Annotated in this window: 39 protein-coding genes and 1 tRNA gene (1 of these 40 running past the window's edge); 17 read left to right on the top strand and 23 right to left on the bottom strand. The window is 44.9% G+C overall.

Annotated elements, in window-relative coordinates; genetic code table 11:
* The 12 genes from DW033_RS11650 to DW033_RS24895 form a co-directional block, all read right to left on the bottom strand.
* Positions 1-74, bottom strand: partial view of a DUF3575 domain-containing protein gene (locus tag DW033_RS11650; RefSeq protein WP_044545715.1) — the 5' end (the start) only. 520 nt of this gene lie to the left of the window's left edge; only the first 74 of its 594 coding nucleotides appear in the window; it begins with the start codon at positions 72-74; its stop codon lies off the left edge, out of view.
* Positions 75-693: 619 nt separating this feature from the next.
* On the bottom strand, positions 694-1,674 hold the full coding sequence (locus DW033_RS11645; protein ID WP_048927745.1) for a site-specific integrase: 981 nt from the start codon (positions 1,672-1,674) through the stop codon (positions 694-696).
* 168 nt (positions 1,675-1,842) lie between these two features.
* Positions 1,843-3,228: an MFS transporter gene (locus tag DW033_RS11640; protein ID WP_048927746.1), complete on the bottom strand. Its 1,386-nt coding sequence runs from the start codon at positions 3,226-3,228 to the stop codon at positions 1,843-1,845.
* 112 nt (positions 3,229-3,340) lie between these two features.
* Complete coding sequence (locus tag DW033_RS11635; RefSeq protein ID WP_048927854.1) at positions 3,341-4,450, bottom strand: hypothetical protein; 1,110 nt, start codon at positions 4,448-4,450, stop codon at positions 3,341-3,343.
* Positions 4,447-7,299, bottom strand: a complete 2,853-nt coding sequence (gene gcvP, locus DW033_RS11630) for an aminomethyl-transferring glycine dehydrogenase (RefSeq protein WP_048927747.1) — start codon at positions 7,297-7,299, stop codon at positions 4,447-4,449. Before gcvP ends, DW033_RS11635 begins: the two co-directional genes overlap by 4 nt.
* 12 nt (positions 7,300-7,311) lie before the next feature.
* Positions 7,312-7,950 carry an MBL fold metallo-hydrolase gene (locus DW033_RS11625; protein ID WP_005865301.1) on the bottom strand — a complete coding sequence of 213 codons (639 nt, stop codon included), beginning with the start codon at positions 7,948-7,950 and terminating at the stop codon, positions 7,312-7,314.
* Positions 7,947-8,639 carry a 16S rRNA (guanine(527)-N(7))-methyltransferase RsmG gene (gene rsmG, locus DW033_RS11620; protein ID WP_172618157.1) on the bottom strand — a complete coding sequence of 231 codons (693 nt, stop codon included), beginning with the start codon at positions 8,637-8,639 and terminating at the stop codon, positions 7,947-7,949. The genes DW033_RS11625 and rsmG overlap by 4 nt, the downstream gene beginning before the upstream one ends.
* 13 nt (positions 8,640-8,652) lie before the next feature.
* The gene (locus DW033_RS11615) at positions 8,653-9,504 is read right to left on the bottom strand and encodes a DUF3298 and DUF4163 domain-containing protein (protein ID WP_005855566.1); all 852 of its coding nucleotides are present in this window, start codon (positions 9,502-9,504) and stop codon (positions 8,653-8,655) included.
* A 201-nt stretch (positions 9,505-9,705) separates the two neighbouring features.
* Positions 9,706-10,140: a hypothetical protein gene (locus DW033_RS11610; RefSeq protein WP_048927749.1), complete on the bottom strand. Its 435-nt coding sequence runs from the start codon at positions 10,138-10,140 to the stop codon at positions 9,706-9,708.
* A 919-nt stretch (positions 10,141-11,059) separates the two neighbouring features.
* A complete protein-coding gene (locus DW033_RS11600; protein WP_048927750.1) occupies positions 11,060-12,829 on the bottom strand; it encodes a T9SS type A sorting domain-containing protein in 1,770 nt (589 codons plus the stop codon).
* 11 nt (positions 12,830-12,840) lie between these two features.
* The gene (locus tag DW033_RS11595; RefSeq protein ID WP_005865306.1) at positions 12,841-13,293 is read right to left on the bottom strand and encodes a hypothetical protein; all 453 of its coding nucleotides are present in this window, start codon (positions 13,291-13,293) and stop codon (positions 12,841-12,843) included.
* A gap of 448 nt (positions 13,294-13,741) precedes the next feature.
* Positions 13,742-14,026, bottom strand: a complete 285-nt coding sequence (locus DW033_RS24895) for a hypothetical protein (protein ID WP_227793693.1) — start codon at positions 14,024-14,026, stop codon at positions 13,742-13,744.
* A 395-nt stretch (positions 14,027-14,421) separates the two neighbouring features.
* Here DW033_RS24895 and DW033_RS11585 point away from each other — a divergent pair, with 395 nt between their 5' ends.
* From DW033_RS11585 to rseP, 8 genes are all read left to right on the top strand, one after another.
* A complete protein-coding gene (locus DW033_RS11585; RefSeq protein WP_005855578.1) occupies positions 14,422-16,236 on the top strand; it encodes a glycoside hydrolase family 2 protein in 1,815 nt (604 codons plus the stop codon).
* 95 nt (positions 16,237-16,331) lie between these two features.
* Positions 16,332-16,829, top strand: a complete 498-nt coding sequence (locus tag DW033_RS11580; protein ID WP_048927856.1) for a GNAT family N-acetyltransferase — start codon at positions 16,332-16,334, stop codon at positions 16,827-16,829.
* A gap of 66 nt (positions 16,830-16,895) precedes the next feature.
* Entirely contained in the window at positions 16,896-17,501 is a 606-nt protein-coding gene (locus DW033_RS11575) for a DUF4290 domain-containing protein (RefSeq protein WP_005855584.1), read from the top strand.
* Positions 17,498-18,802, top strand: a complete 1,305-nt coding sequence (murA, locus tag DW033_RS11570; RefSeq protein WP_005855586.1) for a UDP-N-acetylglucosamine 1-carboxyvinyltransferase — start codon at positions 17,498-17,500, stop codon at positions 18,800-18,802. Before DW033_RS11575 ends, murA begins: the two co-directional genes overlap by 4 nt.
* Positions 18,803-18,814: 12 nt before the next feature.
* Positions 18,815-19,348 (top strand): ribosome maturation factor RimM, encoded by a 534-nt coding sequence (gene rimM, locus DW033_RS11565; RefSeq protein WP_005865312.1) that lies wholly within the window; start codon positions 18,815-18,817, stop codon positions 19,346-19,348.
* 10 nt (positions 19,349-19,358) lie between these two features.
* On the top strand, positions 19,359-20,222 hold the full coding sequence (locus DW033_RS11560; protein ID WP_048927751.1) for a M23 family metallopeptidase: 864 nt from the start codon (positions 19,359-19,361) through the stop codon (positions 20,220-20,222).
* A 6-nt stretch (positions 20,223-20,228) separates the two neighbouring features.
* Positions 20,229-21,380, top strand: a complete 1,152-nt coding sequence (locus DW033_RS11555; protein ID WP_022193136.1) for a 1-deoxy-D-xylulose-5-phosphate reductoisomerase — start codon at positions 20,229-20,231, stop codon at positions 21,378-21,380.
* Between the two features lie 30 nt (positions 21,381-21,410).
* Positions 21,411-22,739 carry an RIP metalloprotease RseP gene (gene rseP, locus DW033_RS11550; RefSeq protein WP_005865319.1) on the top strand — a complete coding sequence of 443 codons (1,329 nt, stop codon included), beginning with the start codon at positions 21,411-21,413 and terminating at the stop codon, positions 22,737-22,739.
* Positions 22,740-22,830: 91 nt separating this feature from the next.
* Here the strand turns inward: rseP and DW033_RS11545 are convergent, their stop codons facing one another.
* From DW033_RS11545 to DW033_RS11520, 6 genes are all read right to left on the bottom strand, one after another.
* A complete protein-coding gene (locus DW033_RS11545) occupies positions 22,831-23,574 on the bottom strand; it encodes a lipopolysaccharide assembly protein LapB (RefSeq protein WP_005855602.1) in 744 nt (247 codons plus the stop codon).
* 155 nt (positions 23,575-23,729) lie between these two features.
* Positions 23,730-24,824, bottom strand: a complete 1,095-nt coding sequence (gene ald / locus DW033_RS11540) for an alanine dehydrogenase (RefSeq protein WP_005865321.1) — start codon at positions 24,822-24,824, stop codon at positions 23,730-23,732.
* 96 nt (positions 24,825-24,920) lie between these two features.
* Positions 24,921-28,301 carry a preprotein translocase subunit SecA gene (gene secA / locus DW033_RS11535; protein WP_005855607.1) on the bottom strand — a complete coding sequence of 1,127 codons (3,381 nt, stop codon included), beginning with the start codon at positions 28,299-28,301 and terminating at the stop codon, positions 24,921-24,923.
* 133 nt (positions 28,302-28,434) lie between these two features.
* Positions 28,435-30,021, bottom strand: coding sequence for an alkaline phosphatase family protein (locus tag DW033_RS11530; protein WP_083434125.1), 1,587 nt, complete (start codon positions 30,019-30,021; stop codon positions 28,435-28,437).
* The gene (locus tag DW033_RS11525) at positions 30,018-31,205 is read right to left on the bottom strand and encodes a DUF4105 domain-containing protein (RefSeq protein WP_048927753.1); all 1,188 of its coding nucleotides are present in this window, start codon (positions 31,203-31,205) and stop codon (positions 30,018-30,020) included. The genes DW033_RS11530 and DW033_RS11525 overlap by 4 nt, the downstream gene beginning before the upstream one ends.
* Before the next feature lie 361 nt (positions 31,206-31,566).
* Positions 31,567-31,639: transfer RNA gene (locus DW033_RS11520), tRNA-Gly, on the bottom strand.
* 77 nt (positions 31,640-31,716) lie between these two features.
* On the opposite strand from DW033_RS11520, the gene argB reads away from it, so the two are divergent.
* Positions 31,717-32,484 carry an acetylglutamate kinase gene (argB, locus tag DW033_RS11515; protein ID WP_005855613.1) on the top strand — a complete coding sequence of 256 codons (768 nt, stop codon included), beginning with the start codon at positions 31,717-31,719 and terminating at the stop codon, positions 32,482-32,484.
* A 51-nt stretch (positions 32,485-32,535) separates the two neighbouring features.
* Here argB and DW033_RS11510 read toward each other — a convergent pair whose 3' ends face one another.
* Positions 32,536-33,204, bottom strand: coding sequence for a DUF1080 domain-containing protein (locus tag DW033_RS11510; protein ID WP_048927755.1), 669 nt, complete (start codon positions 33,202-33,204; stop codon positions 32,536-32,538).
* 560 nt (positions 33,205-33,764) lie between these two features.
* Between DW033_RS11510 and DW033_RS11505 the strand changes: the two genes are divergently transcribed.
* The 3 genes from DW033_RS11505 to DW033_RS11495 all read left to right on the top strand — a co-directional run bounded on the left by DW033_RS11505 (position 33,765) and on the right by DW033_RS11495 (position 40,132).
* Positions 33,765-37,010: a SusC/RagA family TonB-linked outer membrane protein gene (locus tag DW033_RS11505; RefSeq protein WP_048927756.1), complete on the top strand. Its 3,246-nt coding sequence runs from the start codon at positions 33,765-33,767 to the stop codon at positions 37,008-37,010.
* A 25-nt stretch (positions 37,011-37,035) separates the two neighbouring features.
* On the top strand, positions 37,036-38,523 hold the full coding sequence (locus DW033_RS11500; RefSeq protein WP_008771696.1) for a SusD/RagB family nutrient-binding outer membrane lipoprotein: 1,488 nt from the start codon (positions 37,036-37,038) through the stop codon (positions 38,521-38,523).
* Between the two features lie 136 nt (positions 38,524-38,659).
* Positions 38,660-40,132 (top strand): ATP-binding cassette domain-containing protein, encoded by a 1,473-nt coding sequence (locus DW033_RS11495; RefSeq protein ID WP_048927757.1) that lies wholly within the window; start codon positions 38,660-38,662, stop codon positions 40,130-40,132.
* Positions 40,133-40,227: 95 nt separating this feature from the next.
* Here the strand turns inward: DW033_RS11495 and DW033_RS11490 are convergent, their stop codons facing one another.
* Together DW033_RS11490 and DW033_RS11485 are read right to left on the bottom strand one after the other, a co-directional pair.
* Complete coding sequence (locus tag DW033_RS11490; RefSeq protein WP_005865336.1) at positions 40,228-41,772, bottom strand: SusD/RagB family nutrient-binding outer membrane lipoprotein; 1,545 nt, start codon at positions 41,770-41,772, stop codon at positions 40,228-40,230.
* A gap of 13 nt (positions 41,773-41,785) precedes the next feature.
* On the bottom strand, positions 41,786-44,728 hold the full coding sequence (locus DW033_RS11485; RefSeq protein ID WP_083434122.1) for a SusC/RagA family TonB-linked outer membrane protein: 2,943 nt from the start codon (positions 44,726-44,728) through the stop codon (positions 41,786-41,788).
* A 400-nt stretch (positions 44,729-45,128) separates the two neighbouring features.
* Here DW033_RS11485 and DW033_RS11480 point away from each other — a divergent pair, with 400 nt between their 5' ends.
* The 4 genes from DW033_RS11480 (at position 45,129) to DW033_RS11465 (ending at position 51,713) form a co-directional block, all read left to right on the top strand.
* Positions 45,129-48,302, top strand: a complete 3,174-nt coding sequence (locus DW033_RS11480) for a SusC/RagA family TonB-linked outer membrane protein (protein ID WP_008778503.1) — start codon at positions 45,129-45,131, stop codon at positions 48,300-48,302.
* A 27-nt stretch (positions 48,303-48,329) separates the two neighbouring features.
* Positions 48,330-49,802 (top strand): SusD/RagB family nutrient-binding outer membrane lipoprotein, encoded by a 1,473-nt coding sequence (locus DW033_RS11475; RefSeq protein ID WP_048928378.1) that lies wholly within the window; start codon positions 48,330-48,332, stop codon positions 49,800-49,802.
* A gap of 43 nt (positions 49,803-49,845) precedes the next feature.
* Positions 49,846-50,346 (top strand): lipid-binding protein, encoded by a 501-nt coding sequence (locus tag DW033_RS11470; protein WP_008771702.1) that lies wholly within the window; start codon positions 49,846-49,848, stop codon positions 50,344-50,346.
* A gap of 188 nt (positions 50,347-50,534) precedes the next feature.
* A complete protein-coding gene (locus DW033_RS11465) occupies positions 50,535-51,713 on the top strand; it encodes a site-specific integrase (RefSeq protein ID WP_005855634.1) in 1,179 nt (392 codons plus the stop codon).
* A gap of 90 nt (positions 51,714-51,803) precedes the next feature.
* Here DW033_RS11465 and DW033_RS11460 read toward each other — a convergent pair whose 3' ends face one another.
* Entirely contained in the window at positions 51,804-53,333 is a 1,530-nt protein-coding gene (locus DW033_RS11460) for a SusD/RagB family nutrient-binding outer membrane lipoprotein (RefSeq protein WP_005865349.1), read from the bottom strand.
* Between the two features lie 15 nt (positions 53,334-53,348).
* Positions 53,349-56,522 (bottom strand): SusC/RagA family TonB-linked outer membrane protein, encoded by a 3,174-nt coding sequence (locus tag DW033_RS11455; RefSeq protein WP_122382766.1) that lies wholly within the window; start codon positions 56,520-56,522, stop codon positions 53,349-53,351.
* 692 nt (positions 56,523-57,214) lie between these two features.
* On the opposite strand from DW033_RS11455, the gene DW033_RS11445 reads away from it, so the two are divergent.
* Positions 57,215-57,671 (top strand): carboxypeptidase-like regulatory domain-containing protein (locus DW033_RS11445; protein ID WP_199712371.1); only part of this gene is annotated, 457 nt, incomplete at its 3' end.

Genomic DNA, 57,671 nt, shown 5'->3' with positions numbered 1-57,671 from the left:
TCGCCCGGCGAAGTCTGCGCTTGCGAGAGGAACGCTGCGCAGAGAAATACCATTAACGTGAAAAGCCTTTTCATTTTCATTGTATTCATTGAATTAAGTAAATAATCATCTTATGAACGGGTCGTAGTTCTTACCGGATACAGAAGTTGGGTCGGTTTTTTCCTAACGGCCAGTCACTCTCTCTATTTTCAGGAAAAGCCTTCGCGTTTCCATTGGTTCTTCCAGTCTCTCATCCATCACTAAGGGCTTGATATATGGTTCTTCCTGTATAGTGATAACGATCCTTATTTACGAAATAAGGTTTACGGCAGATAGATCTATCGCCGAACGGTTTCGTTATTGGAGCGAAAAAACGGTAAACGACCGTGGTTTTCTTATACATCCTCGTGTACGGAGTTCTTTTGACTGGCAAAAGGCGTGAGAAGAGCTTGTTAATAAAACGTAAAGGCACGATGGTAAGGACAGCCTTTGCCCTCCTTTTGGTAAAAGCGCCTAAAAGGCTTATATCAAGGAAAAAAACGTGAATATTCCTTATGCAGAACTTCTCTTTTCGGGAGAAAAAGGTTGTTTGCTAAAAAAGATTAGAAAAAAGCTTGTTTTTCTAATATATAAAACCGTACTTTGTCGTGTTGTTCTATAACAGAGTTGCCTTGTCGCTTCTTGTTGAATCGCAAACAACTCATTATAGGGCTGTTAATCCGGTTTTGACTTATTTCGTAAATAAGTCTCGTATCCCTTCCTCAGCAGATTATTCAAGAATCTCGTTATTTGTTTATTCGCCTTGTTCAGTTCCGACTGGTCGAGCGAGCTGAGATAGCATCGGGTGGTCTTCTCGGACGAATGCCCCATCGCTTGGCTAATCACGGCAACCGGGACGTGGTGCGCCAAGGCCTCCGAGGCCCATGTGTGACGCATGACGTAAGAGGTGAGCTTGATCTTCAGCCCCAGCCGCTCGCCGATTTCCCTCAAGGCCCGGTTCTGCCGGCTCAATAACCGTTTGTATTCTTGATTATTGGTGTGATCCGGAGATGTCAGCCCCAAGTCGAAGATGAAAGGCGTGTCATTCCTGTATTTCCGGATCAGGGCCTTCATGCCGGAGGTGATTTCGATCCGGATCTGCGTGCCTGTCTTGCGGCGGTTGTACACGATCTCGCCGCCTCGGATATTTTCCTTTCTCAAGTTCACGATGTCCACGAAAGGCATGCCGAAGGCCATAAAACTGAAAATCGACAGGTCAGCGGCCCGCTCAAGGTCCGGTCGCTCCCGTAAGTCCTGTGCCGCTATCTCCCGGATGGCTTCGGAGGGGATGGCCCGTTTGGCGGTCTCTTCCCTTTTCAAGCGTAAGCGTGCGAAAGGGTTCTCCCGTACGGTCACCAGCCCTTCGGACAAGGCGGCGTTGTAGATCGCCCTCAGGCTACTCATATAACTATTGACCGAGTTGGTCTTTAACCCCAGTTTCTGCAAGAAACAGTGGAAATCGGCGATCTGTGTCGCCGTCACATTTTTGATACGGCAAACGCTCTTCCCCAAGAAACGCTCGAAATGTCGTCCCGCCACCTCATATAGTTCCGCGGTACTCAGCTTTCCCTGCTCCCTCTTGCTATGAGCACGTATCTTGACGTACTCGATGAATAAAAGAGCCGTGCTTTTGTTCTTTTGTTTGGATTGTCCCATAGCTTCTCTCCTTAATTAATTACATGAAAACATACTGACCCTATGTCGTGTTTTAAAGACATTCATGGTTTTCCAAAGAGAAACTAAAATATGAAAAAAACTTGGTTTGTACTACTCTCGGGTACAAACCAAGTTCTTACGAAGATATGTATGTTTATTAAGACGATATCAGCCTCGTACCTGTTTTGCGTCTAGGCGTTCTACCACCTTGCCATAAATAATCAAGGCAAAAGCCGAGACTAAAGCGATCGCTCCGAAATAATACCAGATATAATGGGCATTTGCGCTAGCCGTCAGCCATTCCTCATGAGAGGCGAAGAGGGTAGGTTCCGGACAGTATTTACTCAAAAGGAATCCGGATAATCCAAACCCAAAGATAGAGGATAAGAAGGAATGCAAATGGCTGAATCCAAGATAAAGACCTTCCTCTCCCTTGGGAGCTTGCAAAGAGAAATACTCGAGGAAGCGAGGCGATATGAATGTCTCGGCCAAGCCTTGGAACACGATGCCTACCACCATCATGAAGGCAACAGGGTGCATGCCGAGTATATTCGTATTTCCGTCTAGCATATTCCCGGATGCCATGCAAAGAGCGGATATCGGCATGATGAACATACCGACCGTCATGGAAGTAAGCGCTGTCCGCTTCCGCATCATCTGCGTTACTAGATTGACTGTCAGAACTACGACTAAAGGGTTTACGTTGGCGTACCAAGAAGGAGAGGCCCCCTCACCGGCCAAACGAAGCACATATTTAGGCATCGTGGCATACAGCTGGTGTTGCACCATCCAGAATCCGGTGATAATGATGATTAAGGTAATCAGCCGGCCATTACTGCAAACTTTGATCAAGGCGTTCCAAATCTGCCCGAACGTCTTGCCCTCGCCCGAGTGCTGGGCGCTTTTGTAGAAGAACCAGATGGCTAGCAAGGCAAGGAACGTCATGCTCGCCGAGAAATAGTTCAAGGTAATCAACCCCTCGTTACCCAACGCCTCGCGAAGCGGCTTCACGATGGTCTTTCCGGAGAAAGCCCCGATATTTACCATCGCGTAGAAGATAGAGAAACCCTTTGCCCGGGTTTCCGGCGTAGTTTCTTTAGCGACCGTACCGGAGATAACGCTCTTGATAAAAGCCCCGCCGCATACGATCAAGGCCATGATAGGGATAATGCCGTACTGAAGATTGCTCTCCAGCAATCCCGTAAAGGTAGTCGTCGTGCTGTATTCAACAAGTCCGGCGGATTGAAGCCAAGTAGGGTAAACTGCCAGTCCTAGATAACCACAAGTTAACAAAGTGAAAGCCAGTAGCATCGAGTTGCGGAAACCGATCTTATCGGCCAATGCTCCGGCGAACGTGGGCAGCAAATACAAACAGGCGGAAAAGATACCGGCGATGCTGGCAGCCTGAATGTCGTTAAAGCCTAAGATGCGGCTAAGATAAAGGGTGATAACGATAAATACGCCATAATAAGCGGCTCGCTCGAACAACTCGACGGTGTTCGCCACCCAGAACGCTTTACTGAACTTGATTTTCTCTTGTTTCTTAGTTGTCATGATATTTTTATTTAGTAAGATAGATTAGATGGATAAGTAAAAGAGGAGGCGCAGGTGAGAAAATGAAGAGCTGCGCCTCCTCGTCTTTGTTTTATCGTATAGTAATTACGAATTAGGGCTTTACGGTATACGGTTGGTGGATCGCCTTATCGAAAGCTTTCCAATGCTCATCCGTCATGTTGCCCGGCGTAAACAACGCCACGCCAGCCGCTCCGTTTTCCATGGAGCCTCTTACGGCCTCCTCGATCTCGGACGGGATCAGTCCGTGGCCTTCCGGGTCCTTGATATTCGCCTTGTTCTGCCAATCCTCGCAGATGAACAGACCGCTATAAACCGGCTTCTTGCCTTGCACGGAGGCTACTTCCTCTTTCACGATCGGAGCCAGCCAAGAAGCGTCCTCCAGATAGAAATCGTTATAATTCATCGGGAAGAAAGCGTCGATATTCCATTTATTCCATTCTTGACGAACCATCCATTTAGCGTGAGAGTCCGGCCCCGGGAATACGGCGGCGCTCACTTTCTTGCCTTTGCCGTGAACCTCGTCGGCGATGCGGTTTACCAATTTCGTGATCAAGTCGCAACGGAACCGCGCCCATTCCTCGCATTTGGAAGGATCCTCTACGGATTTGATGTCGATACCGGTAGCGGCCTTGAAATCGGCCACGCATTTGTCACAGTAACAATAGTCCGCCGTAGGATATTCCTCGTCCATCACCAATCCGTATTTTTCCCAAAGTCCGCGGGCTAAGATGACATCCACGTAACGGATATAATCCAGATGGATATAATCCACCTCCGGGATATCGGCTACCTTGCCATATAGATTCAGCAAGAACTCCGCCGTACCTTCTTGGTTCGGGCACAGGCATTTGTAATAAGGCACATACGCCTGTACGGAATAGGCCGACTCGCCTTTCCGGTTCACGGCGTAGAGGGTGGAGTCCAATCCATGTTGCAACATGGCGGGAATCCATGCGTGATATTCCATGCCAATGGCATGGGCCGCTTTGGCGGCACGCTGAATTTTCTCCGTGTCATGGCCGGCGTTGTAGCACATCCCGTCTACTCCGTGGGCATGCCATTTACTAAAGTCCGCCTGTAAGGTTTGCTCGGTGGTATTCCCACCTTCGCCTTGCCATGCGTAGACCTTGACTGTTTTCTCGGGAGCCTTGACGCAAGCCGTCAGAGTGACGGCCGCCAAGGCGATAAAGAGCTTCTTCATATCTCGCAAGCGCATAAAGTCGGTATTAAGTTACGGTCGCCATAAGCGTTATCTACACGGGCTACGTTAATCCAAAACTTGCTGTCGTGCAACCATTCCAGCGGGAAGGCGGCCTTCGTGCGGGGATACGCGTGTTTCCACTCGTCGGCGGTCACCTCGTATTCCGGATGCGGGGCGTTCTTCAAGACGTTGTCCTCCTTGGATGCCTTGCCTTCCTCCACCTCCTTGATCTCGCTCCAGATACATTCCATTACCTCTACGAAACGATCCAGCTCGGCCTTGCTCTCGCTCTCGGTCGGCTCTACCATCAAGGTGCCGTGTACCGGGAAAGATAGGGTAGGAGCGTGGTAGCCGAAGTCCATCAAACGCTTGGCGATATCGCCCTCGTCGATGCCCGAACGCTCTTTTACCGTGCGGCATTCCAAGATCAACTCATGACCTACACGGCCTGTCGCTCCGGTATAAACGATACCGTACGTATCCTTAAACTTAGCGGCCAAGTAATTGGCGTTCAAGATGGCCGTCTTCGTCACTGTCTCAAGACCTTCCGTACCCAGCAAGCGGATGTAAGCGTACGTGATCGGCAGGATACCGGCGCTACCATAAGGAGCCGCGGATACCGTATTCAAGTCGCTGCCCCAAAGCACCGGATGCTGCGGCAAGAACGGAACCAGATGCTCGGCCACGCAGATCGGGCCTACGCCGGGACCACCACCTCCGTGAGGAGAAGAGAAGGTCTTATGCAGGTTCAAGTGACATACATCGGCGCCGATCGTACCCGGATTTGTCAATCCAACCTGCGCGTTCATGTTGGCGCCATCCATATAAAGCTGTCCACCGCAAGCGTGAACGATCTCGCACATCTCCTTGATGTCCACCTCGAAGATACCATGCGTAGACGGATAGGTAATCATGCTGGCAGCCAGACGCTCCTTGTTCTCCTCGGCTTTCGCGCGGAAATCTTCCAGATCGATATTACCATTCTCGTCGCATTTAACGGTTACGGTCTTATACCCGCATTGGATAGCACTGGCCGGGTTGGTTCCGTGGGCGGAAGCCGGAAGCAAAACGATATCACGATGGCCTTGGCCGATGCTTTCCTGATAAGCACGGATCACACGAAGACCCGTGTACTCGCCAGCGGCGCCGGAGTTCGGTTGCAACGTACAGCCCTTGAAGCCCGTGATCGTGCATAAGTAAGAAGACAGGTTCTCGATCAGCTCCGTATAGCCTTCCACTTGCTCCTCCGGAGCGTATGGGTGGATATTCATGAATTCCGCACGGCTAAGCGGCAACATCGTAGAAGCCGGGTTTAGCTTCATCGTGCAAGACCCCAGTGAGATCATGGATTGAGCCAAGGAAACATCCTTTCGTCCCAAACGGGTGATGTAACGCATCAACTCGGTCTCCGTATGATATTTCTTGAATACGTCTTGCTGCAAGAAATCGGAGGTACGGGCGAATTTAGCGTCGAAATAAGTCTGGGCGGGGATAGACTCGTCCAGCATATAGTCTTTACCTGCGGCGCCGGCGAAGATGTATAGTAATACGCCTATGTCCGTAGGCAATGTCGTCTCGTCTATGCTGACGCCCACTTGTCCGGCCTCGAAGTAACGCAAGTTCACCTTGCACTCCAAGGCGATCTCACGCAGCGCGTTCACCGACACGTGTGAAGGAAGCTGTATCTTCAAGGTATCGAAATAATCCTTGTTTAATTGCGTATATCCCAGTTTCTCCAACTCCTTGGCCAAGAATCCGGCCGTGGAATGAATCCGTCCGGCGATGTTACGCAACCCCTCCGCTCCATGATATACGGCGTAGAAGCCGGCCATGGTAGCCAACAACGCCTGAGCCGTACAGATATTGGACGTAGCCTTCTCACGTTTGATATGTTGCTCGCGGGTCTGCAAGGCCAAGCGATAAGCCGGATGGCCGTAAGCGTCCTTGGAGATACCGATGATACGTCCCGGGATCGTACGTTTATAATCGTCCTTCGTAGCGAAGAAAGCGGCGGAAGGACCCCCGTAGAACATCGGGATACCGAAGCGCTGGCTGCTACCGAATACAACATCCGCTCCCCATTCTCCCGGAGGAGTCAACAATACCAAGCTCATCAAGTCGGCGGCTACGCCTACCTTGGCTCCGGCGGCGCCCGCACGGGCTACGAATTCCTTATAGTCCTCGATCGAACCATCCGCGTTCGGGAACTGTACGATGGCGGCGAACACATCCGGTGTGAACTCGAATTTCTTATAATCGCCCACTACCACCCGGATGCCCTGCGGGACCATGCGGGTGTGGATGACGGCCAGCGTAGAGGCGAACACATTCTCGTCGATGAATACCGTATTCGCTTCCGCTTTCACCTGCGCACGGCTACGTGAACCATGGAACATGGTAACCGCCTCGGCTGCCGCTGTCGCCTCGTCGAGTAGCGAGCAGTTTGTCAAAGGTAATCCTGTCAATTCACTGATAACAGTCTGGAAGTTCAGCAACGCCTCCAAGCGTCCTTGGGATACTTCCGCCTGATACGGAGTATAGGAGGTGTACCAAACTGGGTTCTCGAATACGTTACGTTGGATCGGGGCCGGGCAAACCGTGTCGTACCAACCCATACCGATATAAGAGGTGAATACCTCGTTCTTGGAGGCCAGCTCGGCGATATGCTCGGCGAACTCACGTTCCGTCATGGCCTCCGGGAGGTTCAACGGCTCTTTCAAACGGATGTTGGCCGGAATGGTCTGATCGATCAACTCGTCCAAAGACTTCACGCCAATCGTCTCCAACATAGCGGGAATATCTTCCGCTGAGATGCCCACGTGGCGGTTTACAAACTTATTTGTGTCCATAATTCTAGTATTTTATAAATAAGGATTATTTAATTTCTCATCAATGATTCGTGTCTCGGGGCCATGGCCGGGGTATACCACGGTCTCGTCCGGCAACGACAGTAATTTGTCCTTGATAGCGGCAAGCAGTACATCTTGGTTGCCTCCCCATAGATCAGTACGGCCGATGCTTCCGGCGAACAAGGAGTCTCCTACGATCACGAAACCGTTCTTCTTGTTATAGAAAGCCACGCCTCCGGGCGAATGACCGGGAACGCTCAATACCGCCAGCTCGGATTTCCCGAACTTTATGATTTCCCCGTTTACCAGATATTTCCCTACCGGGATGCTTTTCGCCTTCATCGGCAGGCCGAATGCCTTGGCTTGCTCCTCGGGAGAGGGAAGGCCCTCCACGTCCGCTTTATGGGCTTCCGGGCTCAATCCGTAGGTGTCATGGATGAATTCGTTACCGAATATATGATCCAGATGGAGGTGCGTACAAAGGTAACGTTTCAGCGTCAGCCCGTTCTGGGCGATAAAGTCGCTTACTTCTTTTTGTTCCTCTTTGCGCAGGCAGCCGCAATCGATAAGGACCGCCTCCTTGGTATCATCGTATAGCAAGTAAGTATTCTCGGAGAAATAGTTTACTTCGAAAGATTTTATCGTAATCATAAGGGTACGTACACTACTTTTTTAGTTTCAAAAAACTCTTCTTTAAAATGGTCTTTCAGATCCATGCTTATCGCTCGGTTCCGGAAAGGCAATATCTCGTGCGCCAGCTCTCCACCTTTCAGGCAAATCAATCCGTTGGGCAACGCGTTGATCTGTTCTTTCTTTATATTCTTGCGGACGATCTTTACCAGATCCGCCAGAGGCATCACGGCACGGCTTACCACGAAATCGAAAAGCTGCTTTTCCTCCTCGCCCCGGCAATGGCGGAAGGATACGTTCTCCAGCCCGATCGCCTCGGCCACGGCTTGTCCCACCTTGATTTTTTTCCCGATGCTGTCTACCAGATGGAAATGGGTCTCCGGGAATAAGATCGCCAAGGGGATGCCGGGAAAACCGCCTCCCGTACCCAGATCCATCACCGAGGAACCCGGCTTGAAACGCAACATATGGGTGATACCCAGCGAGTGAAGCACGTGATGCGGATATAGGTTCTCGATATCCTTCCGGGAGATCACGTTGATCTTGGCGTTCCAATCCGTATATAGGTCATATAGGGCGGCGTATTGCTCTTTTTGCCGGTCGGTGAGATCGGGGAAATAAGATGTGAGAATTGAGAATTGAGAATTGAAAATTGAAAATTTCTCTGTATTTTGTTCCATAGGACATCTGTTTATAGGTTTATCTATCATTAATTTTCAATTCTCAATTTTCAATTAACTGACTTATCGGGCTGTCATCCCGCAGCAAATAGCGGATTTCCTTGTAAGGGAGATGGACGTTCGTGACGCCTACCACGTATGCCGCTATCTCATATTCGTTGAAAGAATAGGTGATACCCGTCTCGTCTACGAGGAAGTTCCCGTTCGGGAAGATCTCGTCCACGCTAAAGAAACCGATATTTTCCAGTTCCTTGGCGTCGGATACGTTGTTTTGCTTGGCGATCTGATCTACCAATATTCGCGCCAGATTGTCTTGATAGTTGTCCACGAATATCTCCTCCTCGGTGATCGGCTTACCGGTCTTGAGGTTCACTACATGGTTATTGTAGGAATGCGCGCCATGCGCTCCGCCCGTATAGTTCTCGAAGCTTACCGTATAGCTGATGATATCGTCTTGGTTGAAGGCGATATCATCCGATGACATCTCATAGTAAGAGAACCAAGAGCCCACCGGTGTCTCGTCGGATTTCGCCACCTCAGCCTTGTAATCCTCTTCCAGATCCTTATAAGCGGCCAGATAGTCATCGGTATATTTCCGTACCGCCTCCTCGGGGGATAATTGCTCATAATTCTCGCCGAAATAAGAGGAGACGAACTGTCTCTGTAGATTCTTAAGAACCTCTTTATCCGAATATTTCCGGGGATAAACGAACTTGATCTCTAGATTGCAATTGGGATTATCCGGATTATCTAACAAATGGTAAGTCTTTTCCACGCTGATAGAATCAAACGTGATACTGTTTTCGGAAGCCTTCTTCGTTCCGGTATCGCAACCCGTGGCTAAGATACCTATCAAAAGAAGCGCCAGCATGCTTTCGCGTAAATGCGTTCTCATCGGACTACAGATTTAATTTATTTGTACGCGAATGTACGTTATTAAATTGTATAATCAAATTGCACGATGAAGTTTAATAAGAGGACAATCTTTCCTCGGTGGTTTTCGGGTTGAGTTGTCTATTTGTCCGATACTTTCCGGGTGTTCTCTTGCGTGAGAAGGATAGTTCCCATTTTATATCACCTAGGGGCGTACCTAGCCTTATGAGAATATAAATGTTATTTTCAAGCTTTCATCTGGATGAAAGCAAACTGTATAGGTTATCATATTTAGAAAATAAGAGCTTTCTGCCACTATAGACATCACATCCATAGGCTTTAGATCAAAAACAGTCTTTCCTAAATAATCTGTATATAAAACAGAATCTGGCTTAATGACTGTATTATGCCTTTTATACTTTAATATTCCATTTCCTTCATAAGATGCAAGGCCACCAAACGCTGTCGTTATATTAATGTTATAATACAAATACACTTTTGCGCCTGCATCAGGTTTTCTTGAGCTTGTACTTTCTTGGTCATAATAAACCTCTATTTCGGCTTGAGGATCTTCTGGTTTTTCCCCTTCATCGATAATGTCATTTTCACTACAACCAATAAAAATGACCATGAAAAATATAAATAAAGAAGTTCTCATGTTTCTGAATCAGTTTTAATTAGTTAACAACTAAAATAGGATTGCCCTAAATGTACAATTAGTTTTTATCATACCATTATAGTTTGAAGGAAATTATGGGTAATGATGATAAAATTTAACTATAGCCTATTGGCACAAGTCTACCATCAATAGGATGTGAACGCATTAAAAAGGTTAAACAATAGTGAGCTACCTATATTCTCACGAACGAGATAGCTCTTTTCTTTATTTAACTAAATAACCAAACTTTTCCTCCGAAAAGCCATGTTGTTAAATTCGATTAATTATAGGCCAAATGTATAATTATTGGAAAAATAGAGTTTTTATGGGCAGACACAAAAAAAAGCGTGAAGCTGCCGTTATATTGTTATGTGTCTTTTAGGTATCCCCATACCCTTTCAGCCATAACAAACGACAGCTCACGCCTATATTATATTTGAGATAATACAACAGCGTGAGCATGAAGTTTGTTATTCTGGCTGAGTTAAATGGGGAATTTTAAAAGACACAGAATAACACTCGATGCTCTAATACATAATATGTCGCCATGCTTTTCAGCTAACGCTATAGCCACATGACGATGCAAATATAACTATATATTTTGTAAATCAATGTTTTTATTGGCGAATTATTAACAGATATGCAAGTGCATATTACTCGTTCTTATGCTTTCTCTTTAGCTATCAGCCCATCGAAATACCTCCGCAGCAACCATGCCATGGCCTGCTGTCGCACCATCGTCAGCCGATAGTCCTCGCTGATGGGCAGGTGACCCGGTGGTCTCCAATGGGCGAAGAGGCCCATGGCGTGGCGTTTCTCCTCGGGGGTATCGTGTATCAATCCCCGCTCTTGCAAGGACTGATTGAAATGGGGCGGGTAAAGAGAATTTCTTACCCGGCTCGGATAGTCTTCTTATTTCTCAATGATTAACGATGAATTGCTCTTTTTGCAAGATCGAATTCGAATTATGAATCGTAACAAAGTACATTCCATTCGCCAGAGAAGATATATCTATGGAATTGTATCTATTTAGTAATCCAGACTTACATTTTGTTCCATTAATAGAGTATATTTCATAAGAGTCTTGCGACTTACTTAATAGATTGTTAGTTTCTTGATTCTCTAAATTGATATTTAGTATAGATGAATTGTCATTCATGATGCTATAGGTGTTTTTTAGATATAGGCGGAATGTCTGCGTTAAAGTGGAGCCATCAGCTTTAGCTGTAATGACAATAGGCGATGTGCTACTTGAATTTGCTAACACAGAGGCTGTTGTAGATGATGAAGAATAAAAATTACCGGGATTTCCACTGCTGCAATTCCATTTGTACACTATATTCGTTGGGAATTTGATTGATATATTTACAGGTGAATTTAAGGGAATAGTCCAGTTGATAGTTTCCATACCGGAATAATTAAATGTCTCTCCACGTTCTACTGCAATCGTTCCGCTCGTAGTTCTTGCTCTCATCCCATTTAGGGCTAAAAAATGAGAGAGTAAATCCGAAGAATAGTGTTGTGGATCTTCATTTTTCTTATCATGAGTCCTTGCGTAATCATATGCTTCATGAGCTGTTGTAAAAGCGTCTTGGTTAACATCTCCTACCATATATCCAGAAGAAGCTTTCTTCGTGACAGCCTCCGTCCAATAGTAAACGAATTCATCGTAACGGCCGTCACTCATGGAAGAAGATGGCTGATCTTTAGTGGAAGCCGTTGATATGGAAACCTTTGGATTATTTTTAAAATAAGAGATAAAACCGCCACTGAAACATTGTCCCATTACGATATTGATCGCTTTGGCATTAATGGCATTCACCCAAGGAGCGAAAGTTGATGCATACAAATTCTCATCGTTCCATAATGTTAAACTAGAGTTCCCGGAAGAGTCATAATTTCCGTGATCTATTGTGAAAATAAAAAGATAGTCGTTGGAGGTAAGCCTCGACGCAAGATTGCTAAAAGTAGTCTTGATATTATTGCTTGTCGCCGCAAATTGTATATCGTTTGTTCCATTTCCGTCTAAATCTAACGGCGAAGAATCGCCAGTGCTTCTATCGATGTTGCTGCTCGTTCCATCTGACATTATAACGGTAATATGGGCAGAGTCATAATTATACGTATAAAGCAATGTCTGATAAATAGAAGAGCAATCGTTCCAATATCTCGGGTAATTGACAGAGGGATTTCCTCCTCCACTAATTATTACTGCATATTTGTTGCTATCATATGTTGCCTTTGTTTGAAGGAGCTGAGGCCTTGCCATAGGCTTGACAAAAACAGACTCATCAAATGTAACTACGCTAGACTTTATTTTATCCATATCAGCCAATGATGGTTTAGTAGGGTAGAAATTACTCTCTATTATATCTACTTCACCATTGTTACTTCCGATAAACATATAGTTACAAGAGTGTCCCCAATTGGATAAAGGATACTTATTTATGAAAAACATCCAAGAGCCATAATCCGGGGATTCTATACTTTTATCACCAATCTCAATGACTGTGTTGGCTGGTAATATCTGCTTGGATACAAATATTTCAGTGGAATCTAATGTAGTCGAATCAATGCCACTAATAACTATATTATAAGCTTCGAGTTTAGTTATGGATTTATTTGCGCTGTTTATGGCTCCTATAGATAGTAGAAGCACATAAATGATGATAAAATACATTTTTTTCATAATGTCGTAATTTAATTTAGATTAATTGTTTGTGTTAGATCTCTTGTGAAATCAAATTTAAAAGAGGCATATTCACTATTCTCTTGCATGATCACACAATCATAAGACTGCCCTTCTTGAAGGTTGCTGATTTCATATGTTAATTGTCTTCCACAAAGACAATTAGCATCATCGCCAATTGGCGTGAATTTAATTATGATTACTTTTTCATTATAACTGATACTCGACTCTATTTTTTCCAGAGCGCAATTCAGTTGGACATGGTACATGTCCACTCTTAGAGTGTTTGTGTTAACTGCACTGATTTCTACATAAGCGGTCTCTTCTTGCGCCTTGGTCAAGTTTTTCCCCGTGGCGCATTCCGAGTAGGAACCATTTTTTAGGTACACGCTGTTTTCCTTATCGTTACAACTTATAAGGATCATAGCGATTATTGCCATGAATTGCAAAATAATGATTTTCATAAATAGAATGTTAATTTAATATCTTTATTATTAGAAATAGAAAACCATACGCTTTACTAAAAAGTAGAAGTTGGTTTGGCTAGTTTAGATTCAGTCTTACATTTTATAGAAACATGAAGGCTGTTAGAGCATGACTTGTAATTTTATTTTATCTTTTTTCCAAAGATATGATTTAATTATTATTTATTGGCTTGAAAAAGTATTATATTTATGATTTTGCATTAAATTAACAATGTGTATGTTTTATTTCTTAATCTCCAAAGGAGATGGTTCGTTTTGCTTTCTCTTCTGTTATCGGCCCATCGAAATACCTCCGCAGCAACCACGCCATCGCCTGCTGTCGCACCATCGTCAGCCGATAGTCCTCGCTGATGGGCAGGTGACCCGGTGGTCGCCAATAGGCGAAGAGGCTCATGGCGTGGCGTTTCTCCTCGGGGGGGGTCGTTGATCAATCTCCGCTCTTGCAGGGATTGGTAGACATGGGCGGGGTAGAGACGTTCCAGTGGGTAACCGGCCTTGTATTGCTGGAATACCTTGCGGAGGAAGGCAAGCTCACGCTCTTTCTTGTAGGCCGTGATATAATAGCCATTGGCATAGATGTCACAAAGCAGGGCAATATATAATGAAAAGCGTCAGATCCGTATTTGCGCTTTATTTGACGGATTTTACGGTTGCTTAGTAAATCCGTGTCGAGCGGGAAATAATCCGGCTCCTTTTTAATAGGTCGTGCCATTACTCCTTCTTTTCCGGGTATCCTTGAATCAGAAGAATTTTACAATAAGCAGAAAATGAGGTTTTGTTTGCAAGGGGTTGAAAATCAGAGTCGTAAAAAACATCGTAATGTTTGCGTTAAAACACGTACATGTTTTTCCGAAAAGTCGTACATGTTTTTGGATATTCACGTACGTGTTTTTCCGGAAATGATATTGATGTAAAATAGGAACATTAAAAAATACAATAACCTTACCTAGTGAGATTCTGTCACAAGAGATATTCCGGGTATTTTATGGTTAGATCGATTTGGGTACGGTTCTCCTATTGGTATCCGAGGACGATGTGGATTTTGGATATTTTCTATTATCTTTGTCTGCTGAAAGTGTATTATCAATTCAAAATGTAAATAATATCATGAGAAAATTATTGTTAGCCTTTTGTGCGTTCGCAACGATTTGTAGCGCCGGGGCGCAGTGGAAGCCCGCCGGAGACAAGATCAAGACGGACTGGGCTGAGAAAGTAGATCCCCGGAATGTATTGCCAGAATATCCACGCCCCGGGATGGAACGTGCGGATTGGCAGAATTTGAACGGCGAGTGGGAATACGCTATCCTTCCAAAAGGACAGGCAGAGCCGACGAGTTTCGATGGGAATATCTTGGTGCCGTTCGCCGTGGAATCCTCCTTGTCCGGCGTGCAAAAAGAAGTGGGGGAGAAGAATGAGTTGTGGTATAAACGAACCTTTACGGTGCCCTCCTCATGGAAAGGAAAAGATATCTTGTTGAACTTCGGCGCCGTGGATTGGAAAGCGGACGTGTTCGTGAATGATATCTTGATCGGTTCCCACACGGGAGGCTTTACCCCGTTTTCCTTGAATATCACTCCCTATCTGAATGGCAAAAGTACGCATAAGCTGGTGGTGCGTGTATGGGACCCGAGCGATAAAGGCTACCAACCCCGTGGAAAGCAAGTGGCCAACCCGGAGGGAATCTGGTATACGCCGGTCACCGGAATCTGGCAGACCGTATGGCTGGAGCCGGTCGCTTCCTCGCATATCACCTCTATCAAGGCGATCCCGAATATCGATAATGGCGTGATGAGCGTGACGGTCGGGGCTTGTTCCGACTCCCCGGTGTCGGACATCGTGGAGGTCAGCTTGCTCGATAAGGGGCAGGTGGTTGCTACCGCCAAGGGCGTACAAGGGACAGAATTACGCTTGGCCGTGCAAAATCCTACGTTGTGGGAACCTTCCAATCCTTATTTATATGATATGAAGGTGAGCTTGTCGAAGAATGGCAAGAAGGTGGACGAGGTGAAATCGTACACCGCCTTCCGTAAGATATCCGCCGAGCGTGACGCCAACGGCATCATGCGTATGCGCTTGAACAACAAGAACCTGTTCCAATACGGCCCGCTGGATCAAGGCTGGTGGCCCGACGGGCTTTACACGGCTCCCACGGACGAGGCGTTGCTGTATGATATCGTGAAGACGAAAGCGTGGGGCTTCAACATGATCCGCAAGCACGTGAAGGTAGAGCCGGCCCGCTGGTACTATCATTGCGATAAGGAAGGTATGCTGGTTTGGCAGGATATGCCTAGCGGCGACATGGGTAACCAATGGGCGCCTCATACGTATAACGGTGGAACCGACAAGGAGCGTACCGAGGAGTCTATCCGTAATTATTACAAGGAGTGGAAGGAGATCATGGACCTGTGCGTCTCGAATCCTAGCGTAGTAGTATGGGTGCCCTTCAACGAGGCTTGGGGCCAGTTCGATACCGAGAAGGCTGCCGAGTGGACAAAAACATACGATCCTTCCCGTCTGGTGAATCCGGCCAGTGGCGGTAATTTCCGTGCGTGCGGCGATATCTTGGATTTGCATAATTACCCGGGCCCGGCGATGTACCTGTTCGATCCGGTGCGTGTGAACGTATTGGGCGAGTATGGTGGTATCGGCTTGGCCGTGGAGAACCATTTGTGGTGGAACAAACGCAACTGGGGCTATGTACAGTTTAAGAATAGCGATGAGGTGACCGCCGAGTACGTGAAGTACGCCCGTGAGCTGAAGAAAATGGTTCCGAAGGGCTTCTCCGCCGCTGTCTACACGCAAACCACGGACGTAGAAGGTGAGGTGAACGGCCTTATGACCTACGATCGCAAGGTGATCAAGATCAATGAGGCCGAGGTGCGCAAGGCGAACCAAGAGGTGATCAAGGCCTTGTCTGAGTAGAAGGCTTAGAAAAAATAGTTATTTGACTCGATGATAGATCCGGTCCGGGCAAAGAGAGATTCTTTCCCGGATCGGATTGTTTTAGCGAAATGAATATGATTCGGAATGTGAGTTTGCGAGACGCCAAGGCGATCGTGGATATATACAATGAATATGTCGTGAATAGCGTGGCTACGTTCGAGACGGAACCTTTGCGGGTGGAGGAGATGGATGGTCGCATAGCCGGGATCTCGGCGAGTTATCCTTATCTGGTATACGTAGATCATGATGAGGTCGTGGGATATTGCTATGCCCATGCGTGGAAAGAAAAGGCAGCTTATAAATATACGCTTGAGACCACCGTTTATTTATCCCCGAGATACAAGGGCAAGGGGATCGGCCGGCAGCTTATGGAAAGGCTGATCGAGGAATGTCGGGCAGGCGGCTACCACGCCTTGATTGCCTGCATTACCGAGGGGAATGAGGCTAGCTGCTCGCTGCATGAGAAGCTGGGGTTCAGAAAAGTATCCCACTTCGAGAAAGTAGGGCTGAAATTCGGGCGGTGGCTGGACGTGGTAGATTATGAATTGATAATTAAGCCTAACGAGAGGTAACTTTCGAATCTCAATTTTCAATTCTCAATTAATATACCTATCTTCGCGATAAACAAAATGTAAAGAATGAAATACAATACAGAAGGAAAAAGATTGACTTTGCCCGAATACGGACGCAATATCCAAAATATGGTGGACTATTGCGTGACTATCCAAGACAGGGAAGAGCGTAAGCGTTGCGCCAACACGATTATCAACATTATGGGAAACATGTTCCCGCACTTGCGTGACGTAAATGACTTTAAGCATATCCTCTGGGATCATCTGGCGATCATGGCCGATTTTAAGCTCGATATAGACTATCCGTACGAGATCATCAAGAAGGAGAACCTGTATAGCCGTCCGCCTCGTATCCCGTACAACAATAACCGTATACGCTACCGCCATTACGGAAAGACCTTGGAGCTGATGATCCGCAAGGCCACGGAGCTGCAACCCGGTATGGAGAAAGACCAGCTCGTGCGGCTGCTGGCAAACCAGATGAAGAAATCGTTCCTTACTTGGAACAAGGAAAGCGTGGACGACCGTAAGATCTTCAAGGATCTGGACGAGCTGTCTAGCGGCAAGATCGTATTGAGCGAGGAGGAACACAAATTGGCCGAGAGCCGTGATATCTTGGCCCGTAATAACAGTGGCGGCAACAAAAGGAACTTTACGCGTAAAGGCAGATGAGCTCGTTCGTTATAGAAGGTGGTTATCGCTTGTCCGGCGAGATCGTTCCGCAAGGCGCCAAGAATGAGGCGTTGGAGGTGATCTGCGCGACATTGCTAACACCGGAGAAGGTGACCATACACAATGTGCCTGATATCTTGGACGTGAATAACTTAATCCAGCTCCTTAGGGATATGAGGGTCAAGGTGGAGCATCCGTCCGCCGATACCTATACCTTTCAGGCGGACGACGTGGACATGGAGTATTTGAGTACCGAGGAGTTCCTGCGCAAGAGTGGTAGCCTGCGGGGTTCCGTGATGATCGTAGGCCCGTTGGTAGCCCGCTTCGGCAGGGCGCTGATCCCGAAACCGGGTGGCGACAAGATCGGGCGACGCCGGCTGGATACGCACTTCGTGGGAATCCAGAAGCTGGGCGCTTGCTTTAGCTACGACGCCGGGCGGCAAGTATACGAGATAGAGGCACGCCAGTTGAAAGGCGCTTATATGCTGCTCGACGAGGCTTCCGTGACCGGAACGGCGAATATCTTGATGGCTGCCGTGCTGGCCGAGGGGGTGACGACGATCTATAACGCCGCCTGCGAGCCTTACCTGCAACAACTTTCCACGATGCTGAACCGCATGGGAGCGAGAATCTCAGGTGTCGGTTCTAACCTATTGACGATAGAAGGTGTACGGTCGCTTTCCGGCACGGAGCATACCATCCTCCCCGATATGATCGAGGTGGGTAGCTTTATCGGTATGGCCGCTATGACCGGATCGGAGATCACCATCAAGAATACAGGATATGATAAGCTGGGGATCATCCCGGACGCTTTTCGCCGCTTGGGTATTACCGTGGAGCAGCGAGGCGATGATATTTATATCCCCCGGCATGATTCCTACGAGATCGATACGTTTATCGATGGGTCTATCATGACCATCGCCGACGCTCCTTGGCCGGGGCTTACGCCGGACTTGCTGAGCGTATTTCTCGTCGTGGCTACGCAATCTGTGGGGAGCGTGCTGATCCACCAGAAAATGTTTGAGAGCCGTTTGTTCTTTGTGGACAAGCTAATCGATATGGGAGCCCAGATCATCCTTTGCGACCCGCACCGGGCTACGGTGATCGGGCTGGGCAACCGCTTCAAGTTACGGGGCTCTACGATGGTATCCCCGGATATTCGCGCGGGTATCGCCTTGCTGATCGCCGCTATGAGCGCCGAGGGTACCAGCACGATCCATAATATAGACCAGATCGACCGGGGATATCAAGGGATCGATAAGCGATTGAACCAGATCGGGGCACGTATCACGAGGATTTAAAGATTTTAGGCGATGATTAGAGAAGAAGAGGTTTTCAAGATCGGGCAGTTTGCCAAGCCCCATGGCATCAAGGGGGAGTTGTCGTTGGTGACGAACAGCGATGTGCTGGAAGATGCCGAGGACCCGTACATTGTTTGCGAGATGGATGGTATCTTGGTACCGTTCTTCGTGGAGGATTTCCGCTATAAGACCGATACGGTGGTCTTGGTGAAACTGGAGGACGTGAATTCCGAGGAGGATGCCCGCATGTTTGTGGGCAAGGAGGTGTTCTATCCTTTGGACGCCGTGGACGAGGAGGATCTCGTGGGGGATATGACGTGGGACAGTTTTATCGGTTATACCGTGACGGACGTGCAGAAAGGTTATTTAGGAGAGATAACAGACGTGGATGAGACGACAATCAACGTCCTTCTGCGTGTCGATCATAAAGGCGAGGAGCTGTTGATCCCCGCCGTGGAGGAGTTGATCACTGAGGCCGACCATGAGGCCCGTAGTCTCACGGTGTCTTTGCCGGAGGGACTTATAGAATTGATAATTGATAATTGAAGATTAGGGGTTGAAAAAGAAGAATACGAAATCGTTTTGGCACCGGATCCGGTTTAAATATAAACTTTCCTTTATCAATGAGGGGACGTTGGAGGAGGTGTGGTCTTTCCGGCTTTCGCAGTTATCGGCGTTTGTCACTTTGGCGGTGTTCGCCTTTTTCTTGATCGCCGTTACCGCCTTTATCATCATCAAGACACCGATTCGCAACTACTTGCCGGGCTATCTCGACGTGGAGGTTCGCAAGGAGATTATGCAGAATGCCTTGCGGGCGGATTCGTTGGAGCGTATGATGGAGATCCAGTCCCTTTATCTGGATAACGTGGCCGGAATCCTTTCCGGTACGATGCCCTTGGACTCGATCCGTCAGATAGATTCTTTGGCTAGCAACGATATTAACTATGAGATTCCTCGTAGCAAGGAAGAGACTCGCTTCGTGAAAGATTACGAGGAAGAGGAGAAATATAATTTATCGGTATTGACCGACCCGGGCAAGGTACCGACCGAGGGGGTCTTTTTCTATAAGCCCGTGAATGGCGTGGTCACCTCTCATTATGAGACGGATGTCCATCATTATGGCGTGGATCTGGCCGCGGCCCCGAAGGAGAGTGTCTTGGCTACGTTGGATGGTACGGTGATCTATACCGGTTTCGATCCGAACCACGGAAACGTAATTCAAATACAACATAAGAACGGATTCATCTCGGTTTATAAGCACAACGAATTGTTGCTGAAAGAGGTGGGAGACCATGTGGTAGCCGGTGAGGCGATCGCTCTGGTCGGGAATACGGGAGAGTTGTCTACCGGACCGCACCTGCATTTCGAGTTGTGGTATAAAGGCAATCCGGTGAATCCGGAAGAATATATAGCTTTTTGATAATCCATGAAAAAAAGACAGTTAGCGATATTAGGCTCGACCGGTTCCATCGGAACCCAAGCCTTGGAGGTAGTGAGCGAGCATTCCGATCTTTTCGAGGTGTATGCCTTGACCGCGAATAACCAAGTGGACTTATTGATCAATCAGGCCCGGAAATATATGCCGGAGGTGGTGGTGATCGCCAATGAGCGGAAATATCCCGAGCTGAAAGAGGCCTTGGAAGACCTGCCGATCAAGGTATGGGCGGGTGCCGACGCTATCGCCCAGATGGTGCAGTCGGAGCCGATCGATATGGTGCTGACGGCGATGGTGGGCTATTCCGGCTTGCGACCGACGATCTCGGCGATCAAGGCGGGAAAGGCGATCGCCTTGGCGAATAAGGAGACATTGGTCGTGGCCGGCGAGCTGATCATGAAGCTGGCCGCCGAGCATAAGGTGCCTATCTTGCCGGTGGACTCGGAACATTCGGCCATTTTTCAATGTTTAACAGGTGCGTACGATAATCCGATCGAGAAGATCTTGCTGACGGCTTCCGGTGGTCCGTTCCGGCGGAAGACGCTGGAGGAGCTGGCTACCGTGACGAAGGCGCAGGCCTTGAGGCATCCGAACTGGACGATGGGGGCGAAGATCACGATAGACTCGGCCTCGATGATGAACAAGGGCTTCGAGATGATCGAGGCGAAATGGTTGTTCGATGTCACGCCGGATCAGGTACAGGTGGTGGTGCACCCGCAGTCGGTGATCCACTCGATGGTGCAGTTTGAGGATGGCGCTGTGATCGCCCAGCTGGGAATTCCCGACATGAAATTGCCGATCGCCTACGCTTTCTCGTTCCCGACACGTATGAGGAGCATGGCGCCCCGTCTGGATTTCAACCAATATTCGACCTTGACGTTCGAGGAGCCGGATATGGAACGTTTCCGCAACTTGGCTTTCGCTTTCGAGGCGGCCCGCCAAGGAGGGAATATGCCCTGTATCTTGAATGCCGCCAATGAGGTGGTGGTGGCCGCCTTCCTGCAAGATCGTATCGGCTTCTTGCAAATGAGCGACGTGATCGAGCAGACCATGCGGAAAGCCTCGTTTATCGTCAATCCCTCGTATGAGGATTACGTGGCTACCGACACCGAGGCTAGGCGGTTGGCGGCCGAGTTATTTTGAAATAATTTAAAACAGAACAAACAATAGTAGATGGAAACTTTTTTGATTAAGGCGTTACAGCTTATCTTGAGCTTATCGATACTGGTGATTGTCCACGAGTTCGGGCATTTTATCTTTGCTCGGATTTTCAAGGTGCGGGTAGAGAAGTTCTACCTCTTCTTCGATCCGTGGTTCTCGCTATTCAAGTACAAGCCGAAAAACAGTGACACGGAATACGGCGTAGGCTGGCTTCCGTTGGGAGGATATTGTAAGATCTCCGGTATGATCGACGAGAGTATGGACAAGGAGGCGATGGCCCAGCCGCCCAAGCCTTACGAGTTCCGCTCCAAGCCGGCCGGACAGCGTTTGATGATTATGGTAGCGGGCGTGGTGTTCAACTTCTTGCTGGCTTTGTTTATTTATTCCATGATCTTGTTTACGTGGGGCGATACGTACTTGCCTTTGAAGAACATGAAGATGGGTATGAATTATAGCGAGACGTTCCAGAACGTCGGTTTTCAGGACGGTGATATCTTGCTGAGAGCGGACAATGAGGAGTTGGAGCGTTTCGGTAGCGACAGTTTCCGCAAGGTGGTGGAGGCAAAGACCGTGACGGTGCTCCGTGACGGGCGGGAGACCGTGATCTCCATACCGGAGGATATGATGCAACGTTGCATGCGTGACGGAAAAGGCTTCGCCGATCCTTTGCGTATCCCGATGGTTGTTCGTGAGCTTCCCGACAAGAATGCCCCGGCGGCTCTCGCTGGCATGCTGCCGAAGGATAGCGTGGTGGCTATTAACGGTGTGGCTACCCCGACGTTTTATGATGCCTCCGGGTTATTGTTAGAGAATAAGGGCGAAGAGGTGACAGTAGATTTCTACCGGAACGGCCAGTTGGAGTCGTTGACCATGAGGACGGACTCGGCCGGGAAAATTGGCGTAGCGGTGATGTTGCCTACGGATCTCTATCAGACCGTGACCCGCGAATACGGCTTTTTCGAGTCGTTCCCCGCCGGTATTAAATTAGGTATTAATACCTTGAAGGGATATGTGAACGACATGAAATATGTGTTTACGAAGGAAGGTGCCTCCAGTTTGGGCGGTTTCGGTACGATCGGCGGATTGTTCCCGTCTGTCTGGGATTGGCGGATTTTCTGGGAACGTACGGCTTTTCTATCTATCATCTTGGCGTTCATGAATATCTTGCCGATTCCGGCCTTGGATGGCGGACACGTGATGTTCTTGATCTATGAGGTAGTGGCCCGTCGCAAACCGAGCGATAAATTCCTAGAGTATGCCCAAATGGCAGGTATGTTTATCCTGTTCGCTTTATTGATCTATGCGAATGGAAATGACATCTTCCGCTTCTTCTTCAAGTAACGTACGTCTCTACAACTAGATACAAAAAACCTCCCGGATCACTTTTCTATGTGATCCGGGAGGTTTTTTTGTATGAATAAAGTCCTCTTTCTTATTTCAGGATGTCGTTGATAGAAGCGAGGATCTTCTTGGAGTTCTCGTCTTTCGGGTCGAGTTCGACAGCCTTTGTCAAATATTCTTTCGCTTGCTTGAAGTCTTTGTCGGCTTTCGCTTTCTCGGCGTTGTATTTATCCGGCTCGGAAGTAGCGATCGGGGTAGCGGCCTGTAATATCTTCGCTCCGTTGCCATACAGCATGGCGCCAAGGCTGTAGTAAGCGTTGCTCTGGTAATCCTTGTTCGATACGGCTAGGACCTCTTTGTACATTTTCTCGGCACCGGCCAGATCTCCCTTCTTTTGGGCGGCTTGTCCTTGTTTGATGCAGTAACCGTAAAGCAACTTTTCCAGATTGGTCTTATTCTTGTTTCCATCGGGAATCACTTTTAATCCCTCTTTTACGGTAGTCAGGAATTCTTCTGTCTTGTTTAAGTTACGGTAAGCCATGGCCTCGCCTACATAAGAGTCGTCTACGTTGTAGTTCATCTTAACGGCCATGTCGAAATACTTGGCGGCCTCGGCGTAGTTCTTCGCTTGATTAGCGGCGTATCCGCAATTGAAGATACGGGCGGTGTCTTGGTAATTGTTTTGTTTCAAGTATTCGCCGTATTTTGTTACGACGGTAGCGTAATCTTTTGCTTTCAAAGCAGCGTCACCTTCATCTCTTAATTTGTCAGCGTCTTGTGCGAATAGGTTTCCCACACATAGGCATAAAGCCACTAATAAAACAATTTTCTTCATGGTAATTATTAAATTTAATTGATTTTGTGCTCTAAGTTAAGGTGTGCGGGAAAAGAAGCCAAGATATTTTACGTTTTTTAGAAAACAATAAAAATAGAAAACATAAAAAAGGGATTGCCGCAAGCAATCCCTACTAATGAAAGATTCTTTGGAACTTATGCTTTGAGTGAAGGAAAAGCCTCAGCCACGGCGGGGTAGACAATCTTTCCTTCCACGATGTTTAATCCCAGTTCTAGGCCCGGATCTTCTTCGCAGGCTTTTTCCCAACCTCTGTCGGCAAGCTTGATCACGTACGGCAGGGTAGCGTTGGTCAAGGCTAACGTGGAAGTCTGCGGGACCGCTCCCGGAATGTTGGCTACGCAGTAATGGAGGATATCGTCTATCTCATAAACCGGATTGGCGTGCGTAGTCGGATGGGAGGTCTCGAAGCAACCGCCTTGATCGATGGCTACATCTACCAATACGCTGCCCGGTTTTAATAATTTCAACATATCCCGGGTGATCAAGTGCGGGGCCTTGGCTCCGGGGATTAATACGGCGCCGATCACTAAATCGGTTGTGGGTAATTCCTGTTCGATCGTATGCGTGGAAGAGAACAACGTCTTCACGTTTTTCGGCATCGTCTCGGACAGATAGCGTAAGCGGGGAAGCGAGATGTCGGCGATCGTGACATCGGCGCCTAGCCCGGCGGCCATCAAGGCGGCGTTGTGGCCTACCACACCACCGCCTAAAACCAATACCTTACCCGGTTTCACGCCCGGCACGCCACCTAGCAATACGCCTTTGCCACCTTGCGGTTTCTCAAGGAAACGAGCGCCTTCCTGTACGGACATGCGTCCGGCCACCTCACTCATAGGAATCAAAAGGGGTAACGTATGATCTGGGTTCTCCACGGTCTCGTAAGCCAGACAGATGGAGCCGCTCTTTATCATGGCAAGGGTGAGAGCCTCGTCGGATGCGAAATGGAAGTAGGTGAAGACAAGCTGTCCTTTGCGTACCAAGGGATATTCGCTGGCGATCGGTTCTTTTACTTTTACGATCATCTCGGCAATTCCATATACATCCTCAATGGACGGGAGTATCCGGGCCCCTGCCGCCACATAGGCATCATCGGCGAAACCACTGTTTATACCAGCCGTGTGTTGTACATACACGGTATGACCTCTTTTCACCAACTCTTTGGCTCCGGCGGGAGTAAGAGCTACCCTGTTCTCGTTGTTTTTGATTTCTTTTGGAATTCCAATAATCATAATGGTAGCATTTAATGGGTTTATATGCCTGCAATATACAAAAAAGAGGAACAGATTGGTATTCTGTCCCTCTTTTTTTATCTTATTTCTTGTTCCTTATAAACCTTGTCCGTGGCAGTTCTTGTATTTCTTGCCACTTCCGCAAGGACATGGATCATTGCGTCCTACTCGTTTCTCGGCACGGACCGGAGCTTGCTTCGGCTGAGGTGCCTCGGCTTGGGTGTTGTTTCCGCTCAAGTCTGTTTTCTCCGTGCGGTAACGGCTCATATCCTCGTGCTTCTCCGGGGCGGCCTCTTGTACGGCGATACGTTGACGGGCTCTTTCCTCGGCGATCGCTTGGGCTGCTTGCTGGGCTACGGCCGCTTGACGGGCTTGCATGGCTTGGCGTTGCTCCTCGGTCGGCTCCTCACGTACCGGGATCTGTCCACGCATCAAGATGGCGGCTGTCTTACGGTTCATGTTGTCTACCATTGTCTTGAACAGGTTGTAAGATTCAAGTTTGTAGATCAACAATGGATCCTTGTTCTCGTAGCTAGCGTTTTGTACGGAGTGGCGCAGCTCGTCCATCTCACGTAGATGCTCTTTCCATCCCTCGTCGATCATATGCAATACGATTGATTTCTGGAAGGATTTAACGATTGCCTTACATTCCGTGTCGTAAGCCTCTTTCAGGTTACAAGATACATTATACATGCGCTTGCCGTCCGTGATAGGAATCATGATGTTCTCGTACATCGCTCCTTGATTCTCGTACACTTGCTTGATGACCGGGTGAGCGACTTGCGTCATGCGTTCCATGCGACGTTTATAAGTCTTCAATGCCTCCTCGAACAATTTCTCTACGAGTTGCTCCGGTTTCATGCTCTTGAATTCGTCTTCCGTGAACGGACTTTCCATGGCGAATGTCTTGAACAATTCTAACTTGAAGCCCTCGAAGTCCTCGGCGTGTTGATCGGCGATAGCCGTAGAAGTATCGTAAATCGTGTTCAATACGTCCAGACCGATACGCTCTCCCATCAAGGCGTGGCGACGGCGGGTGTAGATTACGTTACGTTGTGAGTTCATCACGTCGTCGTATTCCAACAGACGTTTACGGATACCGAAGTTGTTTTCCTCTACCTTCTTCTGGGCACGTTCTACGGACTTGCTCAACATATTGTGCTCCAGAACCTCGCCTTCCTTGAAACCAAGCTTATCCATCAAGCCGGCGATCTTCTCGGAAGCGAATAAACGCATCAAATCGTCTTCCAGAGATACGAAGAATACGGATGAACCCGGGTCTCCCTGACGTCCGGCACGACCACGTAACTGACGGTCTACACGACGGCTCTCATGACGTTCCGTACCGATGATCGCCAAACCGCCTGCGTCTTTCACGTCCTTGGACAGCTTGATATCGGTACCACGACCGGCCATGTTGGTAGCGATCGTAACCGTACTCTTCTGACCTGCCAAGGCCACGATCTCGGCCTCTTTCTGGTGCAACTTAGCGTTCAATACATTGTGCTGGATCTTACGCATCGTAAGCATACGGCTCAATAACTCGGAGATCTCTACGGATGTTGTACCCACCAATACCGGGCGGCCTGCCTCCGTCAGCTGAACGATTTCCTCGATGACAGCGTTATATTTCTCACGTTTTGTCTTGTAGATACGATCGTTCATATCGTTACGGGCGATCGGGCGATTGGTCGGGATCACTACCACGTCCAATTTGTAGATATCCCAGAACTCGCCTGCTTCCGTCTCCGCCGTACCGGTCATACCGGATAATTTATGGTACATACGGAAGTAGTTCTGCAAGGTGATCGTGGCGAATGTTTGTGTAGCGGCCTCTACCTTTACACGTTCCTTAGCCTCGATCGCTTGGTGCAGACCGTCGGAATAACGACGTCCGTCCATGATACGACCCGTCTGCTCGTCAACGATCATGACCTTGTTGTCCATAACCACGTACTCATCATCCTTCTCGAATAAGGTGTAAGCTTTCAACAACTGGTTGATGGTATGTACACGCTCGCTCTTAACGGAATAGTTCGCCAAGATCTCGTCTTTTTGAGCTTGTTTCTCTTCCTCGGTGCCGGTCATGTTCTCCAATTGAGATAATTGGGAAGTGATATCGGGAAGTACGAAGAAGGTCGGGTCGTCCGTCTTACCGGTCAATAGGTCGATACCTTTATCCGTCAATTCGATACTGTTGTTCTTCTCGTCGATCACGAAATACAACTCATCGGTCGCCTCGTGCATATGGCGCATATTCTCGGACATGAAATATTCTTCCGTCTTCAACATTTGAGCTTTTACGCCTTGCTCGCTTAAGAACTTGATCAACGCTTTGTTGCGGGGATATCCCTTGAAGGAGCGGTACAGAAGGATAGAGCCTTCCTCAACGACCTTCTGGTCGTCGCTAGCCATTTTCTTTTTGGCCTCGATCAATAATTTGGAGCAAAGGTCTTTCTGCGCGTTCACGACAACCTCCACGTTCGGGCGGAATTGCTCGAATAATTGTTCCTCGCCACGAGGGATCGGTCCGGAGATGATCAGCGGCGTACGAGCGTCATCGATCAATACGGAGTCCACCTCATCGACGATGGAGTAGTTATGCTTGCGTTGTACCAAGTCTTTCGGGCTGATCGCCATATTGTCGCGCAAGTAGTCGAAACCGAACTCGTTGTTCGTACCGAACGTGATATCCGCCTCGTAAGCCTTACGGCGAGCCTCGGAGTTCGGCTGGTGCTTGTCGATACAGTCTACGGAAAGCCCGTGGAACATATAAAGCGGTCCCATCCACTCGGAGTCACGTTTTGACAAGTAATCATTCACGGTTACCACGTGTACGCCGTTACGTGTCAAGGCGTTCAAGAATACCGGAAGGGTAGCCACCAAGGTCTTACCTTCACCGGTCGCCATCTCGGCGATCTTACCTTTATGAAGAACGACGCCACCGAATAGCTGAACGTCGTAATGGATCATATCCCAAGTGATCTCGTTACCACCGGCTTTCCAGTGATTGGCGTAGATCGCCTTATCGTCCTCGATGCGGACAAAGTCGAAACGAGCGGCCAGATCCCGGTCGAATTGGTTAGCGGTAACTACCACTTCCTCATTCTCGGCGAAACGGCGGGCCGTATCTTTCATGATGGCGAATACCTCGGGCAAGGATTGCTCCAGTACCACTTCCATCTTGTCCGTGATGGCTTTCTCAATTTTATCTACCTCGGCCCAGATCGCCTCACGTTCTTCCAGTTCCTTATCCTCGATGCCTTTGCGAAGCTCTTCCACTTGCGCTTTCTCCTCGGCTACGTAGTCTTGGATACGTTGTTTGATCTCATCTGTTTTCGCACGCAACTCGTCGTTCGAGAGTGCCTTGATTGACGGATATACGGCCTTTACCTTATCTACGTAAGGTGTGATTTCTTTAAGGTCACGCTGCGACTTATTGCCGAACAGCTTCGTCATAAACTCATTAAATCCCATGATTCTTATGTTAATGGATAGTTGAGCAACTATCGTCTGTTATTACTTTGTTGTTTGAATAATTAGATAATAATAAATAAAAGAAGAGCCACACAACCCTTGATAATTATCAACTTTAATGATCAATTCTCTATTATTTGGTTGTCAGCTCCCAGAGTGGCAAGCTTTGCGTAGCGTTTGGTGGCCTGATTCTTAGCACATGGGTTACCGTGGGGGCTACCTCAGTGGCCTTGACTTCGCGGTAGATATGTTGGGGTTTCAACCCGTTGCCCATAAATACCAGCGGGGTGATAACAGCATTATTGCGTATAATCTTGACTTTTTCTTTCGGATTGTCGAGGTTCACTTTCCAACCGGGTTGCAACTCGATGATCAGATCGCCCCGTCTCAAATGGTGCGTACCTTGACGGAATTTGGCGGTTCCCTCGTTCCAGTCGCCCGTAAGCAAGCTCCTGCCCGTGGTGACGAGTTGTACGCCACTAAATTCCTGTATGAATTCGGCGGCCTTGTTCTGTAAAGTCGTCAAATCCAGCTTGGCGTCTTCTATCGCCTTGCGGTTCAAGTAGATCTGGTTGTTGTAGTATCCTTGTACCCAACTGGTATGTTGGCCGTAAATGGCCATCAAGTACATATTAAGCAGGGCCAGACAACGTTTCGGGTGGAACTCGCCACCGTTCACCATCAGGCCGTCCGGATAAGACTCCTCGCTTTTATAATAACCGGAACCGGTGAAGACTACCAATGTATTGGCCAAGCCCACTTTCTTGTCGATCGTATCCAGTAGCTTCTCGATATCTTGATCGAGTTGATAATACGTATCTTGAATCTCCCGGGTGTATTCTTTGCTCATCGTACCCCGGTAATTGCCCGCGTAGTACGTGATAGACAACATATCCGGGCAACTGCGTGTACCAAACCCTCCGTACTCTAGGAACTGGAGGGCCAAACGATTGATCTCCTTATTGATAAACGGCGAGGTCTTTAGGTTCGGATAGCAGTTCGCGAACTTCTCGCTGAACGTATAGCGGAAAGGAAGATCATCCAATACGTAAGGAAAGGCATCGTATTTCTCCATCGGAAGGGTAGGAGTCCATACCATGGTTTCCAAGCGTGACACCAAGGATTCCGGGCCGTTATTATAGCGGTCTACATACCAAGGGATACCCTTATAGTACGTCGTGGTAGCCCATTTCCCGTTGGTGTTATCCATCCAGAAAGCTCCGTTGGCCGCATGTCCGGCGGAAAGGATGGCGCTCTCGGCATCCGGGGCGATGGAATATACGTCGCTTCTTCCTTGAGAGGCGATTTTCAACTCGTCGCCGATCGTGGAACTGAATAAATTTTTGGGCGAATAATTCTCTTTCGTGTAATTACCCAGATATTCAGGATCATTTAAGATCGAGACCTCTTTCTCTTTCTCGAAATCAAACGTCTTCTCCCCCGCGATACCGCTGAAGCAAGGGTTGCTTCCGGTAAAAAGAGTCGCGAACGCGCTGGCTTGGTCTATGTCCGAGAACTCGAAGCGGATATTGTTGTACACCAACCCCTCGTTCATCAAACGCTTGAAGCCACGTTCACCAAATGTATTATAAAAGTATTCTATATAGTCGCCCCTTAGCTGATCCACAGTAATACATACCACCAATTTGGGGGTACGTTGCTGCGCCTCAAGGTTTGTTACCACGAGGATAGCGATAAGTGACGTTATAATTTTTCTCATCCGATTCTCCATATATTTCTGTAAACACCCCAACCCGAACGAACCCAAATCGAGGCTACAAGCGGAATAAAGGCACTGTTTAGATGTTGCGGAATGAAATACCATCCCAGTAACATCAGCGTAAGCGCCGCAAAGTTAATAAAATGATAGTAATATGCAGCCTTCTTCAGCTTTTTTACGCAAAACAAAATAACAGCGATCAAATCCAGCGGCTGTAACCATACCAAAGACCAGTTCGGCCACGTGCAGGGATGGACGGATATGAAGCTAAGAAAGAAGAGGATGACACCTCCGGCTCCGGCTACCGAGAAAAGGACACAATCCACCCACAAGAAGTATTTTTTTTTGCGCCATTCGATCCAAGTAAGCCCTAAAACGATTCCGAACAGAAGCCAAGCGCAGACTAAAGGAGTGAATAAATCCCAGATATCTTTTTCCGGCTCGTCGGCTTCCCCGGCTCCGATCACGTGGGTCTCGCTCACCAATGGGCGGATTGTCCCGTCCGGGCCCGTGATGGTGGCTTTAGAGAACGCTTCTTTTAGATAAGGGGGGAGGAAGAGCATCTCGTGCTGGGTGGCCTCCCGGTCGGTGGGGCTGCCTAGCGCTAGGTCGCATCCGAATGTGAGCCACGGATGGTTTCGGGTACAATAATTAATAAGATCCCGGAAGGTCTGGGATTGATAGGGATACTGATAATCGACGCTCCCGTTGATCTCCTTTTCCAAGATCGCGGCAGGGCGGGTAGCGCAATTATCGAAGAAGAAGTTATAACGATATACCCTGTTCTCCGGCCTGTAATTAATAAGCAGGGCATCCCATATATGCTCTTTCTCTTCTTGGGTGAGGTTCAATACTTGCTCCGTGATATCGCTGCCCCGCATTTGGTACTCGATCACGTAGTCTTGGAAATCGGCTACTCCCAGTTTATAATCCGTCTCTCCTTTAGCGAATCGGTAGATAAAATTAGGCTTGGAGAAATCAAATATACCGTAATTGAATATATAATCTATATTTTGCTTGGGATCGTATATGCGTAGAGCGGCATGCCCGTACACGGTGAATACCTCTTCATCGTATGGTGCGCTGGTCATCAGACTGATACGGGCTTCCTCGCTCAGTTTGGGTTGCGCCATCGCCGATAGGGAAAGAATCCCCAGCAGAAATAGAAATATGCTTTTTGTCATTCTCTTCTTGATTATTTGACGCAAAGGTAGATTATTTTTCTTAAACAGTATAGATCGTTTAAGCATAACATATGGCTTTATGTCGAGAAAAGAGATAGCTTTGTTTTTATTATAAAGGGAAAAGGAAACTTGGTTACGTCTTTGATTATAAGAGTGTTGCAGTTTTTGCGGATTTTTTTTAAGAAACTTTAGTTTCTTCTAGGGAAAACAAAAGTTTTCCTATGAGGAAACAGAAGTTTCCCTTGCACAAAACTCTAGTTTCTAGCTAGAGAAACAGACGTTGCTTTTAGAAGGAGCATTGAGGAGATAAAACAAAATTAGGCGACCATCCTTATTTGGATAATCGCCTAATGCCTGATAGAGCGGTAGGCGAGGCTCGAACTCGTGACCCTCAGCTTGGGAAGCTGATGCTCTACCAACTGAGCTACTACCGCATTGCGAGTGCAAATGTATACAAATCTTTCTTTTTTTAGTAACTTTGGCGAGAAAATTTTATAAAAAAGAATTAAGTATGGAAAAACTAGTCTTGATAAAGGTAGGAGGGAAGATCGTTGAGGAAGAAGAAACGCTTCGTCAATTATTGAACGATTTCGCTGCTATCGAGGGATATAAGGTCTTGGTGCATGGGGGAGGACGCTCGGCTACCAAGCTTGCCGCCCAATTAGGGATCGAGAGCAAGATGGTGAACGGTCGCCGTATTACGGATGCCGAGACCTTGAAGGTCGTGACAATGGTCTATGGCGGGTTGGTGAATAAAAACATCGTAGCGGGCTTGCAGGCGTTGGGCGTAAACGCTTTAGGATTGACCGGTGCGGACATGAATTTGATGCGCTCCGACAAACGTCCCGTGGCAGAGGTGGATTATGGTTTCGTAGGCGACGTGAAAGAGGTGAATGCCGATTTGCTAGCCTCTCTTATCCATCAAGGTATCGTGCCGGTACTGGCTCCTCTTACACATGATAAACAAGGCCATATGTTGAATACGAACGCTGATACGATAGCGGGAGAAGCCGCTAAAGCGTTGGCGAAACATTTTGAGGTGACATTGATGTTCTGTTTCGAGAAAAAAGGCGTTTTGTTGGACGAGAACGATGATGAGAGCGTGATACCGGAAATCGATCGTATAGCGTTTAAGGGATATGTAGAACAGGGAATTATCCAAGGGGGCATGATCCCAAAGCTAGAAAACGCTTACCAAGCGATAGACGCCGGGGTGAAGCAGGTGATTATTACGCAAGCCTCGGAGATTCACCAAGGAAAAGGGACGAGAGTCTTTTAAATAAATGAGGGGCTGTTTATAGCCCCTCACGTACATTATATAATAGGTCTATCAAAGACTCCGAATCTTGATATTACGGAACCAGATTAATGAATCCCCATGTTTTCCTTGTAATCCGATAAATCCTTTTGTCGGTAATTCGGCGAAAGGTTTGGGCAGCCAGCTTGGGATATCGCTTCCATCCGGGTTCTTGGTGCCGGAAGTCCATTTGCTCATATCCATTTCGGTAACTTTCTTTCCGTTGAGGATAACCATGATATGTTGTCCGGCGCATTTGATACGCATATGATTCCACTCCCCGGGTTTTTTGACTACCTTGTCTTGCACGGCGCCTAGATGTCCGTAAATGGCTCCGCATTTCTCATACGGCTTGCCGTTTCCCCATTTTTCACAATGGTCGTCCGCTATCTGTATTTCTACCGAGTTGGGTATCCAATCCTTCGTGTCCGTACAGTAAACGACTACTCCGCTGTTCGTGCCCACGTCGGTCTTAAAATCAAGATCCAGCTCGAAGTTCTCATATTCATCCTTTGTCCAGATAGACTCGTCCTTCACGGCACCTAACACGCCATCAGTCTCGCTCCAAACTTCCGGATTGTAGTTGGCGTTTTCCAGATTTTTACCGAAGAGAGGCTTCCATTTATTGTTATCCGCCGCGAATGAGGAGAATGTACCTGCCACACACCATAAAGTAGCCATGGCTAAAAGAAAATGTTTCATGCTATTAGTTTTAAAGATTTACGTGAGGCAAATGTATTCATTTATTTTGGAAGAAACATAGTCTACGAAGAACTTAGTTTATAACAGCAGGATTATACATGCATATATATAAAATTACATTAAAATATTTACTTTACTTTTACATACAATCACACATACACCTAATCTTCACACTGCAAATATAAAGAATATTTTCTGTTAAAAACAAATAACACCATGATTTTGTGTCATTAAAACAGTCAAATATATTTCACAACGTCATTTTTAGACCTATTAAATTCATATTTTGACACATAAGCAATATCATAATAACACAAAACCAATCAAGCAATAGGTATTTTTCAGTTAATCTATTTTACAACAATAAAGATTATACAAGATTTTAATATCATTTTAACAAACTATTTGATCTTTGATAAAAAAAAGAAGATTTCCTTAAGAATCATAGCATTTCAACCTATTTCGCTTTCACTTGTAAATAAAATCGTTCTTCGTAAACTATGGTAAGTTATGTGTGAATTTTGATTTAAATAATTAATTGTTAAATAAAAAGTGTGTTTATGAGAAGGTTGACTTTTTTGTTATTATGCTTGTTTATAGGCATAGGAGTCGCAACGGCACAGACGATGAAGATAACAGGTAATGTTATATCATCGGAAGATCAGCAACCCGTGATCGGTGCGGCTGTCGTTGTGAAAGGCACTACGATTGGTACGGTTACGGACTTTGAGGGAAACTTTAGTTTAGATGTACCGAGAGACGCTAAGATGATCTTTATTTCTTATGTAGGATTGAAAACGAAGGAAGTCCCTGTGGCATCCGTGATCAACGTTGTTTTGGACTCGGATTCAAAAGCGTTGGATGAGGTGGTTGTAACCGCTATGGGTTTGACTCGTGAGAAGAAAGCCTTGGGTTATGCCCTGCAAGAGGTGAAATCTGATGAGTTGACAAAAGCTGGCCAACAGAGCTTGGCGACCTCACTTTCCGGTAAGATCGCCGGTGTGCAGATTACTTCTCAAGGTGGACAGGTTGGTGCGTCGCAGAATATCGTGGTTCGCGGTAATTCCTCTTTTGGTAATAACCAACCGTTGATCGTCGTGGACGGTGTGCCTATCGCTAATGATAATGCGAAAGGTGCCACTGTAAACTTGGGTTCCGGCTTGAATGATATTAATCCGGAGGATATAGAGTCTATCTCTGTGTTAAAGGGTGGATCTGCCGCTTTGTATGGTATGCGTGCCGGTAATGGCGTTATCTTGGTTACTACTAAATCCGGTAAGAAAGACAAGGGTGTATCTATCTCTTATGAGGGTGATATCACGATTGACCGGGTTTATAATTTGCCTAGATTGCAGAATAAGTACGGACAAGGCTATTACGCTTCCGAGTATGATTGGAAGGAAGCGCAAGCGGGGGGATATTCTGGCGATTATCAAGCTTTTGCCTTGGAGAATGGTTACAATTATGTAGATGGTATGGGGAGTGGTATCAACGATAACGCGGATGAGTCTTGGGGACCTCGCTTGGATATCGGATTGAATTTGCCGCAATACAATAGCCCGGTGATCGATGGCGTGCGTCAGGCTACTCCTTGGGTTTCCTGCCCGGACAATATCAAGAATTTCTTCCAAACGGGTTATTCTATGAATCATACGGTGGCTTTGTCTGCCTCTACGGATAAAACGTCTACACGCGCGTCTTTATCTTTCCGTGATCAAGGCGGTACGACCCCGAACACTGATCAGAAGCGCTATGCTATGGCGGTGAACACGAAAATGACGTTTAATAAGTATATTGATTTCGACTTGTCCGCGAATTATATTCGCACGAAAAGTGCGAACTTGCCGGGTACGGGATATAACAGTACGAATGCTTTGCAGTCTATCATGCAGTGGTTTGGTCGTCAAGTTGATTTGAAGGATTTGAAGAATAATTGGGATCAAGTGGATGAGTATGGAAAATATACGCATTATAACTGGATACAGTCTTTCCATGCGAATCCGTATTGGACATTGAATAAGAATACCAATAGTTATGATCGTAATCGTTTCTATGGCAAGACCTCTTTGTATATCAAACCGACCGATTGGTTAAAGTTTGAAGGTCGTATGGGCTTGGATCATTACGATTCTAATCAGTTCTCTCGTATTTTATGGAATATCGACTATCCGAATGGATATTTCCGTAGCTTCGACCGTTCGATGACTGAGTTTAACGCAGACTTTATCGCCTACGTGAACAAGAACTTCGGTGATTGGGCCTTGAATGGTTTGGCTGGAGCCAACTATCGTGATTATCAAACAGCTATCATGGGGACAGGTGCGGACGAATTGACCGCAGAGGGGTTGTTTACCGTAGCGAACGCTCATGGAACCCCGTACACCTTGAACGACCATGAGAAACGTCGTTCAAACTCTGTATACGCTAATGCCTCTATCGGCTACAAGAATATGGCTTATGCCGAGGTCAGTGTCCGTAATGACTGGGACTCTACGATCAAGGACGCTTTCTTCTATCCTTCTTTCAGTGGTAGCTGGATCTTGACCGAGACATTCCCCGGATTGCAAAATGGCGATTATTTGAATTTCTTGAAATTACGTGGTGGTTGGGCAAAGATCGGTTCCGCAACGGACCCGTATCGTTCGAACGCTTATTATTCATTGATCAGTTCTTCGTTCAATGGTACTACATTGTTCTATAATCCGACAATCCTTCCTCCTACAAATCTTCGTCCGGAGAGCGTAAAGACTTGGGAAGTTGGTGTTGAGGCTAATTTGTTCAACAATCGTTTGCATATTGATGCCGCATATTATAATAAGGTGACGAGCGATCAGATCATGAATGCGAACGTGGCTACCTCTACTGGTTATACCTCTATGTATATCAACGCTGGAAAGATCAGCAACAAGGGTGTCGAGTTGCAGGTATCCGGTGATATCATCAAGAATCCGAAGGGATTCAACTGGACGGCTACGTTGAACTGGGCGAAGGATAAGAGCCGAATCGATGAGCTTTATACAGATCCCGTTACCGGACAGTCCTTGGACGCTTACCAAATCGGTAGTAGCTGGAGCGTGAAGAACTATGCTATGGTCGGTAAGAGCTGGGGTACTTTGGTAGGTACAGGTTACGTATATAATGAGGATGGCTCGATCTTGGTAGAGGATGGTATTCCTGTCTACGAGGCTGGAAAAGAGATCGGTGATGTTACGCCGAAGTGGTTGGCTGGTTTCAGCAATGAGTTCTCTTATAAGGATTGGAGCTTCGGTTTCTTATTGGATTTCCGTTTGGGCGGTGACGTGTATTCTGTTACACAAGCATTCGGTTCTCAGACAGGTATCTTGAAACACACAGCAGAAGGCGATTTGCGTGAGAATGGCGTCGTACTTGGCCAGAATTATATGACGGACAAGGTCTTCAAGACCGCTGATGGTAAGATTAATGATGTCGCTGTCAACGCGGAGGACTTCTTCTATAATTATTATACGATTTGTGAGATGTCGGTATTCGATGGTTCTTACTTGAAATTGCGTGAGGCTCACCTGACGTATAATTTCCCGAAATCAATTCTAGAGAAGACTAAATGTATCAAGGCCGCTCATGTATCATTGGTTGGTACGAACTTGGCGTTGCTTTGGGTGCATAAGTCAAATATCGCTCATATTGATCCGGAGTCTACAAGTACCGGTGGCGATGACCCCGAGACTACGGCTACAAGCAGAGGATTTAACTCTGGTGTAGGTTTTGAGTCCAACTCTTATCCTCCTTCTCGTAGCTTTGGTCTTAAATTAGGTGTAACATTTTAATCAACATTAATCTGAGGAATTTAATATGAAAAGATATATCAAGAATTTCATGATGGCTATGATGGTCGGTGCTACTGTATTCGGTAGCTCGTGTACCGATTCGTTTGAGGAGGTCAATACAGACCCGGATAGCCCTACGGATGTGCCTACGACGAATCTTCTGGCGTATTCTTTATATTACACATCCTATCGTCTGTATGATCGGTGGTTCGCGATGGATGAGCCGATGACTTTCTGCGGATATGCTTCGAAGATGACTTATATCGACGAGTCCCGCTATAATTTCCGTACGGGTGTACAGGATACGAACTGGGAGTATTTGTATCGTATATTGAATAACCTAAAAGATATCGAGAAGCGTGCCACGTTTAATGAGACTCCTAATATGCTGAACGTATCGAAGGTTATGCAGGTTCATTTGATGCAGGTAGCCACGGATCGTTGGCGGGATGTCCCTTATACGGATGCCGCTAAGATGACAGATGGGGTCTTGCAGCCGAAATACGATAAGCAAGAGGATATTTATCCGGGCTTATTGGCTACGTTGAAGGAAGCTGCGGATGGCTTTGCCGATGGTGGTAGTGATGACTTAGGCGAGGGAGACTTGTTATTCGGTGGTGATATCGAGAAGTGGCAGAGATATTGTAATTCTATGCGTCTTCGTTTAGCGATGCGTATCTCAGAGGTTTCCCCGGCGTTGGCTAAGGAGACCGTAGAGGAAGTCATGGGTAATCCCACTAAGTATCCGATCATGGAAAGCAACGATGATAATGCTTTCTTCTGGTGGATCGGAACAGACCCCAACTATTACGAACCGATGGCAGACGGTTATCGTACACGTAAGACGGAGTATTGTGCCGCAGACGTGATCGTGGATCATATGAATACACGTGAGGACCCTCGTTGCTCATCTTATTTCCAACCCACAAAAGAAAGTGTGGAGGCCGGTGAGCCTAAGTATGTAGGTTATACGATCGGGGCGAAAGCGAATGCGGTAGCTTCTAAATATTCCATTTGGGGAGCACGTTTCTTCACGGACTTGGCTGGTTTTTCTCCTTATATGCGTGTCGCTGAGCCTTGGTTCTGTGTCGCTGAGGCATCTATGTTGGGATGGAATACCGGAATCTCCGCAGAGGACGCATACAATAAGGCTGTTACCTATTCCATGGAAGAGAATAGCGTATCTGCCGAAGATATAGCGGATTACCTTGCGAACGCGGGTAAGTTCACGAATGATAAGAAACAGATTTATTATGAGGAATGGGTTGCCATGTTCAAGCAAGGAATGGAAGGTTGGTCATTGTATCGCCGTACAGGCGTGCCAGACAACTTGTATCCGGCTCCGGGCCGTCCGGCAAACTATTCTAATCATAACGTACCCCCGTTCCGCTCTCCGTATCCTGATAAGGAACGTAATTTGAACAATGCGAATTGCGCTCCGTTTGATGCGGAAGTCGTGGATAATTTGTGGGGTAAACAAATGTGGTGGGATACACGTACAGGCGTTCATTAACTACTAGTTAACATAGACATACCAAGTGCCTGTATACTATAGAGGGGCTGCTCGTGATGAGTGGCCCCTTTTTTTGTCATTATGCTGTCATTTTTAAATAAACTATGTACCTTTGTCCGGCTTATTTAGAAAAAAGATGGAAAAAGAAGGAATGATGGTGGTCGATATTAAGAATATCGTTACTCGTTTGCCGGAATTGCGGTTTACGACACCCGTGAATTGGAGAATTGATGAAGGGCAGCAATGGGCTGTAATCGGTCCGAATGGTGCTGGTAAAACCTTGATAGCGGATATTATGCAGCGTAAATTCGCTTTTAAGGAAGGTGAGGTCGTGTTCTCCGGGGATGGTAAGGTGAGTGACTTTATCAAGAGCATAGCGTTTAAGGATATTTATTCGTTGGCGGATTGCCGGAATTCTTATTACCAACAGCGTTGGCATTCGACAGAGACGGAGGAGATGCCTATTGTCGAGGAATTGTTGAAGGAATATGCGGGCTCTGATAATTTAGCGAAGATATTGACTCTTTTCGGTATAGAGGATTTATTGCCTAAGCGGTTGATCTTCTTATCAAGTGGTGAATTACGAAAATTCTTGATTGTCAGGACGTTGCTTAGCCGTCCTCGTGTCTTGATCTTGGATAATCCTTTTATCGGCTTAGACGCTCCTTCCCGGGATTTATTGGTAGAGATGCTGGGGCAAATGACAAAATTGAATGGTGTTCAAGTTGTCTTGTTATTATCTAACCCCAATGACATACCGGCAATGATCACGCATGTATTGCCTATCCATGATTGTACTTGCTTGCCTCCGCTGACTCGAGAGGAGTTTATGTCGGATACGGAATTAATCGCCCGTCTTTTTCCAACGGAAGGCATTCATGCATGCGAGGAAGTTGGAAAGGTTCGTTTGCCTGTGGATATGAACAAGATAGCCTCTTTACATGAGGTGACTTTACGCATGGAACATGTGAAAATACGCTATGGTAGCCGTACGATCTTGAAAGATTTGGATTGGGAAATCAAGAATGGGGAGAAGTGGGCGTTATTCGGTCCGAATGGCGCTGGTAAATCTACCTTGCTGAGTTTGGTTTACGCGGATAATCCCCAGTCGTATGCGAATACGTTGTATTTGTTTGATAGAAAGAGAGGTTCCGGGGAAAGTATTTGGGATATCAAGAAGCGTATCGGATATGTATCGCCGGAGATGCACTTATATTATAAAGAGAATGTCCCTACCTTGAATATTGTCGGTTCCGGCTTTTTCGATTCGATCGGCTTGTTTCGTAAGTGTAATGCGGAGCAAGAAACGGTAGCCTTGGAGTGGATGAAAGTTTTTGGCATCGAACATTTGAAAGACCGTTTATTCTTGACCTTATCATCGGGAGAACAACGTTTGGCTTTATTAGCGAGAGCTTTCGTGAAAGATCCCGATTTAATTATATTAGATGAGCCTCTCCACGGTCTGGATGTGAGCAATAAGAAAAAGGCGGCTGCTATTATCGAGCAATTCTGCGATCGCCCGGGAAAAACCTTGATTTACGTAACCCATTACCCGCATGAATTACCTGCTTGCGTAGACAAGCGGTTCGAGCTAGTGAAGCATGCGTAAATTATCCTTATAAGGACTTGAAAAAAACATAGTTATGATTTTTCAAAAGATAAGTATGAATTGAAAAAATCATAACTATGAATTTATAAGGTCATTTAACGGCTACCACCCGCCCACCAGACCGGTTCGCTGTATACATATTGGCCATCGCCAACAGCTTCCTTGATATTGTTATTTGCTGTTGCGTCACCAGAGCCATAAATGAAGCGTAATGGGAATTTACCTTTATTTTTTAATGTGATAAAGTCTTCACCCGCCGCTTTTAATCTACGATAATCGTTATAAGCCTCGACAGCCTCACCTGATGCGCCAAAGAAAGCAAGATATTTCTGGATCATGGTTTCTTTCAGCGGGTTAGCCTCGAATAACGGTTTTACGTTCTTATCAAAATATTCAGCGGCAACCTCTTCTGTTAGATCGGCTTTTGCTGTAGCCCCTCCATAATTTAATAAATCCGGGCAATTGATCGTTGCTTGGATAGAACGATTCATGTTATTAAATGCTACTTGTATCGCCTCTTTTAGTATTGGTTCAGCCTCGTCTTTTTTATTCAATCGACAAAGAGCTTCTGCTTTCAGGAATAATAATTCATGATAACTTAGCATCATTGTCGGAGCTAAAGAAGAGCCATAAAATATGGAAGTGTCGTATGTGAATTGCACTTGTTCAGGCTTCCCGTTTGGTGCGGCGTTAACCTCTGAAGGATCTTCACGTTGTACCCAGTCCGGGTCCATAAAGGCACGTGTTCCCCTCGGATCGTTACGTTCTACAAACTTTTCCACTATACTTTGGCTAGCGGCTAGAGCATCACGAGTAAAGCAGAACCCAAATAGAGGATTGATATTGGTGACACCATCATAGAAATTAAATTTTAACTCTTCGCTTGAAGATTCAAACGATTTAGATATGCAATCTAGGACAGTGTTCAATGAAGCGGTCTTGTCCGATGCTCTATTTAAGAGATGCATTGTTAATCGGGCTTTTAAGGCGTAAGCCGCTTTTTTCCATTTACCTCCGTTGCCCCCATAAGCCAGATCATTTGTTCCTACCGCTCCCATGGCATCTGTACCATCGAAATTACTGATAGCGTCATCTATTAATTTAAAGATGTCACTGTAAATAGATTCTTGAGAGTCTATTTTAGGCTGCATGCTAATATTCATATCGCAAGCTTCTGTCCAAGGCACATCTCCAAATAAATCGGTAAGTACCGCTAGGTTATAGGCGGCGAAAAACTGTCCGATTCCTAGCGTGATTTGGTTACCTGCTTCTTCTCCTTCTCCGGAACACTTAGCTATTACTGTTTTAGCGTTCTTTAGGTTGGTATAGGTAGAAGACCATACATTGTTATAAGTATTTGTTGAAGATGGTTCTCCATTTCGAGTCTCGGCATTGAATAACTGATTATGAATACCTGCTTCTTGCTCAATATATACAGATGCATAAGTAGAGAAATCGCCTCCTACGGTGCTGAATGCGGTAGAAGTGATCAAGTCTGTTACAATAAATTTGGCTTGTACATCCTGTGCGTGATTTTTGTCTACATTAATATCGTCCATTACGCTATCTGTACAAGAAATCATAGGAACTGCCAGCAATGCCAGAGCCAATAATCCATGCGTTAACTTATATTTATTCATATGAGTAATCATTTTAGAATTTAACATTTAGACCAAAACCGTAACTAGAAGTTGTTGGTAATGAGAAACGTTCAAAAGAACCAGCCATATTCGTGTTTCCTTGAGTGGATTCCGGGTCTATGTTAGCAAGTTCGGACCAAACCAAGATATTTCTTGCGAAAACATTCAAGTTGACTTCTAACCATTTTTTCTGGAATACAGGATAACTAACAGCTAATTCTCTTAATTTAATAAACGAGCTATTATATACGGAAGATTCATTGATATTATTGATAGTCTCATAATAATGTTGCATCTCGTTCGCTCCGGATATAGGTGTCGTGTTTTTGGAACCATCTTCCTTAACTCCTTCAACAAGGAATGATCCTTCTCGATTTTCAGTGTTTTTACTTACACCATACATGTCAAGAAGACCATTTGTACCACAATAAATCTGTCCTCCTTGCTTCCAGTCGAATACAGCGCTAATGTTGAATTTCCACAAACGTAAATTTGTATTGAAACCAAGGATGAAATCAGGAGAGACTTTACCGATTACATCATCTTTACCAGCCATGGGAACTCCATCCTCGTCGACAATCAAGTTACCGTTATCGTCTCTTGCGTAAGAGACTCCGTATATTACCGGGAATTTATCACCAATACCCGCACGTACTTGAGGAGTCGTAAATCCGCCTAAGAAGATACTTTCTACTCCGGGAGCCAATTCATCTACATAATTATCGATCTTACTCCAGTTGATCCCGATATTCCAATCTACATTCTTCAAACGGATTGGATTGATATTCACCGTTAACTCATGAGCGTTCGTGTGAATCTTTCCTCCATTTGTCATAAAACTGCTTGATCCCGTGGAAGAAGCTAATGGTACTTCGAAAATTTGATCTTTTACATTTTGGCGAGAGTAAGTGTAATTAATCGATACCAAATTGTTGAAGAAACTAATATCCGCTCCTAGTTCATAAGAACGAGTATTTTGAGGTTTCAAATTAGGGTCATACACGATCCCATATTCCGTGAAAGCATTTTGGCTATCGATAGGATACATCAAAGGTGTCCCGCTATAAAATCCTCCACCAAAAGAAGGAGTCGTATAGTAGTTCTGATAGTATTTCCCGGCTTGTCCAACCTCAGCGTACGAAGCACGTATTTTTGCGTAATTTACGATTTCATTCTTTAAAGGTTCTAATTCTGTCAATATCCAGCCTACCGATACGGAGGGGTAGAAAAATGAGCGGTTACCTGCCGGCATTGTAGATACATAGTCATTACGGCCCGTAACATTTAAATATAACATATTCTTATACGAAGCAGAAAGACTGCCAAAGAAACCTACTGTACGTTGGCTGCTCTGTTTTTCTTCATTATCTTTAGTTACGGTGTTATTGATGTGATTCCATCCCGGGAAATTATATGTACCACCATATTGCCAGTAATATTTATTATTGTCTTGTACGATCTCATTACCTAGTAAGGCATCAAAGTCCCAAGCTTCGGAGATCTTCCATGCGTAAGTCGCGGTTAATAGAGAGTTGAACGTTGTTGTTGTCCATCCCGAGTTTTCTATCTGTCCTTTTCCGTTCGCATGTCCATATCCCCAAATGTCTTGATAATGGGTAGTATAAGCATCTACCCCCATTTGATATTTTACATCTAACTTATGATTTTCGGTATTGAATTTTGTACCGAAGTTTACATATGCGTTACCAAAGAAACGATTGGTCTTTTCTGTAAATTCGTTGTTGTTGACAGACCAATAAGCAGCGTCGAATCCCCCTGTACCACGATACGTGTTTTGTTGGTATAAATTATTGGCATAATGGGATGGTATACCTGCTAAATCATAATGAGCGGGTGCGGGATATACGGTCGCCACGATACCGTCATTAGCTCCGGTCGATTTTTGGATTTTTGAATTCACGAAGTTTCCGGAAAAACCGGTAGTCCAATGCTCTTCCAATCGGGATTCCGCTGTTAATTTTACATTGTAACGATCCATACCTGTAGTTGGGACTATACCATCTTGGGTAGTACTACCCAAAGAAAAGGAATAAGAGCCTCTATCCAATGCTTGTGCGACATTTAATGAATTGTTCCAAGTCGTACCTAAATCAAAGAACTCTCCTATATTATCATAAATTTGTGGAGTAGTCCATGGATCCATTCCTGCATTGGCACGTTGAGGAACGTAATACATACCTTCATGTTTGCCCGATTGCTTGGTGTATGTATTATCTGTATTTCCTCCGTAGGTAGGATCATTGGGTAATTCTGAGATTTTAGGTCCCCAGCTAGTTGAAGCGTTAGGATTGAATTTACCGTTACTACCTTGAGCGTATATGTTCTGAAGATGAGGTTTTCTGGAAATCTTGTCAAAACTCAAGTTAGAAGAAAACGATACTTGTGGTTTCCCTTTTTTTGCCCCTTTACCACTTTTTGTTGTAATAACGATTACACCATTAGAGGCACGGATACCATACAAGGCGGAAGCTGCTTGTCCTTTCAGGATGTTAATGCTCTCGATATCGTTAGGATCGATATCGACTGCTCGGTTCGCATAATCTGCTCCGCTAACGCTATCGTAAGTACTCATGTCTGCGGCAGAAGAAATAGGCATGCCATCTACAACATATAGAGGAGAGTTATCCCCCGTAAATGAACGGGCTCCACGAATCGTTATCTGAGAAGAAGCGCCGGGCATACCGCTAGATGGCTTAATCTCTAATCCGGAGACTTTTCCTTGTAAGGCTCCCGATAGGCTGGAGTTTGCCGCTTGCGTTAATTCATCAGATTTTACATCTTGTACCGCATAACCTAAAGCTTTTTTCTCTTTGGAGATACCCATGGCCGTAATAACGACTTCACTTAGGTTCTGTGCCCCTGATTGTAGCTCCACTTTCATTACAGGCTCGATAGGAACTTCTTTCGCCACCATTCCCACATAAGAGAATACCAGAGTCTTCGCGGAACCTATGAATAATAGGTTATTTTTTATTATTACTTAGTTTTCGCGGAACCTCGTTATAGTCTGAAAATCATGATGTACGCAGGAATCGTTCGCTGTTATTTTATGTATATTTTTATCTCTCAAAGTGTTAAATATGTAATTCTTTATACTTGATGTAAGCCGTAATCTCTTGTGTATATATTATAATATTTAAATTAGGGGCTAAAAAAGTCTCCAAATTTTCTACCCCGTTTATCTTTTCTTATTATTTTATTGAAATTTTTTAATTATTTATTTGTTATAATAAATTTATTGTTACATTTGCATTTGTCCGAACCTTAATTTCCATGTTGCTATAAATCTATTGCGAATTAATTATATGTAAGTTAAACAAAAAAAGAGTGTGTCTATGAAGAAGTTGACTTATCTTTTACTTTGCCTAGTTTTAGGCATTGGATTGGCCACAGCTCAGACGAGGAAAGTGACAGGTACTGTTATTTCCGCCGAAGACAGTGAACCGATTATTGGTGCGTCTGTAATAGTCAAGGGTACTACTACAGGAACAGTAACGGATTTTGATGGTGCGTTCAGTTTGGATGTACCAAGTTCCGCGAAGACTCTGGTAATTTCTTATGTGGGTATGATTGCTCGTGAGGTTCCGGTACAAGATGTGTTGAGGGTAGTCCTTCAGTCTGGTACCCAGAATCTTGAGGAGGTTGTCGTAACTGCGATTGGTATGAAAAAGCAGGAAAAGGCGTTGGGCTATGCAGCCTCTACTGTGAAGAGTGAAGATTTGAATGCCGCTAAGTCTGGATCAGTGATGTCAGGCTTGACTGGTAAGGTTGCGGGTTTGAATATTACTAGCGGTGGTGCTACAGGCTCTTCTCAGAAAGTAATCGTGCGTGGTATCAGTTCTTTCAGTGCTAATCAACCTTTGTATGTGGTGGATGGTGTGCCTATTATGAATGATTTCCAAGGTGAGGATTCTTTCTCTAACTCCGTGGATTTTGGTAACCAAGCTAATGACATTAACCCAGAGGATGTTGAGTCTGTAACAGTCTTGAAGGGTGCTTCCGCTACTGCCCTTTATGGTAGCCGGGCTGCTAATGGTGTTATCATGGTGACAACAAAACGGGCTGGGGCTGAGAAGCTTTCTGTTACGTACGATGGTTCATTTATGGGATCTAGCGTATTGCGTGTTCCTCAAACACAAGATCGTTTCGGACAAGGATGGGGATCTTTCGGACCTATGGAGAATGGTTCTTGGGGACCGGTTTTGGATGGTCGTGATCATATCTGGGGACCTTACTCAGACGGCTCAGAAGGTTTATTAACTCCGCTTTCTAAGCCTTTCTCGTATGTAAAGAACAATCTTCGTGATTTTTATGAAACTGGTTTTGAGACGAATAATAACGTCTCGATTCGTATGGGTAATGATAAACTTGGTTTTGTTGCCTCCTATGGTAATGTGAAGTCTGACGGTGTATTACCGGGTGACGCTGATTCATATGCTCGTAATACAATCTCGTTAAGAGGTAATATGAAATATAAACGTTTTTCTGCGGAATTAAACTTGAACTATGTCCGTAAAGATATCACACAAGCTGCTGCTGGCCAAGGAGATGATGGTGCAACGATGTTTTCTGAAATTTTGCAACATGCCGTGGATGTAGATATTAGCTCAATGAAAGATTATACGAATCCTTATTTTAATACGGATAACTTCTATACAGCTTATGCGGAGAATCCATATTGGGTGTTAGATCATAATCGTAATAAATATCAAGACGACCGTGTCTATGGTAAGATCGAGCTTGCTTTTGAGATTATGAAAGGTTTGAAGGCGGTTGGACGTTTAGGTGGTGACTTTACGAACGCTACTCAAAAGAGATGGAATGAAAAAGTGACTTTCGCTTCAGGGTCTTGGAGTGAATTAGGTGGTAAGAAGCAGCAGCCCGGTACTTATACGGAACGTCGTGACAAGGTGGAGCAAATTGATGCGACCGCTTTCTTAAACGCGGATTATAAAATCGGTGAGGATATCGCTTTGAATGGTATGATTGGATGGAACTTGAATCAACAAACGAGTTCTTATTTGAAATCTTATCTGTATGGTTTGGAGCAACCGGGATGGTTTAACCTAGCGAATGGTGTTGATAAGCCCATGACTACGACTTACTCTGATAGACGCCGTTTGGTTGGTTTGTTCGCTCAAGGTGAGTTTGGTTACAAGAATTTCTGGTTTGTGAATGCTTCTATTCGTAACGACTGGTCATCTACTTTACCTCAAGGAAATAATAGCTTTTTCTATGGTGGCGTGAATACTTCATTGATCATCACGGATATGTTTGAGGATTTGAAATCTGATTATCTGAATTTCTTGAAGGTTCGTGCAGCTTGGGGACAGACTGGTAACGATGCCCCGATTTACCGTACTAGCAGTTATTTTACACCGACTCAAATCAGTTTAGGTTTTGGAGATTTATATTTACCTATTAATAATACATTAGGCTTGACAGAGTATAATCGTTTGCCGAGTATGGATCTTCGTCCGGAGATCACGACAGAATGGGAGTTCGGTTTAACAACGCATCTGTTTAACAATCGCTTGGATATTGATGCTGCTTATTATAATAAGAGTACGAAAGATCAGATAATATCTGCTAGTCTGGCTCCGGAGTCTCGCTATACGTCTATGACCCGCAACGTAGGTAAGATTGCGAATCAAGGTGTCGAGTTGGCAGTGAATGGCATTCCTGTTCGTACGAAAGATTTCGAGTGGGGATTAGGTTTTACTTTCAGTAAGAACTGGAGTGAGGTGAAAGAGTTATGGGATGATGTAACTGAGTATAAATTGACAAGTTCCTATCAAGTGGATTTCGTTGCGGAAGTAGGTCAGCCTTTGGGCGTTTTCAAGGTTCCGGCTTTGGCCACGACCGATGATGGTAAGGTGATCGTTGATAATAACGGTATGCCGACAATTGATGCTAGCAAGAAAGAGATCGTAGGAACGTCTACTCCTAATTTCTTGATGGGCTTTAATACGCATTTCACATGGAAAGGGATTACTTTATCAGCGGTATTAGATTGGCGTAATGGCGGTGAGTTCTATTCATATACCTCTCAATTGCTTACATTTGCCGGAAACTCTACTTATACGGTGTTTAATAATCGTGAACCATTTGTGGTTCCTAATTCCGTGAAAGTCGTAAATGGTCAATACGTAGAGAATGATATACCTATCGTACATTGGGGAGGTGCTTCTAGCGCTGTTAATACCTACTATAATAACGCCTCCAACTACGCTCAGTATAGAAATTGGATTTTACCTAAAGATTACTTGAAATTAAGAGAGATTACACTTTCTTACTCTTTGCCGAAAGCATGGTTGAAACAAACCCCATTCTCTATGGTTCAAGTTAGTTTGATCGGACGTAATTTATTTATGTGGACCCCGAAAAAGAACAACTACGTAGATCCGGAAGGTACGAATTATGGTAATGACATCTTGTCTGAAATTGGTGAATTTGGTGCGGCTCCGACAAACCGTACGTTTGGTGGTGGTATTAAAGTCGTATTATAATAAGTAACTTTAAAAAGTAAAGATAGTATGAAAAGAAACAATTTAATATATACAGGACTGGTTAGCTGCTTGTTGATGGCGACTACAGCTTGTTCCGATTATTTGGATATTAACCAGAATCCGGAATATCCAACGGAAGCCTCTTCTTCTACTTTGCTTCCTTCTGGTATCGCAGGAGTAGCAAGTATTGTAGGTGGTACTTACGAATTATATGGTAGCATGTGGTCTCAGCAATGTACGCAGGGACATACATCCAACCAGTATAATACATTGGTTAACTATACGATAACTAACGCATCCGATTCTCGTTTGTGGTCTATACCTTATTCAATAGCACTGCCAGACTTGGATTTGGTTATCAAAAGCTCTGAATCGGCTCAAGAATGGAATTATTGGGTAATGGGTAAGACTATGACTGCCTTTATGTATCATATCCTAGTGGACTCTTATGGCTCTATTCCTTTTACAGAAGCTATTCTTGGGAATGAGAATACTACACCGAAATATGATGACAGTAAGACTGTGGTTTATCCGGGATTATTAGCGATGTTGGACGAGATTATCGCTAAAAAAGCGGAAGCTACCGCAGGTGGTTTGCCTTCGGTTACAAAACAAGACTTGGTGTTCGCTGGTGACGTGAATAAGTGGATTCAATTTGCGAAGAGTTTAAAGCTAAAATTGTTGATGCGTGATTTCGATACGAATAAAGCTGCTATCAAGGCATTGCTTGACGAAGGAGATTTGCTGAGTGTAGACGCTAAGATGGACTGTTTTCAAGATTTGGAAAATAAATCAAATCCATTGTATGAGAATGACCGTCGTAAATTGAATTCAACTGTAAATATTCGTGCGTGCGCTACGGTTTGCGATTATTTGAAAAAATATGAGGATCCTCGTTTAAATGATTTTTATTCACCTAATACGGATGGCTCCGGCGAGACAACAGCTTTGAAGTATGGTGACCGCCCAAACTCGGTAGCGGTAACAACTCGTATGATCTCTGTGGCTAAGCTAGGTCCTACGGATCCTGTTTATTTTATGTCTGCTGCTGAGGTAGCGTTCCTGCAAGCGGAAGCTTACGCTCGTTTGAATGATGTGGCTAAAGCGAAAGTGGCTTATGAGCAAGGTGTGAATTATGCGTTTGAACGTTGGGGGTATTCTGCTGCCGAGTTTATTTCGGAAGGTGCACCTTATGCTTTCAATAGTGCAGACCAAAATTCAATGCTTACCTCTATTTTGACCCAGAAGTGGATCGCTTCCACTCGCTGTCAAGCATGGGACGCATGGTTTGATATCAATCGTACCGGTATTCCTGTTTTAGGGACAAAGCATGTGGATGAGGAAGGATATATTTGGGGGCAGTTGACTCCTTGCATTGGTTCTGCGTTGGCTCCGGGTGAATATCCTCGTCGTTTATTGTATCCGAAGTCATCTTCAGACTATAACCCTAATACTCCGGCGGTAGTTCCGTTAGCGGAAAAACAATGGTGGCATAAATAAACGGGAGTTATAAATGTATATTAATCAGAAAAGCTTTTTGAATATGAAACAGATAAATAAATTACTGGTTATCTTATTAGCGTTGGTCACCTTTTCTTCTTGTGAGACTTATGGTGATTACGAGATAGAATACACGGCTATTTACCCTTTATGTGGCGAATGGGTAGTTAATGTTACAGGTGAGGATGGTGGTGTCTTGGCGGAAGGTGTGACCTGCAATACTTACAATACGACTGATGATGCCACGGATAAGATGTGGATAAAAATGAGTGTTGCCACAAACGACTGGGGAGTACGTGGCAAGATTCATTGCGATGTAGCTTCTAAATCTTTTGATGGGGATGGTATCGCTAATCTGCTCCATGCGGATGATGGTATAAATTCTACTGTAACCTTCAATATCTCTGGTAAAGTAATTGTGGATGGTTATACTACTCAAGCCAATACAAAAGTGGATGCCATTGAATTTACCTTGACTCAAAATGGAAAGTCGATGACGGTTAAAGGATTCCGTAAAACAGGTTGGGAAGGTGAGGATTATTGATATGATTTAATATCTTGAAAAGTAGGAGAGGCCTGCCATGTATTTGGCAGGCCTTTTTTATTTACTTTGATATATGGTTTTTTATTAGTTGGTAATCCGTGATAACAAACTTTTAGTTTGTAGATTGTGCTACAAAGAACTTATTATTGTTCCTTCGTGTTTACAATCAGATAATATATAAATGTATCATGGAAAAAGTAATTTACAACTTAGTGTTTAATCGAAAAAAGCAATTGAATGCGGAAGGAAAAGCTTTGATTCAAGTAGAGGCCTATTTGAATAGGCAAAAGAGGTATTTTTCAACGAAGGTTTATGTGAAACCTTGTCAATGGGACAACAAGAGACGTTCCATAAAGAATCATCCGAATATGGATGCGTTAAACCTGTATCTTCAGAACTATGTTATGGAGTTGGAGAGAGATGAGCTGGAGAAGAGACAAGCGAATAACGGTTTTTCGTTGAAGGATCTGCGTGAGGAGGCTTCTTCGACATCTACGTCTTCCTCTTTTCTTGTTTTCATGCGTGAGGAGATTTTACATAGTAATTTGAAAGAATCGACATTAAAAAACCATTTGTCCACTTTGCATGTTCTATCCTTATATAAAAAGGACGTTCTGTTTAAGGATATTAATTTCAATTTCTTATGCGATTTTGAATATTTCTTATTGAAGCAGGAGTATCATCGAAATACGATCGCTAAACATATGAAGCATTTGAAACGATATATCAACTTGGCGATTAATAAGGAGTTGTTCGAGTTGCACAAATATCCATTTCGAAAATATAAGATTAAATATCAAGAGAGTAAGCGTACTCATTTAACGCCTGAGGAGTTAGGCCGTTTGGAAAACTTAAAGCTGGACGGGCAGCGTACATTGCGCCGGTGTCTGGATATGTTTTTATTTAGTTGCTACACGGGATTACGTTTCTCAGACATAGTAAGTATAACGAAAGAGAACTTTTTGATTATTGATGATAAGGTTTGGCTGGTTTATTCATCGGTGAAGACAGACGTGAGTGTCCGTTTGCCGCTATTCCTCTTGTTCGAGGGTAAATCTTTACCTATCTATGAGCGATATAAGAATGCGCCGAGAACCCTGTTTGGTGTTCCCTTATCCTCTAATTCAAACGTGAATAAGCAATTACGCCGAATCAGCCAATTGGCAAGTATTGATAAGAAGGTCTCTTTTCATACGGCTCGGCATACGAATGCTACCTTATTATTATATAATGGAGCAAATATAACTACGGTACAAAAGTTGTTAGGGCATAAAAGCGTTCGTACTACTGAGATCTATAGCAATATCATGGATATGACGATTGTCCGCGATCTTGAGAAGATTGAGACACGATTGAAGTTCGGCTAGAGTGTGGATTTATAAGAAAGGAGAAAAATATCATTAAGATATTCTTCCCCTTTTTTGAATGTTGTCACTCGTTATGCTTTTATATATTGATTAGCGAGTTCCGCCAGCCCACCATACGTTTTCGGTAAACACATACTGACCATCGCCATAAGCAGCTTGTATATTAGGATTAGTCGTAGTATCATCATTACCATACGGACATCTTAACGGGAACTTACCCGGATTTTGCAAGCCATAAATATCCTCACCCAAGCTCTTCAAACGACGTACGTCATTATAGCACTCGGTAGACTCTCCATCCGCGTTCCAGAAAGAAATATATTTCTGAATCATCGTCTCTTTCAAAGGATTAGCATCGAATAAGGGAGCGACATTCTCATCAAAGTAAGAAGCGGCCTCCTCCGGTGTCACCTCGTTTGTTACATTCAAGAAACCTCCCCAATAATCAGAAGCGAGGGCAGACTTGATATTAACCTCCATATTAGCCATACCTGCGACAACAGCCTCTTTCAACACTGCTTTTGCCTCATCCTTACGATTTAAACGACACAAAGCCTCTGCCTTTAAGAACAATACCTCATGATAACTTAAGATGTGAGTCGGAGCGGTTTGAGCTGCACAGAACATGGAAACAGTATATTCTAACTGACTTTGCACTAAATCACCATTATGAGCAAGATTCAATAATGGATCATCCTTAGAAGCAATCATCGTTTGGCTGTTAGCCTCCACATAGCAACGTCTGATACGCGGATCATTACGCTCATTCAATTTATCAAACATACTTCGGCTGGCTACTTCACCTAAACGAGAATAGAATACTCCGAAAAATGGGTTGATATTAACACCCACACCATACATAGCATAGCTACATTGCTCGGCTGCCGAGGTGTACGACTTGGAAATATAATCCAACACCTTTTCCATATCGCCCTTAACATCAGCGCTACGTCCCATCAAGCGCATCGTATAACGAGCCTTCAAGCCATAAGCTGTCTTTAGCCAAGCCGAAGCGTCACCTTTATAAATCAAATCTTGATTAGACAGGCTCGTCAGATCTGATTTCTGAAGATCTTCAATTGCGGCATCCACATAGGCCATGATATCCTTATAAATCTCCTCTTGTTTATCGATAGCGGGAGTCATAGATACTGTATAGTCACAAGCCTCTTTCCAAGGTGTATCACCATACATATCTGTCAAGATCGCCAAATTGTAAGCCACGAAAAGTTCCGCAATGCCTTTTGTTATGAAGTTCTGCTCTTCTTCTGCGACTTTGACAGAGATCAAAGCATCTTTCAGTGTCGAATAGGTTCCCCCCCATGAGTTATTAAAGGTAGAAGCCGATGTACAAGAAGAACGGGTTTCCGCATAGTAGAATTGATTATGCGAACCTGTCTCATGTTCCACATACATACCACCATATAAATTGAAATCGCCGCTAACCACGCTAAACGCAGTCGAAGTCATGACATCCGTAAGGATCATCTTTGCGGGAACTGCTGTGGTATGATTATGATCTTTGTTGATCTCATCCATCTTATCCTCAGAGCAAGAGACCAAGGCTGCGGTGAAAACAACTCCCGTCAATAATTTTTTTGAGATATTTTGAAGTTTCATCTTTTGTTTCCTTTATTAGAATTTCACATTTAAACCGAAGCCATAGCTCGAAGCACCCGGCATAGAAAAGCGCTCGAAGCCACCGCCCATATTATTATTACCTTGAGAAGCCTCAGGATCCAAACCTTTCAACTCAGACCAAAGAATGATATTTCTGGCAAAAACATTTAAGTTCACGTTGATTCCATTCTTATCCCATACCGGATAACTAACGGACAACTCACGTAGTTTCAAGAAACCACTGTCATAGATACCAGCTTCGGAAATAAGCGTCATGCGGTCATAATATGATAAAGCGTCTTCGCCTTTGATATCTATGTCATTAGCTACATAGGAACCATCTTCCAACTGCTTTACAGCCGGATGACTAAAACGGAAAGTCTCGGCCGTACGACTTTCAACAGACTCCATACTTGTACCATAATAGTTCAACGTGTTCAATGTACCGCTATACATCTGTCCACCACATTTCCAATCGAACGTAGCGCCGATACGGAATTTGTAAATCTCAAAATTAGTATTAAAACCCAAGAGGAAATCCGGGGAAACCTTACCGATCACACCCTCACTACCGATCTGAGGCAAGCCATCTTCGTCTACGACAATATCACCGTTGTCATTACGCAAGAAAGTCGTACCATAGATTACAGGGAATTTATCGCCAATATTCGCACGTACCTGCGGATCAACGAAACCTCCCAAGAAAATACTCTCTACACCCGGAGCCAGCTCATCTACGTAGTTATCGATCTTAGAGAAGTTAAATGCCATATCCCATTTAAAATTCTTCGTATTGATCGGATTGATTCCCAAAGTAATCTCATGAGCGTTCGTATGGATAGCGCCACCATTGGTTACTAATTCTGCAGAGCCTGTAGAACCAGCCAAAGGAACCTCAAATATCTGATCCTTCACATTCTGCCGAGAGAAGGTATAGTTCAATGAGAAAAGACCATTCAAGAAGGTCAAATCCACACCTAACTCATAAGACTTCGTGTTCTGAGGTTTCAAATTCGGATCATACACACGAGCATATGGAGTGAACGCCGTAATTCCACTCATAGGATATTGTATAGGCGTAGAACCATAAAAACCACCACCGTAAACAGGTGTAGTATAATAAGAATCATAATAATCTCCAGCCTGTCCTACTTCGGCGTAAGAAGCACGTAATTTACCATAAGTCAAGACATTATTCTTCAATGGTTCTAATTCTGTGAAAATCCAGCCCAAGGAAACAGATGGATAAGTGAATGAGCGGTTGTTACGAGGCATATTAGATACGATATCGTTACGAACAGTTGCGTTGAAGTAAACCATGTTAGCGTAAGACAATGAAATGCTAGCAAAGTTACCAACTGTGCGTTTCCTGCGTAATGACTCGGATGCTACCATAGTTGTAGCATTATCTATATGATTCCAACCCGGGAAGTTATAGTTCGCTCCATAAGACTCGTAAAATTTCCGCTGATTCTCTACCAATTCATTACCAACAAGGGCATCGAACAACCAATCTTCATTGATATTCCAAGTATATGCAGCGGTCAACAAAGAGTTCAACTCCGTGATTGAATATCCATAGTGATCAATCTCTCCATAACCATTTGCATGTCCATAACCCCAAGAATCCGTATAATTAGTCGTATAAGAGTCCACACCCAATTGATACTTGACATCCAATTTGTGATTATCGGTATTGAACTTCGTAGAATATTTCAAATAAGTATTTCCAAAGAAACGTTGTGAACGTTCCAAGAACTCGTTGTTATCTACCGCCCAATAAGCTCCGTCAAAACCTGATGTGCTACGGAATGTATTTTGTGTATACGGGTCACCCTCAACATGACTTGGGATACCGGCTAAATCGTAGCTAGAAGGAGCTCCGTAAACAGTAGCTAAGATTCCATTATTGGCACTAGACTGCTTGCTGATCTTCGAATTTACATAGGTACCGGTAAATCCAGTAGACCAGTTCTTGTGTAATTGAGCTTCGGCACTCATTTTTGCGTTGTATCGGTCCATGCCTGTATTTGGAATAATACCATCTTGCGTAGTATTACCGATCGAGAAGGAATAGTTACCTTTATCAAAAGCTTGAGCTACATTCACGGAGTTACTCCATGTCGTACCCACGTTGAAGAAATCCTTGATATTGTCGTAAGCTTGTGGTTGAGCCCAAGGGTCTAATCCCGCAGCGGCCCGCTGAGGTACATAATACATACCTTCATGCTTACCATATTGCTTGGTAAACTCATTATCCGTATTTCCTCCATAAGTCGGATCGTTAGGCAATTCGCTGATTAGTGGTCCCCAAGAAGTTGAAGCATACGGGCTATACTTGCCATTTGTACCCTGCGCATACACTTTTTGGTATTCAGGCATCGTTGAAACCTTATCAAAAGATAAGCTGGTATTAAAAGCGACCTGAGGTTTTCCTTTACGGGCTCCCTTTCCACTTTTGGTCGTAATGACAATTACTCCATTTGTTGCACGCATACCATACAAGGCAGATGCGGCCTGTCCCTTTAATATATTAATGCTTTCAATATCGTTTGGGTCGATATCCACCGCACGAGATGCAAAGTCCGTACCGGAAACAGAACTACCGGTGTCCACATCAGCCGTTGAAGCGACAGGCATACCGTCAATCACATACAAAGGAGTATTATCCCCTGTAAAAGATCTGGAACCACGAATTGTGATCTTAGAAGAGGCACCCGGCATACCGGAAGAAGGAGAGATCTCCACTCCAGAAACCTTACCTTGTAATGCGCCAGACAAACTAGTATTAGCTCCTTTCGTCAGCTCATCCGCTTTCACATCTTGAACCGCATAACCTAAAGCTTTCTTTTCCTTTGAGATACCCATAGCCGTAACCACGACCTCATCCAAGTTCTGGGTATCGGCTAATAGTTTTACATTTACATTAGAAGTGGCCGCAACTTCTTGAGATTTCATACCGATGTATGAAATAACCAATTGTTTACCATTCGCAGGTACTTCTAGTTCAAAGTTTCCATCAAAATCCGTGACTGTTCCCACGGTTGTCCCTTTTACGATAATAGAGGCACCGATCACCGGCTCTCCATCTTCCCCAATTACCTTACCGGTAACCTTCGAGGTCTGTGCTGAAACCACACCTGCACTCAATGCAAGAAATAGTATCACAGAAGTCAACTTTTTCTTCATAAACACACTTATTTATTAACTATATACTTAAAAATGTTTTCTCTGCATTTTAATGGTTGATTAACTAAGTTCATACAGAACTACTCCATTTTATGTTTTACGACATACCTATTAAATGAAAAACGGTTGCAAAACTATAAATTATACCTGAAAAAAACAACAAATTATTATTATTGTGATATATTTCCTTTGTTTTCTTAATTGTTAAATCTGTCAATTTGCAATATAACCACTGTCTAAATCGACTCAGGTGACATGATCGTATCACAAATCAATGAGTTATCGCTGCCGATAGTTTCTTTTTGACAAATAAAAAAATTATTTTTATCTTAATTTTATCGTAACAAATAGTGAGCTTACTCTTTATAGGCATGATATTGGACTTGATATCAACTTATTCTGGATATTTTATAGCATATAGCTTATCACTAAAAATATTTACAACTTTATTTTATGTAGATATTTGTGAAAAACGGCTGGCTTTTCTTATCCTCCCAATATGGCTGATAAACAATATCTCTCAAATCCAATATATTTATTACAGAATTTTAACAAATCTAAACTTATATGATAATTTTTTTTTCATATGACTACACTAAATAAAAAATTGAAAATTGGTAGTTCTGTATGAACTATAGTCCACGAAAGCTTAATTGAATTTCTAGTTTAGTTTAAATAAAAAGAATGTGTCTATGAAGAAAAAGTTGACTTCTGTGCTACTATTTCTTGCGATGAGCGTAGGAGTAGTTTCGGCACAGACCTCGAAGGTTACCGGTAAGGTAGTCGGAGAAGATGGTGAGCCGGTGATCGGTGCGTCCATTATCGTAAAAGGAACGACTGTGGGAACAGTTACGGATTTTGACGGTAATTTTACTTTGGATGTTCCTAGTGATGGTAAGCAATTAGTTATTTCATACATCGGTATGAAATCCAAGGAGGTAGTTGTGTCTCCCAATGTAAATGTAACATTGATGTCTGATACCCAAAACTTGGATGAGGTCGTGGTTACGGCTATGGGTATCTCAAAGGAAAAGAAAGCTTTAGGTTATGCCGTGCAAGATGTAAAATCGGATGAGTTAACACAAGGTGCTAACACTGGCTCACCCGATAAATCAGGGGGAAAATTCTTTAATTCTATAGAAAATTTGC

It is taken from the genome of Parabacteroides sp. AF39-10AC (assembly GCF_003635405.1).
Taxonomy (GTDB): Bacteria; Bacteroidota; Bacteroidia; order Bacteroidales; family Tannerellaceae; genus Parabacteroides; species Parabacteroides distasonis.
This window is presented reverse-complemented; position numbering and strand designations above follow the sequence as displayed.

Excerpts from the sequence above, each read along its gene's own strand:
- DW033_RS11645 (WP_048927745.1), bottom strand. The coding sequence starts at position 1,674 with ATGGGACAATCCAAACAAAAGAACAAAAGCACGGCTCTTTTATTCATC.
- DW033_RS11640 (WP_048927746.1), bottom strand. The coding sequence starts at position 3,228 with ATGACAACTAAGAAACAAGAGAAAATCAAGTTCAGTAAAGCGTTCTGG.
- DW033_RS11635 (WP_048927854.1), bottom strand. The coding sequence starts at position 4,450 with ATGAAGAAGCTCTTTATCGCCTTGGCGGCCGTCACTCTGACGGCTTGC.
- gcvP (WP_048927747.1), bottom strand. The coding sequence starts at position 7,299 with ATGGACACAAATAAGTTTGTAAACCGCCACGTGGGCATCTCAGCGGAA.
- DW033_RS11625 (WP_005865301.1), bottom strand. The coding sequence starts at position 7,950 with ATGATTACGATAAAATCTTTCGAAGTAAACTATTTCTCCGAGAATACT.
- rsmG (WP_172618157.1), bottom strand. The coding sequence starts at position 8,639 with ATGATAGATAAACCTATAAACAGATGTCCTATGGAACAAAATACAGAG.
- DW033_RS11615 (WP_005855566.1), bottom strand. The coding sequence starts at position 9,504 with ATGAGAACGCATTTACGCGAAAGCATGCTGGCGCTTCTTTTGATAGGT.
- DW033_RS11610 (WP_048927749.1), bottom strand. The coding sequence starts at position 10,140 with ATGAGAACTTCTTTATTTATATTTTTCATGGTCATTTTTATTGGTTGT.
- DW033_RS11600 (WP_048927750.1), bottom strand. The coding sequence starts at position 12,829 with ATGAAAAAAATGTATTTTATCATCATTTATGTGCTTCTACTATCTATA.
- DW033_RS11595 (WP_005865306.1), bottom strand. The coding sequence starts at position 13,293 with ATGAAAATCATTATTTTGCAATTCATGGCAATAATCGCTATGATCCTT.
- DW033_RS24895 (WP_227793693.1), bottom strand. The coding sequence starts at position 14,026 with ATGGCACGACCTATTAAAAAGGAGCCGGATTATTTCCCGCTCGACACG.
- DW033_RS11585 (WP_005855578.1), top strand. The coding sequence starts at position 14,422 with ATGAGAAAATTATTGTTAGCCTTTTGTGCGTTCGCAACGATTTGTAGC.
- DW033_RS11580 (WP_048927856.1), top strand. The coding sequence starts at position 16,332 with ATGATTCGGAATGTGAGTTTGCGAGACGCCAAGGCGATCGTGGATATA.
- DW033_RS11575 (WP_005855584.1), top strand. The coding sequence starts at position 16,896 with ATGAAATACAATACAGAAGGAAAAAGATTGACTTTGCCCGAATACGGA.
- murA (WP_005855586.1), top strand. The coding sequence starts at position 17,498 with ATGAGCTCGTTCGTTATAGAAGGTGGTTATCGCTTGTCCGGCGAGATC.
- rimM (WP_005865312.1), top strand. The coding sequence starts at position 18,815 with ATGATTAGAGAAGAAGAGGTTTTCAAGATCGGGCAGTTTGCCAAGCCC.
- DW033_RS11555 (WP_022193136.1), top strand. The coding sequence starts at position 20,229 with ATGAAAAAAAGACAGTTAGCGATATTAGGCTCGACCGGTTCCATCGGA.
- rseP (WP_005865319.1), top strand. The coding sequence starts at position 21,411 with ATGGAAACTTTTTTGATTAAGGCGTTACAGCTTATCTTGAGCTTATCG.
- DW033_RS11545 (WP_005855602.1), bottom strand. The coding sequence starts at position 23,574 with ATGAAGAAAATTGTTTTATTAGTGGCTTTATGCCTATGTGTGGGAAAC.
- ald (WP_005865321.1), bottom strand. The coding sequence starts at position 24,824 with ATGATTATTGGAATTCCAAAAGAAATCAAAAACAACGAGAACAGGGTA.
- secA (WP_005855607.1), bottom strand. The coding sequence starts at position 28,301 with ATGGGATTTAATGAGTTTATGACGAAGCTGTTCGGCAATAAGTCGCAG.
- DW033_RS11530 (WP_083434125.1), bottom strand. The coding sequence starts at position 30,021 with ATGAGAAAAATTATAACGTCACTTATCGCTATCCTCGTGGTAACAAAC.
- DW033_RS11525 (WP_048927753.1), bottom strand. The coding sequence starts at position 31,205 with ATGACAAAAAGCATATTTCTATTTCTGCTGGGGATTCTTTCCCTATCG.
- argB (WP_005855613.1), top strand. The coding sequence starts at position 31,717 with ATGGAAAAACTAGTCTTGATAAAGGTAGGAGGGAAGATCGTTGAGGAA.
- DW033_RS11510 (WP_048927755.1), bottom strand. The coding sequence starts at position 33,204 with ATGAAACATTTTCTTTTAGCCATGGCTACTTTATGGTGTGTGGCAGGT.
- DW033_RS11505 (WP_048927756.1), top strand. The coding sequence starts at position 33,765 with ATGAGAAGGTTGACTTTTTTGTTATTATGCTTGTTTATAGGCATAGGA.
- DW033_RS11500 (WP_008771696.1), top strand. The coding sequence starts at position 37,036 with ATGAAAAGATATATCAAGAATTTCATGATGGCTATGATGGTCGGTGCT.
- DW033_RS11495 (WP_048927757.1), top strand. The coding sequence starts at position 38,660 with ATGGAAAAAGAAGGAATGATGGTGGTCGATATTAAGAATATCGTTACT.
- DW033_RS11490 (WP_005865336.1), bottom strand. The coding sequence starts at position 41,772 with ATGAATAAATATAAGTTAACGCATGGATTATTGGCTCTGGCATTGCTG.
- DW033_RS11480 (WP_008778503.1), top strand. The coding sequence starts at position 45,129 with ATGAAGAAGTTGACTTATCTTTTACTTTGCCTAGTTTTAGGCATTGGA.
- DW033_RS11475 (WP_048928378.1), top strand. The coding sequence starts at position 48,330 with ATGAAAAGAAACAATTTAATATATACAGGACTGGTTAGCTGCTTGTTG.
- DW033_RS11470 (WP_008771702.1), top strand. The coding sequence starts at position 49,846 with ATGAAACAGATAAATAAATTACTGGTTATCTTATTAGCGTTGGTCACC.
- DW033_RS11465 (WP_005855634.1), top strand. The coding sequence starts at position 50,535 with ATGGAAAAAGTAATTTACAACTTAGTGTTTAATCGAAAAAAGCAATTG.
- DW033_RS11460 (WP_005865349.1), bottom strand. The coding sequence starts at position 53,333 with ATGAAACTTCAAAATATCTCAAAAAAATTATTGACGGGAGTTGTTTTC.
- DW033_RS11455 (WP_122382766.1), bottom strand. The coding sequence starts at position 56,522 with ATGAAGAAAAAGTTGACTTCTGTGATACTATTTCTTGCATTGAGTGCA.